We start from the raw sequence: 51,605 nt of genomic DNA, 5'->3' as shown, positions 1-51,605 counted from the left end.
ATGTGCGTAATTCAGGTCTAATGGAGTTAATGACTTATTTTGTGGATGAAAATAACCTAGCGATAAAAGATAAATTATTAACCTAAAAAGTAGATTGAATGGAACAGTTTTGTTTTTCAATTAGATTGGCTGTCTAGTTTAGTCGTGCTAACCAAAGTACGTGTAATGCATTGTAATATCAATTGGTAATAAGCTGCTATATTTTAAGCCGGCTAGAAATAATTTAGCTTACATTTAACATACTTTTAATTTACTAGACGGAGTGACTTCGATGCGTGTAAGGAAAAATGTCAGTGAAATAACTGACGATACACTACTTTGGTATTCAAGAGCAGTAGAAGCAATGAAGAAAAAAGATATTACTGATCCAACAAGTTGGTGGTATCAAGGTGCTATTCATGGTTATGGATTAGATAAAAGTACTAACTTAGCTCCAAGCGAAAGTTGGAGTCAGTTTAGCATTTGGCAGCAAGCCCAAGGCTTCCCACCACCTAATTCGCTTGTACACAGCCAATTTTGGCAACAATGTCAGCATGGTACATGGTATTTTTTACCTTGGCATAGAATGTATCTGCAATTTTTTGAAGCGATTGTGGCAAAAACGGTTATAGAGTTAGGTGGACCTGAAAATTGGACTTTACCTTACTGGAACTACTGTGATGCAAATAACCCTGCGCTCAATGATGATCAGCAACTGCAAGCGTTAAACTTACCTACAGAATTTGGCACAAAACAGCCAACCCCTGACTTTACTGGATTATGGATGGAAGAAAGAGCGCAATATACGCTCAGCTCTAAACAGGATGCGAGTTGTGAAGTGGCTCTTGCACTAGAACACTTCACAACTGTGCAACCTTCACAAAGTTTTGGAGGTGTTAAAACTGGGTTTAGTCACGATTCAGGCACTTTTGGTAAATTAGAAAATAACCCGCACAACTTGATCCATGTTGATATTGGCGGAGCGATGGGTGATCCAAATACAGCGGCTTTAGATCCTATTTTTTGGTTACATCACGCAAACATTGACCGCTTATGGCAGAGCTGGATTGACCGAGGTCGAGAGAACACTAGCGACTCTAGTTGGCTTGATCAAGCATTTGATTTTCATGATGCTAAAGCTAGCCCTGTAAGTGTTAAAGTTAAGGATGTATTGTCTACAGAGGCGCTTGGGTACACCTATAGTGAGAATTATCCTGATGTGAAGTCGCATGATGGTAATAAGGTATCTGCATTGATTTCATTGGAAGGAAACGAAATGTTTGACACTATTGCTGCAACAATAAAGTCTTTCTCGTTGAATTCGAAATCGACGTCTGCAAAACTTGAGTTCCTACCAGAAAAGCAACAGGTTGCTAAAGTATCTGCATTGGCCACTTTAACTACTCAAAGGTCGAGCCAAGTTATTATCGCTCTAGATAACATTACAGGTTCGGGTGTAGTTGGGCCTGTTAACGTGTTTGTGAAAACGTTTGCAAGTTCCGAGCGTGTTTTCGTAGGTAAAATTGGGTTGTTTGGTTTAACACAGGCTTCTACAGCAAGTGTACGTCATGCGGGAACTGGTCTTAATGTCGAGCTTGATGCTACCGAAGCACTTGAACAACTTCGTAAGCAATCGGGTTGGAAAATTGAAGACTTACGAATTGAAATTGAGCCGAATAGGGAGCTTGGTGAGGCCAATGTAATAGTAGGTCGAGTAAGTATTAAAGCTGAGGTTTGATAATACGCTATGCTTACCTCCTCTAGAAGAAGGGTTAGTTACTTAAAAGTAGCTAACCCACATTGGTCTGTACTTATATTTGCTGCTTTGCTTTGGGTTTATTATGTATGGCAGCAATTGAGTATAGGGAATGCACCTCATCAACAACATATGCACCATGATATGCATGCAAATACAGAGTCTTCTTTGTTGAAACTGGCATTCGATTGGATGGTTATGGTTTATGCAATGATGCTTCCAATGACTAGCGGTACAATCCGCTCGATAGTAAATCGAATACCATTGACAAGACAATCAAGAAGTTTAGTTGTGTTCATTTTTGGCTACTCTCTTATTTGGTTTATATTTGGTTTAGTGCTGCTGTATTTAACAGCGTTGTTGGCTGATTCATCTTTGACAATGATGTTTGAAGGCTTTCCTGTTGCTGCGATTGCATACGCACTGGCTGGTTTTTTGTGCAATGCAAAGTTTAGGATTCGATTGCTCACAGCTTGCGGTAGTATTTGGGCTCCTAGGATAACTGGTCTAAAAGCCGATATAGATATTCTGAGAATAGGTTTTGATGAGGGTGTAAAATGTGTTCAAACCTGTGCGCATATTATGATTGCAATGCATATTGCGGGGCACAGCCTGTTGCAAATGGCAATTTTAACTATAGCGCTATTTTACGAAAAGCATCTTTATAGAAATAAAAAGAACTTGTTGAGAAATACCTGTATGTTACTTTCCGTTTGGGAGCTGATCATGTTTTATTAGCAGCAAAATTGTCTTTTGATAGGAGGATTATCAAAAAGTAATCTTTATGCTTTAAATATGGTATGAAAGTCACAAAAAACCATCAAAGCTTGATGGTTTTTTATTTCGATAATAACTAATCTGAATCTCGTTTAAGAAATTGAACTAAATGTCTGTTCCGAGATCCGAACTTTCGACCAAGAAAGTATAAGAAGTTAGTATAAGAAGTTAGGATGACACTCATTATAATTATTACAGAAATCGCCAATTAGAACAGGGAGGTTAATCTGCTTTATAAACAAGGATCACATGAAAATGAGGGTTTACAGATAAAATCAAATTTGAATAGATAGTCCGTAACAACTTTTTATAATAAAGATAAAGTCTGGGGTAGTGAGCCTGCTTTTATTTAAATGAAAAGCGGAACATTACAGTGAACAAAGGCATGAATAAATTGACCTTACGAGGTCAAGTGAAAGTGAATGCCTTTAGTTTACGCTGCGGCAACTGTATTGCCTTGTTCATAATATAGAAAAACTGCAAAACACGATGCCATTAAGAAGGGGAAGCCCTTTTAACCTCAAATAAGCCACTCAGACACCTGTAATCCCTTCCAAAATGCCAATTAAAACAATATCAAACACTTCTTTATATGCTGCGTAAAAGTACAGTAATATATTGAATCAAAATAGGAACTCAGCTATGGTTTGTTTATCAAAAAAATAAAAATAAGTTAATCAACAGGCTCGTTAGCAGTATGGCAGGCATCTGTCGTTAAATTGACGTAAACATGTCGTATATAAAAAAGGAATTTCGCACCAAGATATCTTTTCAATATATTCTTGTGAGAAATAAAAATGGAAATGAAAATAAATTCTGAAAAAGTCATACATGAACGTAAATTGAGAGCTTGGAGTCAGCAGCACTTAGCTGATGCAAGTGTTGTAAGTTTAAGAACAATACAAAGAGTAGAAAATAATGGCTCTGGTTCTTTGGATACAGTAAAGGCATTAGCATCTTGTTTTGAACTAGATGTAAATGAGTTATTTAAAATTGAAATAGAGTCAACTCAAAGCAAGCCCAAGCCAAAAATTGCAGTTGCGTGTTCATTTATCTTAGCTTTATTTGGTAGTTCCTTGCTTTTAACTTCATCGTCTATGGCGTCAAATTTTGTAATTAGAGCCGAAAATGTACAGTCGTCTAGTAGTAATGATTATCACGTGTATAGTAAAAATGTTGAAATATTCTTACCAAACGATGTTACCTTTGAGCTATTAATAGATTCAAAGTGGGAAACTGAAACCCCATCAATTGCTCATGGAAGCGTTAAAATTCATTTGGAGAACTCAATTATTTATATCGATAAAGCTTCAATTACTAGAGTGGAGCATGGAACGAAAATAACTGCAAATTATGCGAAAATGGCTAAATCGGAATAATATACTGCTAACTGGGTAGCCGGAGGTATTTAACCTCCGGCTACCATACCATTCATCATACGCTTTTTATTAGTAGGACGTTAGGATGACACTCATTATAATTATTACAGAAATCGCCAATTAGAACAGGGAGGGTTAATCTGTTTTATAAACACTGGATCACATGAAAATGAGGATTTACGGATAAAATAAAATTTGAATGATAGTCCGCAACAACTTTTTATAATAGAGATAAAGTCTGGGGTAGTGAGCCTGCTTTCCTTTAGATAAAGTACAAAACTAATTAGGATAACACCTATAAATATCACCTCAAATAAGTACTTTAACACCTGTAACACCACCTAAACCCCATATTAAAACAACACCCAATCCTCTTTTAATATTTCACGGCGTATCCGATTGAATCAAAAGAGGAACTCGTCTATGGTTGAGACATTAATAAAAATAAATTTAAGCGAGTTAATCAACTGGCTCGTTTGCATACAGTTAAGTGATATGACTGTTAGATTTTACACTGTGGAAGTTGGGTCAATACCGTGGTAGATACTTCAAACAACAAAAACGCAAAAATCATTAGCCAAGTCGGACAGTATATTTATGATCATAGCGATCAGGCTATTAGCTTGGATAGTTTGGCAAATTATACAGGCTTCTCTAAGTATCACTTTAATCGCATATTTTTTGCGGCGACGGGTTACCCGTTGGGTGAGTTTATTCAGCGGCATAAACTCGAAAAAGCCTTACATTTAATTAAACAAGGAAACCACAATATTATCGATGTTGCTCTTAGCGTCGGCTATGATTCTCCTTCATCCTTTTCAAGGGTGTTTAAAAAGAACTTCTCTGTTATGCCAAGCGATATAATTCAAGGGAATTTACCGAACAATGACCGTGCTGGTAGCCTAAAGCCTAGGAAACTAAAAACTGATCAAAAATTGTTACCCGTCTGGAAAACATTACCTGAGCGAAAAGTATTCGGTTTTTATGGTAAAGGTTTTAATGAGCAATCTTTCTCAACAGTGGCTGGAGAACTATTTGGGCGTCTAGGTACTATGGCTGAGCTTTTAAGTTATACAGAGTTACAGCCTATAGGTGTTTCTGTTGATAATCCGTGGGCAGGCGAGCAGACACAAAGCCGTTTTTTTGCTGGCTTTGTTGAGGGACTCTCTACTCACCATGCGAAATTAGAAACTTTTAAGTGGCAGGCAGGCCGATGGGCCTGTTTTACACATACAGGGCCACACGATTGCATGTGGCAAACTATTTCGCAGATTTATGCCCAATGGGTACTACCTAATAACATCAAGCTTAAAGATCAACAAATTGTGCAGCTATATCTGAATAACCCAATGGAAACTAAGCCTGAAGCACTTAAAACGGAGCTGTATTTTGCAGTAGAAAACTCTGCTGAAAAAAAGAAAAGTTAACATTAGGCTAAAAGTGACGTTTCTTAAAAAAAACCGCACTTTCTGCACAGCTCAGTCTTAATAATGCACGTATATTTTAGGTATAGAATGTACAATTAAAAATAAATAGAGAGAACTATGAACCTAAATATAACTAGACTTTGTTGTGCCTGCATTATGTTATTTATTCTTTTTTTCAGTGCTCAAGCCATTTCTGGCAGTGCTATGGAGCTTAAGACAGCAGAAGTGGATTTTTTTAACCACAAAGTTAACCGACCCGTTAAAATCAAGTTTTGGTATCAAGGTGGTGTAGAGCTTTGCGAAGCAAAGGTTTGCTTATCACCCAAGCAAAAAAATCAGCGGGTTGCGATTATTTCTCACGGAGCATTTGGTTCTCCCCGTGAAATGAACTGGCTGGGTTATGCATTGGCATCACAAGGTTGGGTTGTTGCTGGAGTTGCACATTTTGGTGAGTCATGGGTTTATGGAGCTCAAAATATTGATCCGAGTTCGGCTATGCGCTTCTGGCAGCGATCTGAAGATGTAAGTTTTGCAATTGATAGTTTATCTGAAGGCGGGCTATTTAATACCTCGCTTAAAACGGACAATGTAATAATGTTTGGTCATTCTTCGGGCGGTTTTACCTCTTTAGCAATGGCGGGAGCTATTTTAGAGGAAGGTAAGTCGCAAGCTTATTGTTCGTTAGAGAAGGCAAAAGATGATAGAGGCTGTGACTATGGACAGCAAAATAAGCGTAAGCCAATGAATAAAGATATGTTAAAAAAGATTGGTTTGCTACAAGAAAAAATGCAAGACGAGCGAGTTGCAGCTGTTATTGCCTTAGATCCGGCCTTGGGACATGCCGTTAGCGAACAGAGCCTAGCTAACATAAATGTTCCTACCCTAATTTTAGGCTCCATAGAGAATGACTTTCTACCGTACAGCACACATTCCAAATATTATGCGGAGCATATTCAAGGTGCGAATTTAGTCGGTATTGAACAAAACGCAGGTCATTTTGTATACATTGATAAATGTGACTCAGAACGTAAAGTAAAAGGCGTATATTTGTGCAAGGATCGAGACGGTGTCGATCGCAAAAAAATACACAAAGAAATACTCGGGCATGTATTTAGCTTTATTTATAGAAATGGTTTAGCTAAAACAGATACCTAGTATACAAGTTGTGTGAAGGTGATACGAAAAATTCACCTTCTTATTTTCTCTAGCCAGAGATTTTCAGTAAATTCAACGTAGTTAGCGCTTAAAATAGCTGCTTGAGATAGATTTATTATCCAGAGTTCAGGTTATCCTATTTTAGTTCGCCTTTTTCACAAACTTTGCAGTTACCATCATTTCGCCAATGCCTTCTACTTTACAATCAAGTTCGTGATCTTTTTTATCAAGCACTCTTCTAACGACCGCTTTGGTGCCAATTTTAATTACTTGCGAGCTGCCTTTAATTTTTAAATCTTTGGCTACTGTCACTTTGTCGCCATCACTTAGCACAGTGCCATTGGCATCTTTAACTAAAATAACGGCTTCATCGTGTGTGTTATCTGGGTTCCACTCATGAGCGCATTCGGGGCAAACAAGCAGTTGTTGGTCTTCGTAAACATATTCACAGTGGCATTTTGGGCAAGCAGGCAGCGACATTTCTAACTCTCTTAAGGTATTGTTTTGCGTATTTTAATCTGCATTAGTTAGAAAATATAGTTAATCAATATTTTTCATCTTCACGCTAAAAATATCTCGTTTGTGCGTTTTTAAAAAAGGGCATATAAAGCACATGTCGCTTAAGCAATTTAAGCGCTAACTCGTACAGTAGGTACCTGTTAAAGCACCCATCATATTAAGTGATACGCGCAATGCCCACTTAGTACGATGGGTGTTTCTATTTATAATGCTTAGTATTTTACTAAGCATGCTTTTTATATTTTGACTTAACTAGGAAAAGTCGTGTTTAAAACCTTAATTGTGGTTGATAACAACGAGCAAACGCTTGCTCAATCGTTCGAAAATGTAATTACGTTTAATAGTTATTTACGTGATTACCCAAAACAAAATGAGCCAAAAACACGCATTATTAATCTGTGCGACTCAAGCCAATACTTGAGCAAAGGTTACTATTGCTCGTTACTTGCAGAGGCGCGCAAGCACCAAGTTTTACCCAGTGTAAAAACCATTAATGCACTTCGTAGTGGCCAAGCTCCTATGTTAAATGTGGGCCAAATAGATGGCACACTTTACTTTGGTAATGCCCAAAACGATTTACAATCAAAAGCGGCAAAGTCGGTATTTAAACAATACCCGGCGCCTATTTTATTTGTTGATGAGCAAGGCTTATTGCAACAACGGTCTTTGTCGTCTTTAAGCGAGCAACAGTACAGCGAATTTGTAGCCAAGCTAGATAACTTTACTAAAACGCAGTGGCGAATTGGTGCGGTGCAACGTCGTTTTAGATGGGACATGGCAATACTTGTTGATCATAATGAAAAAGTACCACCGAGTGATAAAGACGCCATTGCACGTTTTATTAAAGCAGCGGCTAAACACGGTATTAATGCACAAGCATTAAGCTTTGACGAAATTGATAACATTGCCCAGTTTGATGCGTTATTTATTCGCCAAACTACAGCGATTGACCATCCAACGTACCGCCTTGCAAGCAAAGCGCAAAGCCTTGGTTTAGTGGTTATTGACGACGCTGAGTCTATTTTACGTTGTTGTAATAAAGTGTATTTACACGATGCGTTTAATTATCAAAAAGTGCCAAGTTTAAAAACGGTTGTAGTGGCTGATCAGTCAAATGAAACGCTTGAGCAGCTAGAAGAAGCGTTTACGTATCCGCTTGTTTTAAAAATGCCTGAAGGGTCATTCTCAAAAGGTGTGTTTAAAGTTTCAAACCGTGATGAGCTAGCAGCTAAGCTTACAGAGCTGTTTGAGTTTAGCGCATTAGTGCTTGCACAAGAGTACATGTATACCGAATACGATTGGCGAGTGGGTGTGTTAAACGGCCGTGCAATTTATGCATGCCGCTATTTAATGGCGCGTAACCATTGGCAAATTTATAACCACGACGCGAAACGATTTTTCTCTGGTGGCTTTGAAACATTGCCAACCTTTGAGTTACCAAAAGCGGTATTAGATGCCGCATTAAAAGCGTGTAAAACGGTAGGTAGGGGTTTATATGGCGTTGATGTTAAAGAGCACCAAGGCAAAGCATACGTGCTTGAAGTAAACGACAACCCAAGTATTGATCACAAGGTAGAAGACGGCTATTTAGGCGACGAGCTATATATGATCATTATGGATGAGTTTAAACAACGCTTAGAAGCACGAGGCCGTGGGTAATAACATGAGCAACCTTGTTATTCGAAAGGCGCTTGGCAGCGATTTAAATGCACTGATTGACGTTGAAAACGCCTGCTTTAATAACGATAAATTGAGCCCGCGCAGTCTAAAGCGCTGGCTAAGTGCTAAGCACGGTATTTTACTCGTTGCAGAAAATGGCGAGCAACTATGTGGTTACGGGCTAGTGTGGTGCCATAAAGGCACGCGTTTAGGGCGTTTATATTCGCTTGCTGTAAAACCCACAATGCAAGGAAAGGGAATTGCAAAGGCATTGCTTACTAGCCTTGAAAAAGAAACGTGTGAGCGTGGGCGTATTTACCTTCGTTTAGAGGTGGCTGTAAATAACGAAGGTGCGATAGGGCTTTATAAAAGCTTGGGTTACAGAGTGTTTGGTCAATATAGCGATTATTACGATGACCACAGTGACGCACTACGAATGCAAAAAAACATTCGGCAAACGAGTGAGTTAAAAGTGGCGCGTTTAACGCCGTGGTATCAGCAAACTACCGAGTTTACGTGCGGACCTGCTGCGCTATTAATGGCAATGGGGGCACTTGAGCCAACAACTGAGCTTACCCAATCGCATGAGCTTGCGCTTTGGCGTGAAGGTACTACCATTTTTATGACATCGGGTCATGGTGGTTGCCATCCGTTTGGTTTGGCACTTGCGGCTAATAAGCGGGGCTTTAAAAGCGAAGTAATGGTTAATACCACAGAGCCTTTGTTTTTAGATGGCGTTCGTAACGAAAACAAAAAAGTGGTACTTGCCACCGTGCATCAGCAATTTGTAGATGGTATTGCACAGGAAAATATACCGCTTACGCATAAAGATGTAGAGCTTGAGCATATTGAGCAGTGGTTAAGTAAAGGCTTTAGTGTGCTGTTATTAATTAGTACATACAGTTTTGATGGTAAAAAATCGCCACATTGGGTGTGTGTTACGCACCTTGATGAGCATTGCGTGTATGTTCACGATCCTTTTTGTGAGCCTGGTAACGACAAACAGCTCGCAATAGATTGCCAATATGTACCTATTGCACGAAGTGATTTTAGTAAAATGTCAGCATTTGGTAGCCAACGTTTAAGAACGGCGGTGGCTATAGCTAATAAAATATAAGGTTAACAGTGACTTTTTTAGATTTAATTGATGTAGCCCCGTATTCGTGGGCAGCTATTGGTACCGCCGCTTTTTGCGGTGCCATTATTGGCATAGAGCGCCAATTGCGCGGTAAACCTGTAGGCATTCGTACTTCAGCGTTAATAACCTTGGGTACGTATTTGTTTTTATCCACTGCGTTTAATTTACAAGGGGATGTGATTGATCATTCTCGTGTAGTGGGGCAAATAATTACAGGTATTGGTTTTTTAGGGGCTGGTGTTATGCTCGCAAAAGATGGTGCGGTAGTTGGCGTAACATCAGCCGCGACTATTTGGGTGCTCGCATCAATAGGCGTTATGATAGCCACTGAAAACTTAGGCCCTGCAATAAAGCTTTCAGTGCTGGTGGTCGGTATTTTATATGGTGTAGACGTACTCGAAGCTAAATTTAAAAGCTTAAGCAAAGGCGTGCACACTAAAGTAAAAAACTATCAAAAACGTTACTATCGAAAAGAGTTTGATGACACGGAGCGCCACTAAAAGTGGCGTTTTTTAGTGTTATTGAAATTAGTACAATTCGAACAAGCACTATAATTAACCTGAACTCTGGATAATAAATCTATCTCGAGCAGCTATTTCCAGCGCTAACTGCGTTGAATTTACTTGCAATAGGCCAGCTATTGACGCGTAAATTCGCCTTGTTTTCACTGAAAATCTCTGGCTAGAGAAAATAAATTTAAATATCACCATGATTCAATGCGTTAGTAAATCTCTTAACCAGAGCTCAGGTTAATTAGCCAAAGAGCTTTCGCCTGACTACTTTTCTGTAGCCACTGGGTGTTTGGCTTAATACTTTTTTGAACACGCGGGTTAAATGCCCTTGGTCATTATATCCCACTTCTAAAGCCACTTCTTGAATTGATAAATTTGATGATGCTAATAACTCCTTCGCACCTTCTACGCGTAATTGTTGCCAATACTCAATAGGGCTTTGATTAGTGGCGGCTCTAAAGCGGCGAGTAAAAGTACGGTAGCTCAAGCTAAATTGGGCAGCGACTTCTTGCAAGTTTAGCTCGGTGGCTAAATTAGTTTTTAGCCAAAATTGAATTTGCGCAATTAGCTCATCGGGGTGGCGGTCAACTGCACCTTCTAAGTAGCGTTGATCTTCGTAGGGTTTGCGTATTTCGTGTGAAAAATTACGTTCTACATGCTGCGCGGCGGCTTTTGTATAGTACTGGCTAATAATATGCACGATCACATCTGCAAGCGCATTAAGACTCGCTACTGTATACATCCGCTCTGACTGGGTTATAAAAAAGTCGGGCTTTAAACGTACCTGCGGGTAGTCATGGCTAAATTGTTTGGCGTAATGCCAATGGGTGGTAGCAGGGTGCCCATCAAGTAAGCCAGCCTCTGCTAATAAGCAGTTGCCAGTACCTACACCAATTATATGACTGCCTGCACTAAAGCTTTCGCTTAGCCAATCAACTACGTGTTGATTTGTACGCACTACTGGGCGTGGGTTTCGCCAAATACCCGGCACTATAATTAAATCGCTGTAGGGCGCGTTGGTTGTTATGCAATCAGGATTTATTGCAAGGCCTGCGCGAGTAGCTATAGATTCTGCATTTTTAGCCACTAAATTTATAGCAAGCGGTCTAAAACTTTGCTTATCAAGATGGCCTTTAGCAAAGGCCTCGCCGGCTCTTAGCATTTCTATAGGTAGCGTTAAACTAGTCACTAATAAATGCGGATAAACCGCGATAGCAATATTTATAGGTGGATTAGTGTATTTATCAGTCATATAAATGCTCCGACCAGTACGTTTTGGCCTTTTGTGCTGAATATTTGGCTATTAAAGCACAATGTGTAGTGCGTAATCCATTTAAACTGCCTTTTCTCCTTATAGCACGTTTTTTAAAGGTAAATTATGACAGCATTACCCGTTATAGTAGGCATGGGTGGCATTAACGCCGCTGGCCGTACTTCTTTTCATCAAGGTTATCGCCGTATCGTGTTAGATAGTTTAAATGCTCAAGTCCGGAGTGAAACATTTTTAGGCCTCGCCACACTGATGAATCTAGTCAGCGTTGTAAACGGCCAATTACAAGATACACAAGGTAATAATGTTGAGCAAAGCGACATAGAAGCACGCTTTGGTGAGCAAATTATTGCTGGTACACTTATTCGTAAAATTGAAAAAGAACACTTTGATGCCGATGCCACACCGTGGCAGCAAAAAATGACACTGAGCGCATCAAGCGATAACGCAATTGTGTTTGAAACGCGCGCTCGCGATTTACCAACGCCGGTTCCAGCTAGCTGGCAAGTTGAAGAACTTGAAGGCAAAAAAGTAAAAGTAACTATTGCAGCCGATTTAGATGTTAAGCATAACTCAACGCGTGATAATCCAATTAAATCTGCTGGGCAATTTCCGACTGGGTTTGATCCGTCTGTTATGTATAACAGCCGCTACCAGCCTCGTGGTTTGCAGGCGACTATTTTTGCAGCTACTGATGCGATTAAATCAACAGGGCTTGATTGGCAGCATATTATGAATAGCGTCGAGCCAGATAAAATTGGTACTTATTCAGCATCGGTAATTGGCCAAATGGACGACAAAGGCCTAGGCGGGTTAGTAAAAGCGCGCCAACAAGGCGACCGTGTTAGCACTAAACAGTTAGCACTGGGTTTAAATACAATGTCGACTGATTTTATTAATGCCTATGTTACAGGCAATGTAGGTACTACGTTTTCGACCTCGGGTGCATGTGCAACGTTTTTATATAACTTACGTGCGGCGGTTAACGACATACAAGCAGGACGTACGCGGGTTGCAGTCGTTGCAAGCGTTGAGTGTGCTATTACACCCGAAGTGGTTGAAGGCTTTGGTAATATGAGTGCACTTGCAAATGTTGAAGGGCTGCGTCGTTTAGATAACTTATCAAATGATGAAGAACCAGATTACCGTAATAGTAGCCGACCATTTGGTGATAACTGCGGCTTTACATTAGGTGAAGGCGCACAAGTTGCAATTTTAATGGATGATGCGTTAGCCCTTGAGTTGGGCGCTGATATTATGGGCTGCGTACCTGATGTGTTTGTAAATGCAGATGGCGTTAAGAAGTCGATTACATCACCAGGACCAGGTAACTATATTACAATGGCAAAATCAGCCGCACTTGCTAGTAGCTTATTAGGTAAAGAAGCACTGCAAGAACGTAGCTTTATTTTAGCGCATGGTTCGAGTACTCCGCAAAATCGTGTAACAGAGTCACTTATATATCATAAAGTGGCACAAACGTTTGCTATTGATAATTGGAAAGTGACAGCACCAAAAGCATACGTTGGCCATACTATTGCCCCTGCAAGTGGCGATCAGTTAGCGATTGCTTTGGGTGTATTTAGCCACAATATTATGCCAGGTATTACCACAATAGATAAAGTAGCAGACGACGTTTATAGCGATCATCTTGATATTCGTAATAGCCATTACGAATGCGCTGATATGGATATTGCTTTTATAAATTCAAAAGGCTTTGGCGGTAACAATGCAACAGCGACCGTACTTTCTCCAAAAGTAACAATGAAAATGCTCGCTAAGCGCCATGGTGGTGACGTTATGACTAGCTACACTCAGAAAAATAGTGTGGTTAGAGCTTCGCAGAAAACGTATCAAACACAAGCAGATTTAGGCCAGTACGAACTTATTTATCGCTTTGGCGATGGACTTATTGACGACAACGATATTGTAATAGACGAGCAAAGTATTCAGTTACCAGGCTTTGAAAAAGCAATTACGTTTAGTACAACAAACTCCTATCAAGATATGTTTTAAGCACACATACTTGTTAGCAAGGCGCTTTTTAAGCGCCTTTTTTAATGCTTTAAATATACGTAACCTGAACTCTGGATAATAAATCTATCTCGAGCAGCTATTTTCAGCGCTAACTGCGTTGAATTTACTTGCAATAGGTCCGCTATTGACGCATAAATTCGCCATGTTTTCACTGAGAATCTCTGGCTAGGGCCTGTTTATCTTTCGAGGTTAAATTTGCAGCAGACTGTTTGGTATTTAAGCAAGGCAGAGCCTATGTAGTGTGGTTATTCCCCATAAATAGGCGATAACGCAGCATAAATGCCAAACATGCGCTGCCCGAAGGGCTCTGCCTAGGGGCAATTAACTCTTTGTTGCTCGGTTTTTACTTAGCCCACTAGGTTACAAACCTCACGCCGCGATTAAATCGCCCCTAGATTGAACAAATTTTAATCCTGAAAGGTCAACAGGCTCTAGAGAAAAATAAATTTAAATATCATTATGGTTCAATATGTTAGTAAATTTCTTAACCAGAGCTCAGGTTACGTAATCAATTAGAGAAATAAAGCCTGACGCTAACGGCGTTAAAATTTCAGCCTTGTTGTTGATATGACTTTCTTACCTCAAAGTAGACCACTTAATCAAGCGAATTGGTATTACTTTAAGTTAATGCTTATATTACCGTTGGGTTTACAGCAGCATAGGAGGATCTCGCCTTCGCGGACAAACGCTAGTGGCTCTTCATTATATTCAACGTTACCGGATACCAAAATAGCCCTGCACGCACCGCAATAGCCTTCACGGCATTGAAATGCAACGTCTATTTTTTTAGATTCTAAGCAGTGTAAAAGAGAAGGGCAGCCAGTATTAAATTCTATACGCTGGCTGCTTTGTGCAAGAGTTATACTTGCAGTTGTACTGTCACTCATTATAAATCAAAGTCACCAAATTCTGAGGCATCAACTTGAGAGTCTATTTGACCAACAAGGTATGAGCTTATTTCGGCTTCTTGCGGTGCAACCTGAACGTTATCAGAAACAAGCCATGAGTTTATCCATGGAATAGGGTTACTGTTGTTTTCAAATTGTGCTGGTAAACCAATCGCAGTCATACGCGCATTGGTGATGTATTCAACGTACTGACATAGAATATGTTTATTTAAACCAATCATTGAGCCGTCTTTGAATAGGTATTCTGCCCATTCTTTCTCTTGCTCTGCGGCTTCTACAAACATTTTGATTGCTTCGTCGCGGCATTGGGCAGCAACAATCGCCATTTCTGGGTCGTCTTTACCGTCTTGCATAATGTTTAGAATATGCTGAGTGCCCGAAAGGTGTAGTGCTTCATCGCGCGCAATAAGCTTGATGATTTTAGCGTTACCTTCCATCAGCTCACGCTCAGCAAACGCAAACGAACATGCAAAGCTTACGTAAAAGCGAATCGCTTCAAGAATGTTTACCGACATCATAGCGAGGTAAAGTTTCTTTTTAAGCTCAAACAAATTCACGAGAACAGTTTTACCATTAATCTCGTGTTTGCCTTCACCGTATAAATTATAAAGCGATACAGAGTTGATTAAGTCGTCGTAGTATTTAGTTACCGCATCAGCACGTTCGCTAATTTTATCGTTGCTAACAATGTCATCAAAAATAAGTTCAGGCGCTTGCGTTACGTTACGAATAATATGCGTGTACGAGCGGCTATGAATTGTTTCACTAAACGCCCATGTTTCTATCCACGTTTCAAGTTCTGGTAGCGATACGATAGGTAGTAGGGCTACGTTTGGCGAACGCCCTTGCACGCTATCAAGTAACGTTTGATATTTTAAGTTACTTAAAAATATGTGCTTTTCGTGATCAGGTAAAGCTTGAAAGTCTAAACGGTCTTTACTTACATCTACTTCCTCAGGACGCCAAAAGAAAGATAGTTGCTTCTCAATTAATTTTTCAAAAATAGGGTATTTTTGTTGATCATAACGAGATACGTTTACAGTTTGGCCAAAAAACATTGGCTCTTGCATTTGATTATTATGGTTTCGGCTAAAAGTAGTATAAGACATGTTTATCACTCAAAAAACTATCAGAAAAAGCGGGCTAGATGCCCGCTTAAAATTAAAATCAGCAGTTATATTTTACACGCGCCGCCTTCACAATCGTCATCTTCCACGTCAGGAGTATCTTCTTGTGAATCTGAGGCACCATCGCGTGTATTGTGGTAATACAAGGTTTTAACACCTAGTTTGTACGCGCTCAGTAAGTCTTTTAACAAGACTTGCATAGGTACTTTACCGCCTTCGAATTTATTTGGATCATAATTTGTGTTTGCTGATATTGTTTGGTCAACAAATTTTTGCATTATGCCCACAAGTTGTAAGTAACCATCGTTTGATGGGATATCCCACAGTAATTCGTAGTTATCTTTTAAACGCTCGTACTCAGGTACCACTTGTTTTAAAATGCCGTCTTTACTTGCTTTAACGCTAATATGGCCACGTGGTGGCTCAATACCATTTGTTGCATTAGAGATTTGCGACGATGTTTCTGATGGCATTAACGCACTTAGTGTTGAGTTACGCATACCGTGCTCTTTAATATTTGCACGTAGTGTATCCCAATCAAGATGAAGTGGCTCATCACAAATTTTATCTAAATCACGTTTATACGTATCGGTTGGCATTATACCTTGTGAGTACGTTGTTTCGTTAAATTTAGGGCATGCACCACGCTCTTTAGCAAGTTCGTTAGATGCCTTCATTAGGTAATATTGAATCGCTTCAAATGTTTTGTGAGTCAGTGCATTTGCGCTGCCATCAGAATAACGTTTACCGTTTTTAGCTAGGTAATATGCGTAGTTAATGACACCTATTCCTAACGTTCGACGACCCATAGTTGCATTTTTAGCAGCCGGTACTGGGTAGTCTTGGAAATCAAGTAAGTTATCAAGGGCACGCACCGCAAGCTCAGCTAGCTCTTCAAGCTCATCAAGTGATTCTATTGCACCTAAGTTAAACGCAGACAGTGTACAAAGGGCAATTTCGCCTTCTTCGTCATTTACGTTATTAAGTGGCTTGGTTGGTAATGCAATTTCTAAACATAAGTTAGATTGGCGAATAGGCGCAACTTTAGCAATGAACGGGCTGTGTGTATTACAGTGATCCACATTTTGTAAATAAATACGACCTGTACTTGCACGCTCTTGCGCAAACATAGAGAAAAGCTCAATGGCTTTAATGCGTTTTTTACGAATAGACTCATCTTGTTCGTATTTTACGTAAAGCGCATCAAATTCCGCTTGGTCTTCAAAAAATGCATCGTAAAGGCCTGGCACATCGGATGGGCTAAATAACGTAATGTAATCGTCTTTAATTAAACGAGAATACATTAATTTATTAAATTGTACGCCGTAATCTAGGTGACGAACACGGTTGTCATCTACACCACGGTTATTTTTAAGAACCAGTAGGTTTTCTACTTCTAAGTGCCAAAGCGGGTAGAATAATGTTGCAGCGCCGCCACGTACACCACCTTGCGAACAGCTTTTAACAGCCGTTTGAAAGTGCTTATAAAAAGGAATACAGCCAGTGTGATAAGCTTCACCGTTACGGATGTGACTACCTAGCGCACGAATTCGACCTGCATTTATACCAATACCTGCACGTTGTGATACGTACTTAACAATGGCAGAGGATGTTGCATTGATTGAATCAAGGCTATCACCACACTCTATTAATACACATGAGCTAAACTGACGAGTAGGAGTACGTACACCTGCCATAATAGGCGTAGGTAATGAAATTTTGAACAACGATACGGCATCGTAAAAACGCTTAATGTACGAAACGCGTGTTTCACGTGGGTAGTCTGCAAATAGACTTGCGGCGACTAAAATATATAAAAACTGCGCGCTTTCGTATATCTCGCCCGTTACACGGTTTTGAACGAGGTATTTACCTTCAAGTTGCTTAACAGCCGCGTAACTAAAATTTAGATCGCGTGAGTGATCAAGGTATTCATCTAGTTCATCAAATTCTTGCTCTGTGTAATCAGCAAGTAAATGTGCATCGTAGCGCTTATCGCCAACCATTTTAGTTACGTGATCAAATAAACGCGGTGGCTCAAATTGGCCATACGCTTTTTTACGTAAATGAAATACAGCTAAACGCGCTGATAGGTACTGATAATCTGGCGATTCTTTTGAAATCTGATCTGCGGCAGCTTTAATAATGGTTTCGTGGATGTCTTTAGTGCGGATACCATCGTAAAATTGAATGTGAGATTTTAATTCAACTTGTGAAACCGAGACGTTATTTAAACCTTCGGCGGCCCATTCAATAACGCGATGGATCTTATCAAGATCAAGTGGCTCTTTACGGCCGTCACGTTTGCTTACAGATAACAGTTGGTTCATAGCTTTGCCTGTATTCCTTGGGGATTTAGTATTTTGACCAATGTTGTACTCCTTAAATTACAGCAGGAGCACTCATTTATTATAAGTTTCACCAAATTGATGAATTTAATTGAATAACATTTGGCCACAATATCTGGTGTTGTTCAATTTAGAGATCACAAGATAGTGTGGTCTGAGTCGTTTTGCAAGGGACATAATTGCCCCTATTTGTGGATAACTTTGGGATAACACACTTGTGTTAGTAAGCATTAACCTTTGATCATTAGGTGAAGTTGAAATTTCTAAAAATCAACTAATGATCTACTAAATTTGCGCTTTTAAAAAATAAATTGTAACTGAGTTTTTTATCAGCAGACTTTGACTAAAAACTGACTAAATCACAATATATAGTGTTTATAAATTAACATGGCACTATATATGGTTAAAAACATCAATTGGACTTTGCCAGTTAAAATCAGCTTTCCAGCTTAATGCTTCTTCATTGTTGGGTATGTAACCCCAAAGTGCTGTGGCGGTGTGCATACCTGCAGCTTTACCTGCTTGTATATCACGCTGTGCATCACCAATGTACAAACAACGGTTTGGTTTTACTGCCATAAGCTTTGCACAATGTAGTAGTGGTAGCGGTGATGGTTTGGCCTCAGCCAAGGTATCGCCACTTATGACTACGCTGGCGTTTTTTAAAGCGGGGATTGCTGCCACCAAAGGATCGGTTAAAAATCCTGGTTTGTTGGTCATGATCCCCCACTTGATCTTTTTTTGATCAAGCGCGATAAGTAAAGATTCTACGCCTTTAAAACACGTGGTGTGTTTTGCTATGCTGGCCGCGTATTCATCAAGCAGTTGTTTTATAAGTTCTGCCTGTGGCTGCTCAGGCCATTTATCTTTAAAACCTGCAGCTAACAGTGCACCCGCTCCATTAGAGGCTGCGAGACGGTATACATCGCTTGTTACTTCATCCATTTGTTGTGCGCGAAGTACCGCATTTAGCGCAGCACCTAAGTCGTCGGCGGTATCGAGTAGGGTGCCATCTAAATCAAACAAAAATGCGTCGTACTCTATATGAGGTAAATGAGAGTTCGCCATTAGGCTAACTTCTCAAAGTGTAGAATGTAATTTACGCTTACATCTGTGTTAAGTGTATATTGTTTTGATAATGGATTATATGATAACCCCGCACTTGCACGTACCTTTAAACCGGCTTGCTCAGCCCATGCAATCAGTTGCGCAGGTTTTATAAACTTTTTATGGTCATGTGTACCCTCAGGCACCATTTTCAGCAGCTTTTCGGCGCCAACAATCGCATATAAGTAGGCCTTAGGTGTTTTGTTCAAAGTTGAAAAAAACACATCTGCGCCTGGTTTTGCAAGTGCGGCTACGGCATGAATAATAGAAGCAGGGTCTGGAACGTGCTCTAGCATTTCCATGCAGGTGATCACATCAAAGCGAGCAGGGCGCTGTGTTGCAAACTCTTCTGCAGGCACTTTAATGTATTCTACATTTACACCGGTTTCTAGACTATGCAATTTAGCAACAGTTAAGGGCTCCTGACCCATATCGATACCCGTCACTTTTGCACCCATACGCGCCATACTTTGGCTTAGAATACCGCCGCCACAGCCAACATCGAGTGTGTCTTTATCAAACAGACCTTGGGTTTTATGCGCTATAAAGTCTAAACGTAACGGGTTAATTTCGTGAAGAGGTTTAAACTCTCCCTCTAAATCCCACCAACGCTCTGCGATGGCTTCAAATTTTGCTATTTCTGCGTGATCTACATTTTGATGTTCGGTCATAAAATACTTCCTCGTCAATCTGAGGCCATTATATAGGGCAAAATTGATAAATCGCAAAGTTTTGCGCCTGTAAATTAAAATTAATTGTGATAGCATAGCTGTTAGTAATAATAACAAATACTCTTGATGCCTAATACTGGGTTGTTGAGAGCAAATACTGAAGGAATGTGATATCAATGACTGATTTCGCCCATGGCATTCAGCCGGTCAATATTGAAGACGAGTTAAAAAACTCCTACTTAGATTACGCGATGAGCGTAATTGTAGGACGTGCATTACCAGACGTACGTGATGGTTTAAAACCTGTTCACCGCCGCGTTTTGTTTGCAATGAACGAGCTTAGTAATGATTGGAACAAGCCTTACAAAAAATCGGCACGTGTTGTCGGTGACGTAATCGGTAAGTACCATCCACACGGCGATAGTGCAGTTTACGACACGATAGTACGCATGGCGCAGCCATTTTCACTTCGTTACATGTTAGTCGATGGTCAAGGTAACTTCGGTTCGGTTGATGGTGATTCAGCAGCAGCAATGCGTTATACAGAAGTACGTATGGCAAAAATGTCGCATGAATTATTAGCCGATCTTGACAAAGAAACGGTTGATTTCGTTCCTAACTACGATGGCACAGAGCAAATCCCAGACGTTTTACCGACAAAAGTTCCTAACTTATTAGTAAACGGTTCATCGGGTATAGCTGTAGGTATGGCAACAAACATACCACCTCACAATCTAACTGAAGTTGTGAATGGGTGTTTAGCACTTATTTTGAATCCTGATTTAACGATTACTGAGTTAATGGATTACATTCCGGGTCCTGATTTCCCTACAGCTGCGATTATCAACGGTAAAAAAGGCATAGAGCAAGCCTACCAAACTGGCCGTGGTAAAGTGTACATGCGTGCACGTGCAGAGATTGAAACAGACGAAAAAACCGGTCGTGAAACAATTATAGTGCACGAAATTCCGTATCAAGTTAATAAAGCACGTCTAATTGAAAAAATTGCCGAGCTTGTTAAAGATAAAAAAATTGAGGGCATTAGTGCACTTCGTGATGAATCCGATAAAGACGGTATGCGTATCGTTATTGAGATCAAACGTGGTGACGTAGGCGAAGTTATTTTAAATAACTTATATGCACAAACTCAGTTACAAACTGTATTTGGTATGAACATGGTTGCTTTAATTAATAACCAACCTAAGTGTTTTAATCTAAAAGAAATGCTTGAAGAGTTTATTATTCACCGTCGTGAAGTAGTAACTCGCCGTACTGTTTTTGATTTACGCAAAGCGCGCGACCGTGCACACATGCTAGAAGGCTTAGCTATTGCACTTGCAAACATTGACCCTATTATCGAACTTATTCGCAAGTCCCCCACGCCTGCTGAAGCTAAAATTGCTCTAACAGCACGTTCGTGGGAATTAGGTAATGTACAAGCTATGCTTGAAAAAGCAGGCGAAGATAATGTTGCACGCCCAGATTGGCTTGCTGCCGATTTAGGTATTCGTGATGGTCAGTACTTTATTTCTGAGCAACAAGCCCAAGCTATCTTAGACTTACGTTTACATAAGCTAACAGGTCTTGAGCATGAAAAAATCCTTAGTGAATACCAAACATTATTAGATTTAATTGCTGAGCTTTTATATATTTTGGCAACACCAGAGCGTTTAATGGAAGTTATTCGTGATGAGTTAGTTGAAATTAAAGCACAATACGGCGATGAACGTCGTACAGAAATTAATGCCGCAGCTCACGATATCAGCCTTGAAGACTTAATTACGGAAGAAGACGTTGTCGTCACACTTTCTCACGAAGGTTATGTGAAATATCAGGCATTGTCTGATTACGAAGCACAACGCCGTGGTGGTAAAGGTAAATCAGCAACGAAGATGAAAGATGAAGATTTCATTGAACGTCTACTCGTTGCAAATACGCACGATACTATTTTATGTTTCTCTACGGCCGGTCGTTTATATTGGCTTAAAGTATATCAGTTACCACTGGCAAGTCGTGCAGCGCGCGGTAAGCCAATTGTTAACTTGTTACCACTTGAAGCTGATGAACGTATTACTGCTATATTGCCAGTACGCGAGTACGCAGAAGATAAATACATCTTTATGGCAACAGCATTTGGTACAGTTAAGAAAACACCATTAACGGCTTACAGTCGTCAACGTGCAAGCGGTATTATTGCTGTTAACTTAAATGATGGCGATAGCTTGATTGGGGTTGATATTACCGATGGTAGCAACGAAATTATGTTGTTCACTGATGCAGGTAAAGTTGTGCGCTTTAAAGAAGCTGAAGAAACAACAGTTGTTGATGAAAACGGTAACCCAGTATTAGACGAAGAAGGTAACCCTGAGATTCGCTTCAAAGGTGTTCGCCCAATGGGTCGTACTGCTACGGGTGTTCGTGGTATTAAAATGCCAGACGAGCAACGCGTAGTATCGTTAATTGTACCAAAAACTGACGGTGCTATTTTAACGGTAACTGAAAATGGTTACGGTAAGCGTACACAACTTGAAGATTACCCATCGAAGAGTCGTGCAACACAGGGTGTTGTATCAATTAAGGTGAGTGAACGTAACGGTGCTGTTGTTGGTGCTGTGCAAGTTGACGACAACGATGAAATAATGATTATTTCGAATCGTGGTACCTTAGTACGTACTCGTGTTAATGAAGTTTCTACGGTTGGACGTAACACCCAAGGTGTTATTTTGATCAGAACTATTGACGAAGAGCAAGTAGTTGGTTTACAACGTATAGAAGAGATTGAAGTTACTCAAAGTGACTTGGTTGATATTGAAGACGTTGAAACAGTAGATACAGTTGTTGATGAAGTAGCGGATGATAATCCTCCTTCAGAATAATTGAGATTGAAAAAGCGGCCTTGGCCGCTTTTTTTAATGTTGTTGAAAAAAATTAACAGTGTATGAGATTATATTTATTCATTAAAATCGTGAGATTGAGTGGATGGATATTATAGGTTCATGCATAGTCGTTAAATTACTGGAATGAGGCAAAGGTAATGAGTAAATATAATTTTTGTGCGGGACCGGCTATGCTACCGCAAGCGGTTATGAAAAAAGCGCAAAAAGAGTTTCTAGATTGGCAAGACCTAGGTGTTTCTGTAATGGAAATGAGTCATCGCAGCAAAGAGTTTTTAGCATTAACTGCAAAATGTGAGGCAAGCCTTAGACGCTTGATGAACATTAGTGACGAATACGAAGTGCTATTTATGCACGGTGGCGGTCGTGGCCAGTTTAGCGCCGTGCCATTAAATTTACACCAAGATGGCAAAACTGCTGTTTATTGTGAAAATGGCGTGTGGTCAAAAAGTGCAACGGATGAAGCTAACAAATTTACCAAAACGCTTTCAATTGATGTTCGTAACGATGTAAATGGTGAGTTTTCGATTAAACAGGTTGCTGATTGGGTTTTACCTGAAGATGTATCTTACATTCACTATTGCCCTAACGAAACGGTAGATGGCCTAGAGATTTTTGATGTGCCGAGTCATCCAACTGCACCAATTGTTGCTGATATGTCATCGACTATTTTATCGCGCGAAATAGACGTAAATAAATTTGACTTAATTTATGCCGGCGCACAAAAAAACATAGGCCCATCGGGCATTTCGATTGTTATTGTTCGTAAAACATTACTTGAGCGTGAAGGTCTTCCTAAACCCGGTATTTTAGATTACGCCTTGGAAGCAAAACAAGGCAGCATGTTTAATACACCTCCCACCTTTGCGTGGTACTTAGCGGCTGAAGTATTTGAATGGTTAGAGCTAAATGGTGGCGTAAAAGCCATGGAAGTTCAGAACATAGCTAAAGCGCAGCTACTTTATGATTTTATTGATGGATCGAGCTTTTATACAAATAAAGTAGCTAAGCATTGTCGTTCACGTATGAACGTTCCATTTTGGCTTGTTGATGAAAGCTTAAATGATAAGTTTGTAGCTCAATCTAATGATGCGGGTTTGCTTGCACTTGAAGGGCATCGAATTGTAGGCGGTATGCGCGCGAGTATTTATAATGCGATGCCACTAGAGGGTGTTCAAGCACTTGTTAGTTTTATGGACGCATTTGCAAAGGAGCACAGTTAATGGAGCAACTTCGTTTAGACCCTATTTCTCGTGTAAACGGCAGCGTGACATTACCAGGCTCAAAAAGTTTATCTAACCGTATTTTGTTACTTGCAGCACTTGCAAATGGTACAACCGTTGTTGAAAATTTGCTCGATAGTGATGATATTCGTCATATGTTGGGCGCTTTAAAGTTATTAGGTGTAAATGTTACTTTAAACAATGAGCGAACAGTTGCAACGGTTGAGGGCGTTGGTGGTGTATTTAAAACGCCTAGTGAGCCGTTGTTTTTAGGTAATGCGGGTACTGCTTACAGACCTTTAACGGCTGTGCTTGCTGCCGTTGCTGGTGAGTATGAGCTAATTGGCGAGCCACGTATGGAAGAGCGTCCGATAGGGCACTTGGTTGATGCTCTACAAGCGCTTGGTGGTGATGTTACTTATACAAAACACAAAGACTACCCACCACTTAAAATTGTAGGTGGTCAAATAAAAGGTGGTGATGTTGAAATTGATGGCAGTATTTCAAGTCAGTTTTTGACCGCTTTGTTAATGGCTGCACCGTTATTTAATGGTGATACACAAATTACAATTAAAGGGACGTTAGTCTCTAAGCCTTATATTGATATTACCCTTGATGTAATGGCACGTTTTGGTGTGAATGTTGAACACAGTGATTATGCAACGTTTAAAGTTAAAGGTGGTCAACAGTATCAATCGCTTGAACGTATTATGGTTGAAGGCGATGCATCTTCTGCTTCTTATTTCGTGGCAGCAGCAGCGATTGCTGGTGGCGAAATTGAAATTAAAGGAGTAGGTGCTAAATCGGTCCAAGGGGATATTGGTTTTGCTAAAGTCATGGAGCAAGTCGGTGCCAAAATCGATTGGTATGATGAGCGACTTGTTGTACGTAAAGGCGAGCTAAAAGGCGTAGATATTGACGCCAATACAATTCCTGATGCTGCTATGACTCTTGCAACAGTGGCGCTTTTTGCAAAAGGTCCAACTGCTATCCGTAATATTTATAACTGGCGTGTAAAAGAAACAGACAGGCTACACGCAATGGCAACTGAGCTTAGAAAGGTTGGTGCTGAGGTAGTAGAGGGACACGACTTTATAGAAATTACACCGCCTAAACACTTCAACGATGTAGCAATAGACACTTACGATGATCACCGCATTGCAATGTGTTTTGCTATGGTAGCCGTTGGTGGAAAGCCTATAACGATTAATGATCCGAAGTGTACCTATAAAACATTTCCTACATTTTTCAATGTATTAGCATCAGTGAGTGAATAGGACTGTTATAACTATTTATAAAAAGTTACACACTAATAGCAGATATATTTTAATAACTGACGTATAATATCGCGGTTTATTTAGGTGTGCATTGCAGGAGGTTTAAATGCAGGCGTTATTAATGCCCGTGATCACCGTTGATGGCCCAAGTGGTTCAGGTAAAGGAACTGTTTGTCGCTTGTTAGCCGAAAAGTTGGGATGGGATGTATTGGATAGCGGTGCAATTTATCGCGTATTATCCCTTGCAGCACTTCATCATCAAATAGCATTAGACAATGAAGAGGCACTTGTGCCGCTCGCTGCAAACTTAGATGTACAGTTTTTGGTGGATAGCCAAACTAATGCTGGAAAAGTTATTTTAGAAGGCGAAGATGTAACAACCACTATTCGTAATGAAGAAGTCGGGTCAGCTGCGTCAAAAGTAGCTGCGTTACCTCGTGTTCGTGAAGCATTATTGCGCCGCCAGCGTGCATTTCGCAGTGAAAATGGCTTAATTGCCGATGGTCGTGATATGGGCACTGTGGTTTTTCAAGATGCACCGTTAAAAATTTATTTAACAGCAAGTGCACAAGAGCGTGCGCGCAGACGTTTTGTTGAGTTGAATACGCGCGGTCTTGATGTTACACTGAGTGGTCTATTACAAGACATTCAAGATCGTGATGAGCGCGATATGAATCGTGCGGTTGCGCCGCTTGTACCTGCGGAGGATGCCATAGAGCTCGATACTAGCGAACTCAATGCTCAGCAAGTGTTTGATAAAGTTATAACTTTATTAGACATTGCTATCTCTGAAGGTAAGCTTCCTAAACGAAGCTAAAACACATTTTATGCACCAGCAGGATGCCAGTGCTATTTTAACAACCCCATGCAGCATGGTTGCTTATTGGTATTAATATATGAGACGTATATTCGTATGTCAGAAAATTTTGCGCAGTTATTTGAAGAAAGCTTAAAGGGTTTTGAAGCAGAGCAAGGCTCTATCGTTAAAGGTACAGTAATCTCTATCGAGAATAACATTGTACTTGTAGATGCTGGTCTTAAATCAGAAAGTGCTATCCCTGCAGAGCAGTTCAAAAATGCTGCTGGTGAACTTGAAGTTGCTGTAGGCGACGAAGTAGATGTTGCACTAGATGCAATTGAAGACGGTTTCGGTGAAACTATCCTTTCTCGTGAGAAAGCGAAGCGTCACGAAGCGTGGATCCGTCTTGAGAAAGCATGTGAAGAGCAAGAGACTGTTACTGGTGTTATCAACGGTAAAGTTAAAGGCGGTTTCACTGTTGAAGTTGATTCAATCCGTGCTTTCCTACCTGGTTCACTTGTTGATGTTCGTCCAGTACGTGACACAACTCACCTTGAAGGCAAAGAGCTTGAATTTAAAGTAATCAAGCTTGATCAAAAACGTAACAACGTTGTTGTTTCACGTCGTGCAGTTATCGAATCAGAAAACTCACAAGAACGTGAAGAGCTTCTTGCTAACCTTGTTGAAGGTCAAGAAGTTAAAGGTATCGTTAAGAACCTTACTGACTACGGTGCATTCGTTGATCTTGGTGGTGTTGATGGTCTACTACACATTACTGATATGGCGTGGAAGCGTGTTAAGCACCCTTCAGAAATCGTTAATGTTGGCGACGAAATCGCAGTTAAAGTTCTTAAATTCGACAAAGATAAAACTCGTGTATCTCTAGGCCTTAAACAGCTTGGTGAAGATCCATGGGCAGCTATCGCTGGTCGTTACCCAGAAGGTTCTAAACTTTCTGGTCGTGTTACTAACCTTACAGATTACGGCTGTTTCGTGGAAATCGAAGAAGGCGTTGAAGGTCTAGTACACGTTTCTGAAATGGATTGGACTAACAAGAACATCCATCCTTCAAAAGTTGTATCACTAGGTGACACTGTTGAAGTTATGGTTCTAGAAATTGACGAAGAACGTCGTCGTATTTCTCTTGGTCTTAAGCAATGTATTGCTAATCCTTGGCAGGAATTTGCTCGTCTACAAAACAAAGGCGATCAAGTTACTGGTAAGATCAAATCAATCACTGACTTCGGTATCTTTATCGGTCTTGACGGTGGTATTGACGGTCTTGTACACCTTTCAGACATTTCTTGGAATACACCTGGCGAAGACGCTGTACGTGAATTCAAGAAAGGCGACGAAATCACTGCTATCGTATTACAAGTTGACCCAGAGCGTGAACGTATCTCTCTAGGTGTTAAACAAATCGAAGCTGACCCATTCAATAACTACCTTGATGCAAACAAAAAAGGTGCTATTGTTAAGGGTAAAGTGACTGAAGTTGATGCTAAAGGCGCAACTGTTGAACTTATCGAAGGCGTTGAAGGTTACATTCGTGTAGCTGATATCGCTCAAGAGCGCGTTGAAGATGCAACTACTGTTGTTTCTGTTGGCGACGAAATTGAAGTGAAATATGTTGGTGTTGATCGCAAGAACCGCACTTTAAGTTTATCTGTTAAAGCTCTTTTCGAAGCAGAAGAGAAAGAAGTAATAGAGAAGCTTAAGAAAGAAGAGCCAGTGTTTGAAAACGCAATGGCAGCTGCTTTCGCAAATGCACAAAAAGACTAATATATAATTAGTTTTTAGTTGGAAGGGCATTTTTTGCCCTTCCTATATCTCTTTTTAAGGAAACGCTATGACTAAGTCAGAATTGATAGAAACACTTGCGGAACAACACGCGCACGTTCCAGTGAAAGATGTTGAGAATGCTGTAAAAGAAATTCTTGAACAAATGGCCGGCTCATTATCTACTTCAGATCGTATAGAGATCAGAGGTTTTGGTAGTTTCTCTTTGCATTTCCGCGCTCCTCGCACAGGTCGTAATCCTAAGACTGGCGATACAGTTGAGTTAGACGGTAAGCATGTTCCTCATTTTAAACCGGGTAAAGAATTACGCGACCGCGTAAATGAAAGTATTGCCTAGTTAACTAATTTATTGGAGTAGTTACTTGTTTAAGGTATTAAAAATTATTCTGGTTGCACTATGCCTTATTAGTGCTTTTGTATTGGGTTCTCAAAATCCACAGCTAGTACAAATTAATTATATAATTGCCAGTAATACATTACCTTTAGCTGTAATCATAAGTATCTGCTTTTTGTTAGGTGTTGTAATCGGTTGTTTTATTTGTTTTAAATTGTTCTCACAATTAAAATGGCAAAATTATCGGTTAAAAAAACAATTAGCGCCTGAAAAAGACAAAAAAAAGCTTGCTAGTAATAAAGACACCTAACCATGATTGAGCTTTTGTTTTTATTATTACCTGTAGCAGCCGGTTACGGCTGGGTGATGGGTAAAAATAGCGCTAAAAACCAAGCTCATCAACTTAACCGTCAGATCACTTCTGAGTATAGTAAAGGTTTAAAATTTTTACTTGATAGAGAAGAAGATCAAGGTTTAGAGCACCTAATTAATCTACTCGAAGTTTCTGCTGATTCAGTTGAACATTATTCTACGCTTGCCACCATGTTTCGTCGTCGAGGTGAGTTAGATCGAGCGATAAAAATTCATGAACTTCTTCTAAAACATCCAAGCTTAAATGAACAACAAGCAGCTACAAGCAGATTAGAACTCGCCGAAGATTATATTATGGCAGGTTTGCTTGACGGTGCTGAGGAGCATCTAGTTTGGTTAGTAAAAGCAGGGCATGTTGAAGCTCTCGAACCTATTATTACTTTATATTCGCAAACTCGTGAATGGGAAAAAGGCATCAACATGTTTGAGGCCCACAGCGAATTATTTTCAAAAGAACAACAATTTAAAGCGATCGCAAATTTTTATTGTGAATCAGCCTTAGCTGATAACACCCCACAATTAATGAGAAAAGCGATTAGTTTAAATTATAAAGCTGTTCGTCCTCTTTACGAATTAGGTTTATCTGCTTATACAAATGAGGATTACGTTAAAGCCATTTATTATTGGCGAGAACTCGTTACTCAATTTACGTTATTTGCCCCGCTATTTATTGATAGACTCGCACACAGTTACAAACAACTTAACCTAACTCACCAATTTCATGAGCTAGTAAATGACTTATTAGAAAAAGGTGGCGTATTAATAAAAATAAAACATTGTCAGGCTTTATTAGAACAAGGTTTTACAGAGCAAGCATTTGAGTTTTTAACTGATAGTTTAAAACGACAACCAACAATTCGCGGTTTTAGTTTTTTGCTGCAATTGATGGCTGATCAAAATAAAAACACGAAAGAAGTTTTAGAGCAGATTGATAAACTTGTTACTTCATACATTGCGACTAAACCTGACTTTCAATGTCAGCATTGCGGCTTTACTAGCTATACAATTTATTGGAATTGCCCTTCTTGTAAACATTGGGAAACCATTGTTCCGAGTAGAGGGTTAGATGGATTTTAATAACCCCCCTTAATAACGGATTTAAAAGATGAGTATTTTAGCAAATTAAGCCATGTGTTTACTGATTTTAATTTTTATAAAGTAAGCTTGTATAAATTTACTTTATCGACACCCAAAATTACCCGCTAAAACTATTTTATTAGATCTATTTATATAATTACTTTATTGCCATACATTAGGATAGTTATGTCTTTCGAACATTCAAAAAAAATTCTCATTGCATTAGATTACGATGATCAGCAAATTGCCCTAAATTTTGTTAAACAACTTTCTCCTGATACTTGCCGTCTTAAAGTCGGTAAAGAGATGTTTACCTATTTCGGTCCTGCTTTTGTTAAAGAATTAATTGATTTAGGTTTTGATGTGTTTCTAGATCTAAAATTTCATGACATTCCTAATACTGTAGCTAAAGCTGTCACTGCAGCCGCAAAAATGGGTGTATGGATGGTTAATGTACATGCATCAGGTGGTTTTGAAATGATGCATAAAGCTAAACTTGCTTTAGAGCAGTTTGGTGATAAAGCGCCTTTGCTTATTGCTGTGACTGTTTTAACAAGCATGGATGAAAAAGAACTCAAACGTTTAGGTATTGAAAAATCCCCGCAGGAACAAGTCATTTACTTAGCTCGGCTTGCAAAAGAAGCAGGGCTTGATGGCATAGTTTGTTCAGCACAAGAGGCAAAAGTGCTTAAAGTTGAACTTGGTGATAAATTTAAATTGGTTACGCCAGGTATTCGTCCGGAAGGTAGTGATGCAGGAGATCAAAAGCGTATCATGACACCAAAACAAGCGATTGATGCTGGAAGTGATTACCTTGTTATTGGACGACCTATAACAAAATCGAATGATCCTGTAAAAGTGCTTAATGATGTTAATCGCTCGATTAATTAAATTAACAAAAGTAGTTGATTGATGCTAAAATCCTTACTAAATATGGTTCTAATATTACAAAATATTGTTTATATGTAGTGAGGGTTTGTCTTGAAATTGTTATTCTATGTGGTTATTTTTGCTGTTGCGGCTTTCTCAGTAAACAAATATTATTTATCAGGGAAGATAGATTCTGAGGCTTTAACAGTTGCTGATGTTATCGCGAGCTACCCCGTTAATATTTTTGATTTCAAACAGACTATGGCAGATTATGCACACCACTTGTGCTATAAAAACGAAGATGTCCTTAGTTCTCAAAACATTAGTGCTCGTGAATGTGTTAATAATCATGATGATAGGAAGTCTGATTGTGAAAGTAGGATTTTTCGTCTAGCACCTTTGAACTTAAAAACTAAAGAAGAGGTTATTGATTATTCAAAGCAATATACGCAATGCACCTTACCGTATAAATATATTATGGGCTAAGTAAAAGAATAATTTAATAATAGGCAGTTTATTATTGAGTGAAGATAGAAGTTGAGTGGTTGGCCACTCAACTTCTATCAGTAAAAAATTACTTCAAACGAATTGACTTTGCTTCAATATCTATTAATTCTTGCTTGAATAGTCCACCAATTGCTTTTTTGTAGTTAGCCTTACTGGTAGAAAACATCTTTTTTATTGCTTCAGGATCAGACTTATCGCCTAGTGGGATCACACCCCCTTCATTCTTAAGCTTTTGCATAATAGTTTCACCAAGATCGCTTACTTTTCCCATACCAGGCTTTTCTAGTACGACATCAATTTTTCCGTCGTCACGTACTTTTTGAATGAAACCTTTAAGCTTTTGGCCCACAAATAAGCTTTTAAATACCATATTGTAAAATACAACACCGAAGTGCGATTCTTCAATTAATACCTTATAGCCAATATCTGTTTTGCCAGCAACAATTAAATCCACTTCTTGTAAGTGAGTATATTGCGGCTCATCTTTAGATAGGAAACGATTAAAATTGTTTGATGCACAAATACGTTGGCTTGCATTATCAAGGTACAAACGAACTAAATATGAATGACCTTCTTGCATGCGTGGCTTTTGTTCGTTAAACGGGGTTAGTACATCTTTTTCAAGCCCCCAATCTAAAAATGCCCCAATACTGTTTATTTCTTTAACGCGTAGTAGGGCGTATTCACCTACTTGTGCATGAGGCTTTTTAATTGTCGCTGTGGCTAAGTTAGCATTGTCTAAAAAGATAAATACACTAATACTATCGCCAGCTTCAAGCTCATGTTTTATTTCTTGTTTTGGTAAAAATACTTCACCTAAATCATGGCCATCAAGGTAAGCACCTTCATTGCTTACTTCTTTTACAAATAAGGTTTGTGTTGTTCCTAGGTAACTCATAATTATTCCTGCTCAGGCTTTTTTTTACGGCGCATCGGTGTATCGCCATCAATATTCATGGGTGCTTTAATTGGGGCTGATGGTTTTTTAGGTTTTGCTTTTCGTTTAAATAGTGGTTTTTTTGCAACAACTGTTTTTTCTTTTTTCAATACAGATTCAGGTTTTTTCTCTTTTATCCCTTTAAATTTTGCCTTTAAACCATCAATGCTGGCAAAATTTAACTCATCATTTAAAAATGCTTTTATGGCTAAATAGCTAGCCCAATCTTTAGGGCCTACCAGCGAAAGCGCACTTCCTTTAAAACCTGCACGCCCAGTACGTCCAATGCGATGCACATATTCTTCAGCATGTTTTGGTAAATCAAAGTTAATTACATGCGTTACGCTTAGCAAATCTAAACCACGTGAGGCAACATCCGTTGTGATCAATATTTTAAAATTCTCACGACTAAACGAGTCCATAATATCTAGGCGTTTATTTTGTGTTAAATCACCAGCAAGTGCTACCGACTTAAATCCTTTAGCATTAAGTGCTTCACTTAAACGGCTTGTATCAGCGCGCGTTGCTGTAAAGATAATACATTGACCAACATCATCTTGATTTAAAAAATGTTCTAATAATGCCTCTTTGTGATCTAGATGATCCGCTAAATAGAGTGTTTGTGTGATATCACTGTGCTGCTCATTAGCTGCACTTAGCGTAATTTGCTTTGGTTTTTTTAATAAATTACGAGATAGAGCATCTACCTGTGCGTGATCCAGCGTTGCAGAAAACAGTAATGTTTGACGCAAACGGTGATTCGCTTGCTCGTTAATCATTTTTAACTGTTCGGTAAAGCCTAAATCTAAAATACGATCGGCTTCATCGAAAATAAGTAATTCAAGTCCGCTTAATTGTAATGAGCGTTGTGTAATGTGATCCGCTAAACGACCTGGGGTTGCGACTACAAATTGTGGATCGTTACGCAGAGCTTTAACTTGATCATTAAAGTTTTCTCCGCCAAGTATTTTCACAGCTTTAATCGCTGTACCTGCAATTAATAAGCGAAGTTGTGTGAACACTTGTGTTGCAAGCTCTCGTGTAGGCGCAACAATAAGTACACGAGGATCGCGTTTACTGAGTGCCTTTTGTTTCATCACCCGTTGTACTGCAGGTAGTAAAAACGCTAAGGTTTTGCCCGACCCAGTTTTAGACTGAGCGAAAATGTCATGCCCTGCAAGTGCGGTAGGCACTGCATGCGCTTGAATATCGGTGGGCTGGGTGATCCCTTGATGTGCTAATTGTGTTTCAAGGCGTGTATCAATCCCAAGATCAGTAAACTGCAATGTGTGTTTCTCCAAAATGAGCAATTAAGTCTATTAATTTATTGGCGCATTATAGCTTACTGAGGTGCGGTGCTAACAGTAAAAACCATTCTATAGCAGCATTTTTTGCAATTAATCCAAAAAAGCGTAAAATACGCGCCCCATATGCGCCGGATTTACGATTCGGTAAACGCCAATACTGGCTAACAAGGCAAAATAGGAAATATAATGACTGTTGTTCATAAAGATAATGTAACGGGCGATCACTTTGTAGTATGTGCGCTGTATAAATTTGTTGGGTTACCTGAATTTGAAGCTATCCGTAAGCCGTTGCTTGAAGTGATGGAAGCAAATGAAGTACGCGGTACTTTACTACTCGCTGCCGAAGGTATAAACGGCACTGTTTCTGCAAAACGTGAAGGGATAGACAACTTATTAGCATGGTTAGATAAACAACCAAATTTAAAAAACATCGTTACAAAAGAATCTTACGATGATGAATGCCCGTTTTACCGCACTAAAGTAAAGCTAAAAAAAGAAATTGTAACGATGGGCGTTGAAGGCGTAGATCCGCTAAAAGTTGTGGGTAGCTATGTAAAGCCAAATGAGTGGAATGCACTTATATCTGATCCTGAAGTTATTTTGATTGATACACGTAATGATTACGAAATTGAAATTGGTACATTTCAAAATGCAGTTGATCCAAATACTAAAACTTTTCGCGAATTTCCACAGTGGGCTAAAGAAAACTTAGATCCACAAAAACATAAAAAAGTAGCGATGTTTTGTACGGGGGGTATCCGCTGCGAAAAATCGACAGCCTACATGAAAGAGCAAGGCTTTGATGAAGTTTATCACCTTGAAGGCGGTATTTTAAAATACCTAGAAGAAGTGCCAAAAGATGAAACCATGTGGGAAGGCGAATGTTTTGTATTTGATAATCGCGTGGCGGTTGATCACGACCTACAAAAAGGCTCTTATGATCAATGCCACGCCTGTCGTATGCCAATTACAGAAGAAGAAAAGTTAAAGCCTGAATACATGGAAGGTGTCTCTTGTCATCATTGTATTGAAGAAGTAACTGATGAGCAACGCGCACGTTTTGCGGAGCGCCAAAAGCAAATAGAATTAGCGCAAGCGCGTGGTGAAGGCCATATTGGTAATGAGGCACAAGCTGTTTTACAGCAACGTAAAGAAGCCAAAAAAGCCCAAAAAGACGCTCAGCGCGGTAAATAAATTTTTACAATAAACATTACATTTAAAGAGTCTATTTAGGCTCTTTTTTTGTGCCTAAAATTGTGCAGTAATTGTTTTAACATCTTAATGATGATGTTAATCTGCAAGACAGATTTAGTCATTTTAATGCGCGTACAGGAAGGGATTTATGCAAGCCGAACAAGTTGAAATCGCACAATTTTTAGCACAACATCCTCCTTTTGATGATTTACCTCAAAAAGCGCTTAATGAGTTAGCTCAACAAGTAGAAGTTGCTTATTTTAGAGCAAAAACAGATATCTTGAGTTTTGGCCAAGACATAGCTGATTTGTACGTAATTAGAAGTGGCTCTGTAGAAATGTATCGTCGAAATGGCGAGCTTTACAATCGTTTGGCTACAGCGGGTATATTTGGGCAAATGGGTTTATTGATGAACCGTAAGGTGCGTTTTCCTGCAACTGCTCTTGAAGATACGTTAGTTTATTGCATAAATGTTGAGCTGTTTAATCGCTACTGTGATGAGTTTGATGCGTTTGCTGATTACTTTGAAACAGACGGTAACGTGCGTTTACATCAGGCTATTGTTGAACAAGCCGATGGCAACGACCTGACAACCGCGAAGGTGAAATCATTAATTCACAGAGATGTAGTTACCGTAGATGCAACGTCTACAATACAAGATATCGCTAAATTAATGACCGAAGAGGCGGTATCGTCAGTGTTGGTAACCGATGTAAATAAACCAATAAATGATGACCCAGAAGAAGACGATGGACAAGTCGTTGGTATAATAACCGATAGGGATTTACGCTCCAAAGTAGTGGCTAAAGGACTTGCTTTTAACACACAAGCAAAAGAGATTATGTCAACTAACTTAGTGCTTTTAGATGCTAATGACTATATTTTCGAAGCCGTACTGGCCATGCTTAGAGACAACTTACACCATTTACCAGTAGTACAAAAAAGACGCCCAATAGGGGTTATCTCCCTCTCTGATATTTTACGTTACGAATCGCAAAGCAGCTTATTACTTGTACGCGGCATACTTGCTCAACAAACAATTGAGGATTTAGCGCATTATGCACGCCAATTGCCCAATGTATTTGTACGTATGGTTAACGAAGATGCCAATTCACACATGATTGGTACCGCTATGGCTGTTATAGGACGTACATTTAAACAAAGATTACTTGTATTAGCTGAAGAAAAGTTTGGCCCGCCTCCTGTGCCTTATTGTTTTATTGCTCTGGGCTCAATGGCCCGCGACGAGCAACTTATTGTAACCGATCAAGATAACGCGCTTATTTTAGATGATAGTTACGACGATGAAAAACATAACGCGTATTTTCAAAATATTGCCGATTTTGTCTGTGATGGCTTAGCGCAGTGTGGTTACACCTACTGTGATGGAGAAATTATGGCGTCGTTTAAAAAATGGCGTAAAACTCGCTCACAATGGTTTGATCAATTTGCTGACTGGATAGCCCAGCCAAAGCCACAAGCCTTGCTTAACAGCTCAATATTTTTTGATTTAGACGGTGTATGGGGGAAAACTAAATGGGCCGACGAGCTTAAAATATTTATAGCAAAACAAAGCAAAGTAAATCGTGTGTTTTTAGCAAATATGGCAGCAAATGCACGCAACAGAACACCTCCACTTGGCTTTTTTAAAGGCTTTGTAATGGAGCATAACGGGCAACACAAGCGTTCAATGAACTTAAAACGCAGAGGGACTGCACCACTTTCTGATGTTATACGCGTGCACGCATTAGCTGTTGGATCGCGTAAACAAAACTCGTTTGAGCGATTAGAAGACATTATTGAAGCGAAACTTTTACCGCAGGGTAAAGCGCAAGATTTACGTGATGCACTTGAGTACATTGCCATGATGAGAATACGCCATCAAGCGTGGCAAATAGAAAAAGGCGAAGAGCCTGATAATGACTTAGATCCGCATTTACTTTCTCCGTTCGAACAACGAAACTTAAAAGAGGCATTTGCAATTTTAGAAAAAGCACAAAGTTATTTAAAATTTAGCTACACAGCAAACTCTGGTGTGAAGTAGCCGATGAATCCGCGTAATTACAAAGCATTTGATTGGCAAGCTAGATATAACGAGCTTGCCAATAGCACCGAAAATAAACTTTTAAAACACTTTTATGCTGGTGCTTATAATCAAGATAAAGCTGCTGTAAAAGATGTACCTTTTGTAGCAATGGACTTTGAAACCACAGGTTTAAATAGCCAAAACGACGATATAGTAAGTGTAGGGCTCGTACCGTTTAATTTAAAGCGTATCTATTGTAAACATAGCCGGCATTGGGTTGTTCAACCTAGGCGTAACCTGCATGAAGAGTCTATTTTAATTCATGGCATAACGCACTCTGAGGTAAATGAGGCCCCTGACTTTAATCGAATTATTGAGCCTTTACTTGAAGCGCTGAGTGGGAAAGTTGTCGTGGTGCATTACGCTGCAATAGAGCGCCACTTTTTAAATAATGCGTTATTGCTCAGACTTAAAGAAGGGATTGAGTTTGCACTGGTAGATACAATGGAAATAGAAAAAAGAGCACTAAAAGCAAGGCAAGGGTTATTAGGTCGCTTGTTTAATACCAAACTAGGCTCGCTCAGATTAACAGATTGTCGTGAGCGTTATTCTCTACCGGCTTATCATAATCATAACGCGCTAACGGATGCACTTGCTACAGCTGAGCTTTTACAAGCGCAACTGAGTCACCATTATCGTGTAGACACGCCCATTTCAGAGTTGTGGGTATAATACCTATTTTATTAAAAACATGATCATTCTGGCGTATTAAATAACTCACTAACTACGTTAAAAATTATTGATATAGAACAACTATGTATCATAATTTTAGTCTTGTTATTGAGCTATTTTCTTATCGCTATAATAGATCACTAATTTAATGCAATTGGTATAGCCTTAAATAGGTAAACAAAAAAACGCCGCAAAATTGCGGCGTTTCATCACGAATTAAAAGTGTTGCTAATTAATTGTATTATTTAATTGGGCGTGGCTCAGTTCGTAAACCTAAAATTAAGCTTACACACATAAACAACAACACAATAGTAAATGGCAAGCCAGTAGAAACAGCACCTGCTTGGAGTGCTTCAATTGCTTGTGTACCACCAATCCACAGTAGTGCAGCTGCAATGGCGCCCTCTACCGTTGCCCAAAATATACGTTGTGGCACCGGTGCATCAATTTTACCGCCAGCTGTAATTGAATCAATGACTAATGAGCCTGAGTCAGATGAGGTAATAAAAAATACTAACACTAATACAATCGCAATAAACGATAAGATATTAGATAGAGGTAATTCATCAAGCATTTGGAACATAGCTAAAGGTACTTCAGTTAAACCATTAGTGCCTAGCGCACCAATACCGTTAACTACTTGGTCAATAGCAATACCACCATAAATAGACATCCATAAAACAGTAACTAGCGTAGGGATAAGTAATACCGCAATTAAGAATTCACGAATTGTTCGACCGCGAGATACACGCGCGATAAACATACCTACAAACGGAGACCAGGAAATCCACCAAGCCCAATAAAACACAGTCCAACCATGCATCCATGTTTCGTCTTCGCGGCCATGTGGGTTACTCAATGGAATAATGTTTTCTACATAGCCCATCACGGTAGTCGGTACGTTGCCCATTGCTACAGCAAAGCCCACTAAGCAAACAAACAATAATAATGAAAACGCGATGAGCATATTTACATTACTCAGTAGTTTCACACCACCATCAATACCACGCACTACAGAAACGATTGCTAAGAGTGTAACACCCGCAATAACCAAAATTTGAGACCCGACACCACCTTCTGTACCAAATACATGATTAATACCAGCAGAGGCTTGTTGAGCACCTAAACCTAAAGATGTTGCAAGACCAAATAACGTAGCAAGTACAGCTAAGATATCAATAATATGACCAGGCCAACCCCACGCTCTGTCGCCTAGTATAGGGTAAAAAATAGAACGAATAGAAAGCGGTAACCCTTTGTTATAGGTAAAAAATGCAAGAGATAAACCAACAACAGCGTAAATAGCCCAAGGGTGAAGTCCCCAATGGAACATAGTTGCGCCCATTGCTAATTTTGCAGCCTCAGGTGTATTTGCGGCCACATTAAGTGGTGTTTCGTACCAACCAGTAAAGTAAGCAACCGGTTCAGCAACGCCCCAAAACATAAGGCCAATACCCATACCAGCAGCAAATAACATAGCAAGCCATGAAATTCTAGAGTGAGAAGGTTTAGCATCATCACCACCAAGGCGAATATTCCCGTAAGGAGAAACAATAAGTGCTAAACAAAAGAGTACAAAGAAGTTAGCAGCCCACATAAATAGAGCATCAAAATTATTAATAATATCGGTCTTGATGCTATCAAGTGCTGTTTTTGCAGTTTGTGGGTCGGTAACAAGTATGGCGATTAAAAAGATGACAATCAGGCCCGCACTAGTTCCAAAAACAGGGTTGTGTATATCAAATCCCCACTTTTGTACGTTGTCCTGACCTACGGTGTAGTCCGTATTGTCAATACTATATTTGTCATGATTTTCCTTCATGCAATACCTCTGTAGTTGTTCTAATAAGCCAAAATAAATTCGGCGTTATATCTAATTACATTAGCCTTTAAATATTAGGTAAAAAGTAATACCGTAATTATTTGAAGACTAACTAATTTGAAGAGTGATTTTACAATCACTAGTGTATGAGTTAAATATTAAATGTAAATGATTTTGTAGTTAAAACGCTGATATTATGGCTATGCGAGCAATTTATTTTGACTTTTGTATTAAAAACCCACATTCAGGTAGCGTTAAAAATTAGTTTGCTATTAAAGTAAAAATTTATACTTAAGGCGCTATAAATGATGATGTTTACGTAATAATAATTAATGTTTATTAAGCTGTAACATAAATATGATTTAACACTACAGTAAGCTATATTTTATAACGAGCATGGGTAAAGGACTAAGTTATTTATGAACAAGCCTGAAACAAATCATAAAGGCGGCGATGCACTAGCTGAATGTTATCAATCTGTTCGACGTTACAGTTTAGCCATTACTGCACAATTAAGCGTCGAAGATTGCCAATTACAAGCCATGCCTGATGTAAGTCCAAGTAAATGGCATTTAGCGCACACTACTTGGTTTTTTGAAACATTCTTATTAAGCATTCATTGTAAAAATTATCAGGTGTTTGATCCGCAATTTAAAGTGCTATTTAATTCTTATTACAATGGCATCGGTGCGCAATTTAAGCGCAGCAACAGAGGGAGTTTGTCACGACCAAGCCTAAAAGATGTACTTACATACAGAGCGTATGTTGATAAAGCAGTACTGCAATTATTAAGCACTCATAACGACGATGTTATTGAGCAAATAATCACACTAGGACTCAACCATGAGCAACAGCATCAAGAGCTTATGCTTATGGATATTAAATACAACTTTTCGGTTAACCCGACGTTTCCTAAATATAAAGCCATTGATATCCCTATTTCTAACAATAACAATCTGATAAAGCCTGCTAACTTTATTGATTTTGACCAAGCTATAGTCAATATAGGCACTAGCGATCAAACACAGTTTGCTTATGATAACGAACAACCCAAACATCAGGTACTAATACATCTATTTTGTTTTGCTAATCGATTGGTTACTAATGGTGAGTATTTAGCATTTATTAATGCGGGCGGTTATAACAATCCACAATATTGGCTAAGTGATGGCTGGGCGCATAGTAAAAATCAAGGTTTAAGCAAGCCTCTTTATTGGCATTATATTGATGGCAAGTGGTTTGAGTTTACCCATTACGGCTTACAACCACTCAATTTTAATGCCCCCGTTTGTCATGTAAGTTATTTTGAAGCCAGTGCCTATGCTAATTTTGTCGATGCGCGATTACCCACAGAATTTGAGTGGGAATACGTTGCCAAAGCACATAACGTTATTAAGCCCTCCCAAAACCAGCTAATGCCAGGACAGTGCGAAGGCGATGAAAAAATAACTCAGTTAACAGATGCATGCTGGCAATGGACGAACAGCGCATATTTACCATACCCCGGTTTCAAGCCTATTGAAGGAGTAGCAGGGGAATACAATGGTAAGTTTATGAATAACCAAATGGTGTTGCGTGGCGGTTGCGTGTTTACTCCTAAAAATCATTTGCGCACAACATACCGTAATTTTTATTATCCGCATCAAGCGTGGATGTGCAGTGGAATAAGACTAGCGAGGGATAAAGTATGAATCAAATAACAGCAATAAAGCAAAGTAACATCACCGACACTGAATTTCTAAACGACGTGATAAGTGGATTAACTCAACAACAAAAAACGCTTCCATGTAAATATTTTTACGATGATAAAGGCGCTGCATTATTCGAGCAAATAACATCCTTGCAAGAGTATTACGTAACACGTACCGAGCTGTCTATTTTAGAGCAACACTCGCAAGCAATTGCTGATCTGTTACCTGAAAACCTTTCTATTATCGAGCCAGGCTGCGGCTCGGGTAAAAAGGTTGCTTATTTATTAGCGCATATGGCAAACGTAAAAACCTTTGTACCGTTTGAAATTTCTGAAGAGATGCTCAGTTATTCACTGGCGCATTTATCACCGTTATTTCCAGAGCTAGTAATTTCACCTTTGCTAGGAGATTTTACACATAGCCAAATGGTTAAACAGTTAACTAAAGACACCGCTTTAGACAGTCAAACCAATTTAGTGTACTTTCCGGGCTCTACTCTTGGTAATTTTGCCCCAGTTAAAGCCATAGAAATTATGAATAATTTCCATCGCTTATGCGGTGTAAATGGTTATGTACTAATTGGGGTTGATTTAGTAAAAGAGCGCCAAGTGTTACTGGATGCATATAACGATAAAGCGGGAGTCACCGCCGCATTTAATAAAAATTTACTACAACGTATTAATAACGAGCTAAATGGCACATTTAATTTAGATAACTTTAGCCACGAGTCACGCTTTAACGAGCAACATAGCCGTATCGAAATGCATTTAGTAAGTAATTGTACTCAAAGCGTGATTATAAATGATCAGCAAATAGACTTTATAGCAGGCGAAAGTATCCATACAGAAAACTCTCACAAGTACACGCTCGAATCGTTTAAGCAGCTTACTGCGCAAGCTAATTTAAAGTTAGAGCAAACATGGCAAGACGATAGTAACTATTTTGCCTTGTGCTTATTAAGGCCGCTATAAACGTTTACTTAATATGTTTAGGGCGTGTTGATCTTTGATGGTTGAATTTGCAGCAATGTATTTGTTTTTTAGGCAAGGCAGAGCCTATGAAGTGTGGTTATTCCACATAAATAGGCGATAACGCAGCATAAATGCCAAACATGTGCTGCCCTTCGGGTTCTGCCTAGGGGCGATAAACTCTTTGTTGCTCGATTTTTACTTAGCCCACTAGGTTACAAACCTCGCGCCGCGATTTAATCGCCCCTAGATTGAACAAATTTCAATTCGCAAAGATCAACACGCCCTAGTAAATGACAACTTCAGCATTGTTAAACTCATAGTTCAGCAATGCGCCATTATTTGATTGCTGTATAAGCATAGCTTTATTTAAACCATGTAGTCTAAATAGCAGGGGGGCAATAACAGATACCGCAGAGCCTGTAGCACTGTCTTCATTTACACCAAACTGAGGTGCAAAGTATCTAAAATGCGCTATGGCATTTTTCTTGTCTTTATTTTTTATACTAAGGGCAATTACTGCATTTTTGTGGAGTTTACTCAAAGCTTTAAAATCAACGTGTAAGCTTTTTAAATCGTCTTTTTCAACTTCTTTATTAAATTCTTCATTAAATAGCACGACGGTATAACCGTTTTTATCATCGGTACTGTAGGCTACTTTTATTGCTGATGAAAACACACTTTTTAACTCACTTTCAGCAAATTCGCTTTTTTTAGGCTCTATGCTTTTTAGTAACAGCTGAGCGCGTTGTTTTTTTACTCTTATAGTAAAACGCTCATGACTCATCGAGATGAACGCTTTAGGGCAATAACCAAAGTGGTTTATCAAAAAATTAGCGGCTGCTAAAGTACCATGTCCGCAGCGTTTAATTTCACTTGTTCGGTTAAACCAGCGAATTTTACAATGCAGTTTAGTTATCTCATTGTGATTTAAAAATACGGTAGCAGGGTGAATTGATTGTGATGCAATATATTGCATTGTTTTTGATGTTAACCCATTTTTATAAATAACAATTAAAGCGCTTGAGCCTTTTAAGTTATTTGCAGAGCTATAAAAAACAGATTCGGTGGAAGTGAACTCTATAAAGCGAAGCGTAAGCCATTTAGGCTTACGCTTCGCTAAGCAAAGAGTATTAACCTTTGCTTGCATATGCGTCGTTATGAACACCCGCAGCACGACCTGATGGATCGGCATTGTTTTGAAACGATGCGTCCCATGCCAGTGCTTCTGGAGTCGAACACGCTACCGATTTACCATGCGGTACACATTTAGCTGATGCATCACCAGGGAAATGCGATTCAAAAATAGTACGGTAGTAGTACGCTTCTTTTGAATCTGGTGTATTAATAGGGTATTTAAATTTTGCATTTGCAAGCTCTTGATCGCTTACTTGCTCGTTTACAAACTCTTTTAACGTATCAATCCAGCTGTAACCAACACCATCTGAAAACTGCTCTTTTTGACGCCATAGCACTTCATCAGGTAAGTAACCTTCAAAGCCTTCACGTAAAATGTGTTTTTCAATTTTGCCATCTTTACACATTTTAGCTTCAGGGTTGATACGCATAGCAACATCAACAAATTCTTTATCAAGAAACGGTACACGTGCTTCTACGCCCCATGCCGCCATTGATTTATTAGCACGTAAGCAGTCAAACATATGCAGTTTTGATACTTTACGGTTTAGCTCTTCATGAAACTCTTGTGCGTTAGGGGCTTTATGGAAGTATAAGTAGCCACCAAATAGCTCATCAGCACCTTCGCCCGACAACACCATTTTAATGCCCATCGCTTTAATTTGGCGAGCCATTAAGTACATAGGTGTAGAGGCACGAATCGTTGTTACATCGTACGTTTCAATGTGGTAAATCACTTCACGCAGTGCATCAATACCTTCTTGAATGGTAAAAATAATAGGGTGGTGAATGGTCCCAATCATGTCAGCTACTTTTTGTGCAGCGGCTAAATCAGGTGAGCCTTCAAGTCCCACTGAAAAAGAATGTAGCTTAGGCCACCATGCATCGCTTTCATCGTTATCTTCAATACGTTTTGCAGCAAAGCGCTGGGTAATAGCAGAGATAACTGATGAGTCTAAACCACCAGAAAGTAATACACCGTAAGGCACATCACACATTAGCTGGCGTTTAACAGCCGCTTCTAATGCATCTTTAACGTCTTGGGCTTCTGCGCTATTATCTTTAACTACATCAAACGTTTCCCAATCACGCTTGTAATAAGGCGTCATTTTACCATCTTTGCTGTACAGGTAATGCCCTGGTGGAAATTCTTCAATATGCTTACAAATTGGAGAAAGTGCTTTTAGCTCAGAAGCAACGTAAAAGTTACCGTGCTCGTCGTGACCGGTGTAAAGCGGGATAATACCAATATGATCACGGCCAATTAAGTAAGCGTCATTTTCTTCGTCGTATAAACAAAATGCAAAAATGCCATTTAGGTCATCTAAAAAGTCAGGCCCTTTTTGTTTGTACAGCGCTAAAATAACTTCACAGTCTGATTGAGTTTGAAAAGTAAAATCAACATCTAGCTCTGCTGCAAGTTCTTTATGATTATAAATCTCGCCATTAACGGCTAAAATATGTGTTTTTTCTGGATTGTATAAAGGCTGTGCACCGCTTGATACTCCAACAATAGCTAAACGCTCATGCACTAAAATAGCTTTTTCAGATGCATATACACCAGACCAATCTGGGCCTCGGTGTCTAAGCAGTTTTGACATTTCAATTGCTTGAGTACGCAACTGAGTGGGATCAGATTTAATATCTAATACCCCAAAAATTGAACACATAGTAACTCCTCATTCCTATTATGTGTGTAGTACAGCCAATTTGCTGCACTGCGAACCTTTGTTTTATCAGAAATATTTACTCAAGTCACATAGCTTTTACAATTAATTAAGAATAATTTATGCACCAAGTTAGAATTAGCTGCACCATAATGACCAGTGGGTGGTGCCAGCGGCTACTTTAATATCACTTTCATTGTTCAAAGCTTGAGCTACTATGACTTTCAGCGCATCTATAACGGTTTCTTCATTCATACTAGGTGCACCGCTGTGGTGCACAGCTTGGCTTGGTAAATAAGGAATATGCACAAAGCCGCCTTTCATTACAGCGCAGTGCTCATTTATGTAATGCATAAGACCATACATAACGTGATTACACACATACGTGCCTGCCGTATTCGAAATGGCAGCTGGTATATTGTTGTTGTGCAATGCGTGTAACATGCGCTTTATTGGTAGGTTTGTAAAATAGGCATCAGGGCCATTTTTTTCTATTGGTGTATCGATAGGTTGATTACCTGCATTGTCTTTAATGCGTGCATCGTCAACGTTTATTGCTATTCGCTCAATTGATATTTCGCTGCGCCCACCAGCTTGACCTATGCATAAAACAATCGCCGGATTGTGCGATTCAATGGCGTTTATAAGCTGGCTGATAGACGTATTAAATTCACAGGCAAGTTCTAGCGTGCATATTTTGTGTTTCATGATGATAGTTTCATCAAGTTTTTGTACTGCTTGCCAAGAAGGGTTTATAGCTTCACCACCAAAAGGGGCAAAGCCGGTTATTAATACACACGCCATTGAAGAAGTTGATTTAGTCATTAAACACCAAGCTATACATTAAAATAATATTAACGGCGAGTAAGGTAACTGCCGTCGGAATTTGCACCTTTATTACATGGTACTTATCTTTTAAGTCTAAAAGAGCGGCAGGAATAATATTAAAATTTGCTGCCATAGGCGTCATTAACGTACCGCAATAGCCGCTATACATACCAAGTGCAACTAATGGAGCAGGGCTTGCGCCATGACCTTCAATTAAAAATGGCATCGCAATACCCGCAGTCATCACCGGAAATGCAGCAAACGCGTTACCCATAATCATGGTAAAAAATGCCATACCTACACAATACAAAACAACCAGCATAAAACGATTATCTGGGGCTATAAATAAAGTAACCAGTTCTTTAATAGAGTCGCCTGTTTGCGCCACAATAAATACCCCACCAAGCATGGCTAGCATTTGCGGTAAAATGGCTGCCCAGCCAATAGAATCAACCAAACGGCGAGATTCGCTCACGGCTTGAACAGGGCTACCACCGGTTATTTTCCAGCCAACAAGTAATGCAAAAACACATGCAATGGTTAAGGAGGCGAGCGTTAAATGGCGTTGATCAAGTAAGTAAACATTGTTTATAGCTACATTATCAAATAGTACAGTAAAGACTATGGTAACAATTGGGATCATTAAAGCAGGAATAAATAACTTATTGCCTAGAGTTTTAGCACTTTGGTTTTGATCCTGCTCGCTGGGAATAGAGTAACTTCCCATAGAAACTAAATTTAAACCGGCTAATAAAGCGATGAGTAATACGCTAATACCTACCATTAGGTACGTTGTTTGTGCACCAAGAGTTGCAATAGCAAAATCACCAAATAAAAAACTACTGCCAAACAAAAACCAAAATAGGGCAGTTGTCAGTCTTTTTGGGTGGTTTTTATCTTGCAGGGTACGTACTACTAAAAACATCACCATGATGCCAATAAGCAGGTATATGTTTTCAATGGTCACAAGTGCAGTGCTTGTATGCGATACATCGGCATCAATTACTTTACTCATAGTATGGGCTCCGGTGCATTGTACTTTTGAACCGCTTTTGCAATTTTACTTTCGAGTCGAGCTAGTCTAAATAAGTGAATAACCAAGGCGCATACCGCAGTAGGGATTGCCCACAAACCAATATGCAGCGGCTCAATACCCGTTATACCGTTTTCTTTTAAAAATGCATCCATAAGTAAAACAGCACCAAAGGCTATAAATATGTCTTCACCAAAAAATACCGCAATGTTATCAACCGCCGCCGCATGGGCGCTGATCATATCTTTTACGGGTTTAGGCAATTCGCCATATTTATTTGTAGCCGCCCCTAATGCCATAGGTGCAAGTAAAGGGCGAACTGTTTGTGCTTGCCCGCCGAGTGAGATCAAACCAAGTGCAGCCGAGCATTCTCTAACAATAAAATAAAGAGCGAGTATGCGCGCGCTGGTGGCTGTTTTAATTTGTGAAATCCAATCGCGCGCACGTTGTTGTAATCCATAGCGTTCAAGTAGTGCAATAACAGGTAAAATTAAAATGAAGCTCGCTAATTGGCGCGAGTTCATAAACTTTTCGCCAAACGTTTGCAGCAAGCTGATAAAATCAAGATTGACTGCCCAGCCGGTCGCAAGCCCTGCAAAGGTAACCACTAGTAACGGATTAAAGCGCAGTGCAAAACCGATTACTACAACGGGAATGCCAATGAGCGGCCAATAATTTAAATCGAACATAGTTTTCCTATTTATTTTTAGAATACTTTTATAGGTTATTTTTAAGTGCAAGGCTCAATTGATGTAGGTGCCCGTCAAGTTTCTGTTTTGCCTTTGCAGCTTCTTCAAACGTTACATATTTAAACTCAACAGTATCTAAAGGTCTAAATTGTGCAAATTGATGTAAGTCGGCTTCAATTACAGTCCCTAAAAGAGGGTAGCCCCCGGTTGTTTGACCATCATTTAGTAACACAATAGGCTCACCATTTGGTGGTAGTTGAATACTCCCAGGACTCACCCCGAGTGATGGCAAAGAGTGCGAATGCCCCAAACTACTTTTATGCTCAAGCCTTACGCCCATTCGGTTACTGTTACTACTGACTTTAAATGCGGTAGATACAAAGTTGCTAAGTAAAGGCTCACCAAATAAATTAGCATGAGGACTTGGGTGCAGTCGTATAAGCTTGCGCTGAGCGGGAGCCATTGCGCCTACTTTTATAAACTCTCCACAATAAGGAGTAATAGGTATTTCATCACCAGTGGTGAGAGCTCTACTTTGAATGCCACCAAAACACGCGTTTAAATCTGTAGATTTAGAGCCCATAACCTCAGTATTTTGTATACCGCCTTTCACTGCTAAATAAGCTCTTAAGCCGGCTCTACCAGTAGCAAAGCTAAGTACTTGTTTGTTTTTTACTGCGTATGTCCAACCAGGGTAAATTGCTTGTCCGTCAAGGGTGGCTTGCAAATCGGCACCATGAAGCGCAATCACTGTATCGCAGCTAAATTCAAGCTCGCACAAACCAACGGTTATTTCTAAAACGGCATCATTGTCGTTATTGTTAAGTAGTCTATTAGCAATGATTTGTGCAAAGGGGTCTAAGCTGCCCGCTTTGCTTACCCCTAAATGGCGGTAGCCTTCACGGCCAAAATCTTGAATTGTAAGTAATACACCACTTTTGAGTACTTTAATCATGAGTTGCTCCTTTATTAACTAGCGGAACAAATTCAAGCGTATCGCCTGGTTGAATTAAACAAGGTTGCTCAGAGGTCGAATCAAACAAGGCTGTATCTGTATGGCCTATTATGTGCCAACCACCAGGGGTATCTGCGGGGTAAATTCCGGTTTGTGCAGCACCTATCGCAACAGAGCCTTTAGGAACCCTAGTACGTGGCTCATCACGCCTTGGTGTATGTAATTGCTCTTCTAAACCATGTAGGTAAGCAAAACCAGGCTGAAAGCCTAAAAATAAAACGTGGTACTTGGTGTTACTATGAATATTAATAACCTCATCAGCGCGTAAATTATGATAACGAGCCACATAATCAATATCCTCACCCTTGTAGGTCGTTTCGATTAAGTGATGCTGCCCCTTAAAAGTACTCGTTTTGATATCATTCCACAGCGAAGGTAGCACTTGTAACCACTTGTTTACGTGTTTATCTGATTTTAAATAGAGAGTGAGCGAGTTCATGGCAGGCACCAAATCGCTAAATTCATCAGTGCATTTACAGTGGCTGGTTAAAGCCCAAATTTTTCTTTGAGTAGAGAGTCTATCTGTAGCGTCTAAATGCGATGCATCAAACAGTAAACTACTGTTTGTTAATGCATAAATATGAGGAGTTGGCTTCATTAAATAAACCTATTTGTACAACATAATTTAAACGTAACACAGTTTTATTAATTTATTTACACCATTGCGACTAAGTGGTTATGTTTATTACCCAACTTACTTTAAGAGTCGTTTTATATTCAATTAATCGAATTTAACTTATTGAGGACCAAAACTTAATACGCTTCGTACTAAATAAGTAATCCGGATGAAATGAAAATTAAGATAAGGAGGTCTTAATAAGTACGCAGATGTACAGAGGTAACTTATGAAACACCAGCATTTATTATATTTATCAGGCGCAGCTATTATATTTAGCGCAGGCAGCTTTGCTTTATCAATGGAAAAAGTAAAACGCAGCGATGTAGAAGCCACTATGCATGTAGAAACCATTGTGCTTGGATCGGGTTGCTTTTGGGGGGCAGAAAAACGCTACGAGGCGCTTAATGGTGTTATTGATGCTGAATCGGGTTATGCAGACGGTAATGGTTTTAAAGCAACATACAGAAATATTACTGATCAGTCTCGTCGCTTTGACGAAAATAATTACGCTGAAGTTGTGCAGGTTATGTATAACAGCAATATAATTTCAGCAGAAGATCTATTAAAAAACTATTTTGAAAGCCACGATCCAACACAAAAGAATCGTCAAGGTAACGACATTGGTACGCAATATCGTTCAATCGTATTAACGACTACCGATGCGCAAGCTAAAGTAGCGGAGCAAGTTAAATCGCAATATCAGCAGCTTTTAACTGATGCGAGCTACGGCAACGTTGAAACGGTTATTAAGCCGCTCCAAAGTTTTGAATCGGCAGAAGAATACCATCAAAATTATTTAGAAAAAAATCCAAACGGCTATTGCCCAGATCATTCTACGGGTGTTGTTTTTAATAAAACACCCGTAGAAAAAGTAGATAACACTGCTTTATTAGCAGGAAAGCAAATCGTAGTCTTAGATTCACGTGAATACTGCCCATACTGTGAAAAATTCAAAAAAGCAGTCGCAAATGATTATAAAGGGACTATCCCAATGACATTCCGCCATGCTGATCAACTTGATAATTTAACTATTAAGTCAGCCACGTGGGCAACACCGACTATTTTGTTTTTAGAAAATGGCGTTGAAGTATATGGTCGTCAAGGTTATGCAACACCTGAAGAGTTTTACAAAGCATTAGGCGCTTTTAAATTAGGTAACAGTGATGCTTACAAGGTCGCGTTTGATGCGCGAACAGACAGAGCATATTGTAAAGAGTACAAAGAGTTTAAAAATACACCAGATGGTACTTTTGTAGACAAATTAAGTGGTGAGCCACTTTTTGATACGAGAGATCGGTTTAATTCAGGCACTGGTTGGTTGTCGTTTACTCATCCTGTAAAAAGCAATGTTACCCAACATGACGACAGCAGTTGGGGGATGACACGGATTGAGCTTCGCTCAAAAAGCACTGGTATACACTTAGGGCACTTATTCCCAGGTGAAGGACCAAGAGGACGCGATCGTTACTGTATTAATGCAACAGTCCTTGATTTTGTACCGCGAGATAAAGACTAAGCAGTTAATTAAGCCTGATTTTAAATCAGGCTTTTTTATATAATTTATTTTTTAAGGTGTTTATAGCAATAATACTTAATGAGTTGAGGGATTAAAGCTGACGCTCACGGCATTAAAAATTCTGATATAAAAGAACTCAATTGCTGTCTTGTTATCAGCAAGATTTTACTCTCTCAAAATCATTCTTGTACTTTTCTAAAGGTATTCACAACCCACTTTGCAAATAAATCGAGAGGGTGGTTTGGCATATTCGATTCATGCTGTACTAAATAATACTTATCTTTTGTTGTTAAAGGCTGTTCAAATAATTTATACAGCCATTGCTCATCTAACCAGCTTTGACTAATTGGCAGTGGAATAAGCGCAATGCCCATACCTTGCTGCGCCGCACGCGCTACGCCAAACATACTGTCTATTTGAATAATTTGCGTAGGTGAAAAGTCATCAATCCCCGCTTTTTCAGCCCATTGATGCCATGCCCAAGGACGCGCTTTGTGTAAAATTAACGGTACTTGGTTAAGCGCTTGACGATGATCATTTTTCCATTGATCGAGCAGTTTCTTATTGCATGCAGGAATATATTCTAGATTAAACAGCTCAGTTGCTAACCCTTCGGTGGGTTTACTAGAGGACAAAACAATGGATAAATCACTATGGCGTGTTAGCTCTTTGCGTGTTTTAAGCGTATCCATTTGTAAATTAATATTAGGGTGCTCTGATGTCCACTCACTTAATTTAGGCATGAGTAGCTCGCTTGCAAAAAATTCTGGCAGAGTAATTGTTAAATTTGTATTTTGTTGCATCTGACTAAATTCATTAATGGTGCTCTCTAACATAGTAATAATAGGAGACACTGCATCAAAAAAGTTTTTACCAGCCGTGGTTAAGCTAATTGAACGCGTTTTACGCACAAAAAGCTCAATACCAAGTTGCTCTTCAAGTTGTTTGATTTGATGGCTTACCGCAGACGGCGTTAAATACAGCTCATTGGCTGCGTGCTTAAAGCTTAAACTTTTTGCCGCAAAGCAAAAAGAGCGAAGGCCTCGAATAGGAGTTTGCATGTTTTCCAGTATTTATTTGTTGGTGTAGCCTAATGCAGGCAAAAATCGAACCAGTTAGTAATTATAATACTATCAATAATTTATGATTTAAAATTAAGGTGTCTAACAACTTTGGTGCATCATAGCAATAAATTAGTGCAAATGCTCTAACTAGTTAGTTACCTATTTATGCAACTATTATAGATAAAAATTTACTGCAGTAGGATGAATTATACCAATCTGCTTATATATGGGGTCTATTTAACGTTAAGAAATTACGCTAGAACTAGGCAAAAACTTTTGTATCTAGTTGTTCTAAATAAAAAATTTTTAACGACGTTATAGCAGGCATTGATCAGACCCCTAGGCAACTTTTTGGATTTTATATAAATGCAACGCATGTCCACCAATGAGCCTTATTATTTTTTCCCTGAACTCATCAAAACCATCCAAGCTGATTTT

The 51,605-nt window shown here is 39.4% G+C and carries 43 protein-coding genes; 25 read left to right on the top strand and 18 right to left on the bottom strand.

Annotated features, from left to right (window positions below):
* The first annotated feature begins 271 nt into the window (after nt 1–271).
* The 5 genes from H5119_RS12480 to H5119_RS12460 all read left to right on the top strand — a co-directional run bounded on the left by H5119_RS12480 (nt 272) and on the right by H5119_RS12460 (nt 6,473).
* Nucleotides 272–1,717 carry a tyrosinase family protein gene (locus H5119_RS12480; protein WP_182702462.1) on the top strand — a complete coding sequence of 482 codons (1,446 nt, stop codon included), beginning with the start codon at nt 272–274 and terminating at the stop codon, nt 1,715–1,717.
* A 9-nt stretch (nt 1,718–1,726) separates the two neighbouring features.
* Nucleotides 1,727–2,473 (top strand): DUF2182 domain-containing protein, encoded by a 747-nt coding sequence (locus tag H5119_RS12475; protein WP_182702461.1) that lies wholly within the window; start codon nt 1,727–1,729, stop codon nt 2,471–2,473.
* 836 nt (nt 2,474–3,309) lie between these two features.
* Nucleotides 3,310–3,891: a helix-turn-helix transcriptional regulator gene (locus tag H5119_RS12470; RefSeq protein WP_182702460.1), complete on the top strand. Its 582-nt coding sequence runs from the start codon at nt 3,310–3,312 to the stop codon at nt 3,889–3,891.
* Between the two features lie 536 nt (nt 3,892–4,427).
* Entirely contained in the window at nt 4,428–5,318 is an 891-nt protein-coding gene (locus H5119_RS12465) for a GyrI-like domain-containing protein (protein ID WP_182702459.1), read from the top strand.
* A 204-nt stretch (nt 5,319–5,522) separates the two neighbouring features.
* Entirely contained in the window at nt 5,523–6,473 is a 951-nt protein-coding gene (locus tag H5119_RS12460; protein ID WP_220492851.1) for a hypothetical protein, read from the top strand.
* 141 nt (nt 6,474–6,614) lie between these two features.
* On the opposite strand, the gene H5119_RS12455 is transcribed toward H5119_RS12460, so the two are convergent.
* Entirely contained in the window at nt 6,615–6,953 is a 339-nt protein-coding gene (locus H5119_RS12455; protein WP_077537975.1) for a zinc ribbon domain-containing protein YjdM, read from the bottom strand.
* Nucleotides 6,954–7,256: 303 nt separating this feature from the next.
* Here H5119_RS12455 and H5119_RS12450 point away from each other — a divergent pair, with 303 nt between their 5' ends.
* Genes H5119_RS12450 through H5119_RS12440 form a run of 3 tightly spaced genes read left to right on the top strand, consistent with a single transcriptional unit; the run spans nt 7,257 to nt 10,289 of the window.
* Complete coding sequence (locus tag H5119_RS12450; RefSeq protein ID WP_182702458.1) at nt 7,257–8,651, top strand: RimK family protein; 1,395 nt, start codon at nt 7,257–7,259, stop codon at nt 8,649–8,651.
* Nucleotides 8,652–8,655: 4 nt separating this feature from the next.
* Nucleotides 8,656–9,768, top strand: a complete 1,113-nt coding sequence (locus tag H5119_RS12445) for a GNAT family N-acetyltransferase/peptidase C39 family protein (protein ID WP_182702457.1) — start codon at nt 8,656–8,658, stop codon at nt 9,766–9,768.
* Between the two features lie 8 nt (nt 9,769–9,776).
* Nucleotides 9,777–10,289: an MgtC/SapB family protein gene (locus H5119_RS12440; protein WP_182702456.1), complete on the top strand. Its 513-nt coding sequence runs from the start codon at nt 9,777–9,779 to the stop codon at nt 10,287–10,289.
* A gap of 253 nt (nt 10,290–10,542) precedes the next feature.
* Here the strand turns inward: H5119_RS12440 and H5119_RS12435 are convergent, their stop codons facing one another.
* Nucleotides 10,543–11,553 (bottom strand): GlxA family transcriptional regulator, encoded by a 1,011-nt coding sequence (locus H5119_RS12435; RefSeq protein ID WP_138586149.1) that lies wholly within the window; start codon nt 11,551–11,553, stop codon nt 10,543–10,545.
* Nucleotides 11,554–11,679: 126 nt separating this feature from the next.
* Between H5119_RS12435 and H5119_RS12430 the strand changes: the two genes are divergently transcribed.
* Nucleotides 11,680–13,587, top strand: coding sequence for a beta-ketoacyl synthase (locus tag H5119_RS12430; RefSeq protein WP_182702455.1), 1,908 nt, complete (start codon nt 11,680–11,682; stop codon nt 13,585–13,587).
* 635 nt (nt 13,588–14,222) lie between these two features.
* On the opposite strand, the gene yfaE is transcribed toward H5119_RS12430, so the two are convergent.
* The 5 genes from yfaE to ubiG form a co-directional block, all read right to left on the bottom strand.
* The gene (gene yfaE / locus H5119_RS12425) at nt 14,223–14,495 is read right to left on the bottom strand and encodes a class I ribonucleotide reductase maintenance protein YfaE (protein ID WP_077537971.1); all 273 of its coding nucleotides are present in this window, start codon (nt 14,493–14,495) and stop codon (nt 14,223–14,225) included.
* Entirely contained in the window at nt 14,495–15,625 is a 1,131-nt protein-coding gene (nrdB, locus tag H5119_RS12420; RefSeq protein ID WP_182702454.1) for a class Ia ribonucleoside-diphosphate reductase subunit beta, read from the bottom strand. The genes yfaE and nrdB overlap by 1 nt, the downstream gene beginning before the upstream one ends.
* A gap of 65 nt (nt 15,626–15,690) precedes the next feature.
* On the bottom strand, nt 15,691–17,973 hold the full coding sequence (gene nrdA / locus H5119_RS12415) for a class 1a ribonucleoside-diphosphate reductase subunit alpha (protein WP_138584913.1): 2,283 nt from the start codon (nt 17,971–17,973) through the stop codon (nt 15,691–15,693).
* Between the two features lie 411 nt (nt 17,974–18,384).
* Entirely contained in the window at nt 18,385–19,059 is a 675-nt protein-coding gene (locus H5119_RS12410; protein ID WP_182702453.1) for an HAD family hydrolase, read from the bottom strand.
* On the bottom strand, nt 19,059–19,769 hold the full coding sequence (gene ubiG / locus H5119_RS12405) for a bifunctional 2-polyprenyl-6-hydroxyphenol methylase/3-demethylubiquinol 3-O-methyltransferase UbiG (RefSeq protein ID WP_182702452.1): 711 nt from the start codon (nt 19,767–19,769) through the stop codon (nt 19,059–19,061). Before ubiG ends, H5119_RS12410 begins: the two co-directional genes overlap by 1 nt.
* A gap of 176 nt (nt 19,770–19,945) precedes the next feature.
* On the opposite strand from ubiG, the gene gyrA reads away from it, so the two are divergent.
* From gyrA to H5119_RS12355, 10 genes are all read left to right on the top strand, one after another.
* On the top strand, nt 19,946–22,645 hold the full coding sequence (gyrA, locus tag H5119_RS12400; protein ID WP_182702451.1) for a DNA gyrase subunit A: 2,700 nt from the start codon (nt 19,946–19,948) through the stop codon (nt 22,643–22,645).
* 158 nt (nt 22,646–22,803) lie between these two features.
* Nucleotides 22,804–23,886 carry a 3-phosphoserine/phosphohydroxythreonine transaminase gene (gene serC, locus H5119_RS12395; RefSeq protein ID WP_182702450.1) on the top strand — a complete coding sequence of 361 codons (1,083 nt, stop codon included), beginning with the start codon at nt 22,804–22,806 and terminating at the stop codon, nt 23,884–23,886.
* Nucleotides 23,886–25,163, top strand: a complete 1,278-nt coding sequence (gene aroA, locus H5119_RS12390) for a 3-phosphoshikimate 1-carboxyvinyltransferase (RefSeq protein ID WP_182702449.1) — start codon at nt 23,886–23,888, stop codon at nt 25,161–25,163. Before serC ends, aroA begins: the two co-directional genes overlap by 1 nt.
* A 106-nt stretch (nt 25,164–25,269) precedes the next feature.
* On the top strand, nt 25,270–25,980 hold the full coding sequence (gene cmk, locus H5119_RS12385) for a (d)CMP kinase (protein WP_138584908.1): 711 nt from the start codon (nt 25,270–25,272) through the stop codon (nt 25,978–25,980).
* Between the two features lie 96 nt (nt 25,981–26,076).
* A complete protein-coding gene (gene rpsA, locus H5119_RS12380) occupies nt 26,077–27,744 on the top strand; it encodes a 30S ribosomal protein S1 (protein WP_077539018.1) in 1,668 nt (555 codons plus the stop codon).
* 67 nt (nt 27,745–27,811) lie between these two features.
* Nucleotides 27,812–28,099 carry an integration host factor subunit beta gene (gene ihfB, locus H5119_RS12375; protein ID WP_007376597.1) on the top strand — a complete coding sequence of 96 codons (288 nt, stop codon included), beginning with the start codon at nt 27,812–27,814 and terminating at the stop codon, nt 28,097–28,099.
* A 25-nt stretch (nt 28,100–28,124) separates the two neighbouring features.
* Nucleotides 28,125–28,406 carry a lipopolysaccharide assembly protein LapA domain-containing protein gene (locus H5119_RS12370; RefSeq protein ID WP_182702448.1) on the top strand — a complete coding sequence of 94 codons (282 nt, stop codon included), beginning with the start codon at nt 28,125–28,127 and terminating at the stop codon, nt 28,404–28,406.
* A 2-nt stretch (nt 28,407–28,408) separates the two neighbouring features.
* The gene (gene lapB, locus H5119_RS12365) at nt 28,409–29,545 is read left to right on the top strand and encodes a lipopolysaccharide assembly protein LapB (protein WP_077537962.1); all 1,137 of its coding nucleotides are present in this window, start codon (nt 28,409–28,411) and stop codon (nt 29,543–29,545) included.
* Between the two features lie 186 nt (nt 29,546–29,731).
* Nucleotides 29,732–30,436 carry an orotidine-5'-phosphate decarboxylase gene (gene pyrF, locus H5119_RS12360; RefSeq protein ID WP_077537961.1) on the top strand — a complete coding sequence of 235 codons (705 nt, stop codon included), beginning with the start codon at nt 29,732–29,734 and terminating at the stop codon, nt 30,434–30,436.
* A gap of 90 nt (nt 30,437–30,526) precedes the next feature.
* Nucleotides 30,527–30,901 (top strand): hypothetical protein, encoded by a 375-nt coding sequence (locus tag H5119_RS12355; RefSeq protein ID WP_077537960.1) that lies wholly within the window; start codon nt 30,527–30,529, stop codon nt 30,899–30,901.
* A gap of 88 nt (nt 30,902–30,989) precedes the next feature.
* On the opposite strand, the gene H5119_RS12350 is transcribed toward H5119_RS12355, so the two are convergent.
* Complete coding sequence (locus H5119_RS12350) at nt 30,990–31,820, bottom strand: S1 RNA-binding domain-containing protein (protein ID WP_077537959.1); 831 nt, start codon at nt 31,818–31,820, stop codon at nt 30,990–30,992.
* A gap of 2 nt (nt 31,821–31,822) precedes the next feature.
* Nucleotides 31,823–33,145, bottom strand: a complete 1,323-nt coding sequence (locus H5119_RS12345) for a DEAD/DEAH box helicase (RefSeq protein ID WP_077537958.1) — start codon at nt 33,143–33,145, stop codon at nt 31,823–31,825.
* A 207-nt stretch (nt 33,146–33,352) separates the two neighbouring features.
* Here H5119_RS12345 and H5119_RS12340 point away from each other — a divergent pair, with 207 nt between their 5' ends.
* The 3 genes from H5119_RS12340 to H5119_RS12330 all read left to right on the top strand — a co-directional run bounded on the left by H5119_RS12340 (nt 33,353) and on the right by H5119_RS12330 (nt 37,118).
* Complete coding sequence (locus H5119_RS12340) at nt 33,353–34,360, top strand: rhodanese-related sulfurtransferase (RefSeq protein ID WP_182702447.1); 1,008 nt, start codon at nt 33,353–33,355, stop codon at nt 34,358–34,360.
* Nucleotides 34,361–34,508: 148 nt separating this feature from the next.
* Nucleotides 34,509–36,404, top strand: coding sequence for a DUF294 nucleotidyltransferase-like domain-containing protein (locus H5119_RS12335; protein WP_182702446.1), 1,896 nt, complete (start codon nt 34,509–34,511; stop codon nt 36,402–36,404).
* A gap of 3 nt (nt 36,405–36,407) precedes the next feature.
* Entirely contained in the window at nt 36,408–37,118 is a 711-nt protein-coding gene (locus H5119_RS12330; RefSeq protein WP_077537954.1) for a 3'-5' exonuclease, read from the top strand.
* A gap of 241 nt (nt 37,119–37,359) precedes the next feature.
* Here H5119_RS12330 and H5119_RS12325 read toward each other — a convergent pair whose 3' ends face one another.
* The gene (locus tag H5119_RS12325) at nt 37,360–38,940 is read right to left on the bottom strand and encodes a BCCT family transporter (protein WP_182702445.1); all 1,581 of its coding nucleotides are present in this window, start codon (nt 38,938–38,940) and stop codon (nt 37,360–37,362) included.
* 419 nt (nt 38,941–39,359) lie between these two features.
* Between H5119_RS12325 and egtB the strand changes: the two genes are divergently transcribed.
* Nucleotides 39,360–40,631, top strand: a complete 1,272-nt coding sequence (gene egtB, locus H5119_RS12320) for an ergothioneine biosynthesis protein EgtB (protein ID WP_182702444.1) — start codon at nt 39,360–39,362, stop codon at nt 40,629–40,631.
* Nucleotides 40,628–41,602, top strand: coding sequence for an L-histidine N(alpha)-methyltransferase (egtD, locus tag H5119_RS12315; protein ID WP_182702443.1), 975 nt, complete (start codon nt 40,628–40,630; stop codon nt 41,600–41,602). Before egtB ends, egtD begins: the two co-directional genes overlap by 4 nt.
* Before the next feature lie 283 nt (nt 41,603–41,885).
* On the opposite strand, the gene H5119_RS12310 is transcribed toward egtD, so the two are convergent.
* The 7 genes from H5119_RS12310 to pxpB form a co-directional block, all read right to left on the bottom strand.
* Complete coding sequence (locus tag H5119_RS12310) at nt 41,886–42,749, bottom strand: PhzF family phenazine biosynthesis protein (RefSeq protein ID WP_182702442.1); 864 nt, start codon at nt 42,747–42,749, stop codon at nt 41,886–41,888.
* The gene (gene asnB / locus H5119_RS12305) at nt 42,733–44,406 is read right to left on the bottom strand and encodes an asparagine synthase B (protein ID WP_182702441.1); all 1,674 of its coding nucleotides are present in this window, start codon (nt 44,404–44,406) and stop codon (nt 42,733–42,735) included. The genes H5119_RS12310 and asnB overlap by 17 nt, the downstream gene beginning before the upstream one ends.
* A gap of 135 nt (nt 44,407–44,541) precedes the next feature.
* On the bottom strand, nt 44,542–45,228 hold the full coding sequence (pcp, locus tag H5119_RS12300) for a pyroglutamyl-peptidase I (RefSeq protein ID WP_220492850.1): 687 nt from the start codon (nt 45,226–45,228) through the stop codon (nt 44,542–44,544).
* Nucleotides 45,221–46,246, bottom strand: a complete 1,026-nt coding sequence (locus H5119_RS12295; RefSeq protein WP_182702440.1) for a DUF979 domain-containing protein — start codon at nt 46,244–46,246, stop codon at nt 45,221–45,223. Before H5119_RS12295 ends, pcp begins: the two co-directional genes overlap by 8 nt.
* Nucleotides 46,243–46,953: a DUF969 domain-containing protein gene (locus H5119_RS12290; RefSeq protein ID WP_182702439.1), complete on the bottom strand. Its 711-nt coding sequence runs from the start codon at nt 46,951–46,953 to the stop codon at nt 46,243–46,245. The genes H5119_RS12295 and H5119_RS12290 overlap by 4 nt, the downstream gene beginning before the upstream one ends.
* A 28-nt stretch (nt 46,954–46,981) precedes the next feature.
* Nucleotides 46,982–47,908 carry a biotin-dependent carboxyltransferase family protein gene (locus H5119_RS12285; protein ID WP_182702438.1) on the bottom strand — a complete coding sequence of 309 codons (927 nt, stop codon included), beginning with the start codon at nt 47,906–47,908 and terminating at the stop codon, nt 46,982–46,984.
* Complete coding sequence (gene pxpB / locus H5119_RS12280) at nt 47,901–48,566, bottom strand: 5-oxoprolinase subunit PxpB (protein ID WP_182702437.1); 666 nt, start codon at nt 48,564–48,566, stop codon at nt 47,901–47,903. The genes H5119_RS12285 and pxpB overlap by 8 nt, the downstream gene beginning before the upstream one ends.
* Nucleotides 48,567–48,813: 247 nt before the next feature.
* Between pxpB and msrA the strand changes: the two genes are divergently transcribed.
* Nucleotides 48,814–50,103 carry a peptide-methionine (S)-S-oxide reductase MsrA gene (msrA, locus tag H5119_RS12275; RefSeq protein ID WP_182702436.1) on the top strand — a complete coding sequence of 430 codons (1,290 nt, stop codon included), beginning with the start codon at nt 48,814–48,816 and terminating at the stop codon, nt 50,101–50,103.
* 179 nt (nt 50,104–50,282) lie between these two features.
* On the opposite strand, the gene H5119_RS12270 is transcribed toward msrA, so the two are convergent.
* Nucleotides 50,283–51,164: a LysR family transcriptional regulator gene (locus H5119_RS12270; RefSeq protein ID WP_138584178.1), complete on the bottom strand. Its 882-nt coding sequence runs from the start codon at nt 51,162–51,164 to the stop codon at nt 50,283–50,285.
* Nucleotides 51,165–51,605 lie beyond the last annotated feature (441 nt).

The organism is Pseudoalteromonas sp. SG45-5, assembly GCF_014164085.1.
Lineage (GTDB): Bacteria > Pseudomonadota > Gammaproteobacteria > Enterobacterales > Alteromonadaceae > Pseudoalteromonas > Pseudoalteromonas aliena.
The sequence above is the reverse complement of the archived record's forward strand: the minus strand, read 5'-3'. Positions and strand labels throughout refer to the sequence as shown.

Bases quoted from the DNA above. Each gene is read 5' to 3' on its own strand.
- H5119_RS12480 (WP_182702462.1), top strand. From the start codon at position 272: ATGCGTGTAAGGAAAAATGTCAGTGAAATAACTGACGATACACTACTT.
- H5119_RS12475 (WP_182702461.1), top strand. From the start codon at position 1,727: ATGCTTACCTCCTCTAGAAGAAGGGTTAGTTACTTAAAAGTAGCTAAC.
- H5119_RS12470 (WP_182702460.1), top strand. From the start codon at position 3,310: ATGGAAATGAAAATAAATTCTGAAAAAGTCATACATGAACGTAAATTG.
- H5119_RS12460 (WP_220492851.1), top strand. From the start codon at position 5,523: ATGGAGCTTAAGACAGCAGAAGTGGATTTTTTTAACCACAAAGTTAAC.
- H5119_RS12455 (WP_077537975.1), bottom strand. From the start codon at position 6,953: ATGTCGCTGCCTGCTTGCCCAAAATGCCACTGTGAATATGTTTACGAA.
- H5119_RS12445 (WP_182702457.1), top strand. From the start codon at position 8,656: ATGAGCAACCTTGTTATTCGAAAGGCGCTTGGCAGCGATTTAAATGCA.
- H5119_RS12435 (WP_138586149.1), bottom strand. From the start codon at position 11,553: ATGACTGATAAATACACTAATCCACCTATAAATATTGCTATCGCGGTT.
- H5119_RS12430 (WP_182702455.1), top strand. From the start codon at position 11,680: ATGACAGCATTACCCGTTATAGTAGGCATGGGTGGCATTAACGCCGCT.
- yfaE (WP_077537971.1), bottom strand. From the start codon at position 14,495: ATGAGTGACAGTACAACTGCAAGTATAACTCTTGCACAAAGCAGCCAG.
- nrdB (WP_182702454.1), bottom strand. From the start codon at position 15,625: ATGTCTTATACTACTTTTAGCCGAAACCATAATAATCAAATGCAAGAG.
- nrdA (WP_138584913.1), bottom strand. From the start codon at position 17,973: ATGAACCAACTGTTATCTGTAAGCAAACGTGACGGCCGTAAAGAGCCA.
- H5119_RS12410 (WP_182702453.1), bottom strand. From the start codon at position 19,059: ATGGCGAACTCTCATTTACCTCATATAGAGTACGACGCATTTTTGTTT.
- ubiG (WP_182702452.1), bottom strand. From the start codon at position 19,769: ATGACCGAACATCAAAATGTAGATCACGCAGAAATAGCAAAATTTGAA.
- gyrA (WP_182702451.1), top strand. From the start codon at position 19,946: ATGACTGATTTCGCCCATGGCATTCAGCCGGTCAATATTGAAGACGAG.
- serC (WP_182702450.1), top strand. From the start codon at position 22,804: ATGAGTAAATATAATTTTTGTGCGGGACCGGCTATGCTACCGCAAGCG.
- aroA (WP_182702449.1), top strand. From the start codon at position 23,886: ATGGAGCAACTTCGTTTAGACCCTATTTCTCGTGTAAACGGCAGCGTG.
- cmk (WP_138584908.1), top strand. From the start codon at position 25,270: ATGCAGGCGTTATTAATGCCCGTGATCACCGTTGATGGCCCAAGTGGT.
- rpsA (WP_077539018.1), top strand. From the start codon at position 26,077: ATGTCAGAAAATTTTGCGCAGTTATTTGAAGAAAGCTTAAAGGGTTTT.
- ihfB (WP_007376597.1), top strand. From the start codon at position 27,812: ATGACTAAGTCAGAATTGATAGAAACACTTGCGGAACAACACGCGCAC.
- lapB (WP_077537962.1), top strand. From the start codon at position 28,409: ATGATTGAGCTTTTGTTTTTATTATTACCTGTAGCAGCCGGTTACGGC.
- pyrF (WP_077537961.1), top strand. From the start codon at position 29,732: ATGTCTTTCGAACATTCAAAAAAAATTCTCATTGCATTAGATTACGAT.
- H5119_RS12350 (WP_077537959.1), bottom strand. From the start codon at position 31,820: ATGAGTTACCTAGGAACAACACAAACCTTATTTGTAAAAGAAGTAAGC.
- H5119_RS12340 (WP_182702447.1), top strand. From the start codon at position 33,353: ATGACTGTTGTTCATAAAGATAATGTAACGGGCGATCACTTTGTAGTA.
- H5119_RS12335 (WP_182702446.1), top strand. From the start codon at position 34,509: ATGCAAGCCGAACAAGTTGAAATCGCACAATTTTTAGCACAACATCCT.
- H5119_RS12330 (WP_077537954.1), top strand. From the start codon at position 36,408: ATGAATCCGCGTAATTACAAAGCATTTGATTGGCAAGCTAGATATAAC.
- H5119_RS12325 (WP_182702445.1), bottom strand. From the start codon at position 38,940: ATGAAGGAAAATCATGACAAATATAGTATTGACAATACGGACTACACC.
- egtB (WP_182702444.1), top strand. From the start codon at position 39,360: ATGAACAAGCCTGAAACAAATCATAAAGGCGGCGATGCACTAGCTGAA.
- egtD (WP_182702443.1), top strand. From the start codon at position 40,628: ATGAATCAAATAACAGCAATAAAGCAAAGTAACATCACCGACACTGAA.
- H5119_RS12310 (WP_182702442.1), bottom strand. From the start codon at position 42,749: ATGCAAGCAAAGGTTAATACTCTTTGCTTAGCGAAGCGTAAGCCTAAA.
- asnB (WP_182702441.1), bottom strand. From the start codon at position 44,406: ATGTGTTCAATTTTTGGGGTATTAGATATTAAATCTGATCCCACTCAG.
- pcp (WP_220492850.1), bottom strand. From the start codon at position 45,228: ATGACTAAATCAACTTCTTCAATGGCGTGTGTATTAATAACCGGCTTT.
- H5119_RS12295 (WP_182702440.1), bottom strand. From the start codon at position 46,246: ATGAGTAAAGTAATTGATGCCGATGTATCGCATACAAGCACTGCACTT.
- H5119_RS12290 (WP_182702439.1), bottom strand. From the start codon at position 46,953: ATGTTCGATTTAAATTATTGGCCGCTCATTGGCATTCCCGTTGTAGTA.
- H5119_RS12285 (WP_182702438.1), bottom strand. From the start codon at position 47,908: ATGATTAAAGTACTCAAAAGTGGTGTATTACTTACAATTCAAGATTTT.
- pxpB (WP_182702437.1), bottom strand. From the start codon at position 48,566: ATGAAGCCAACTCCTCATATTTATGCATTAACAAACAGTAGTTTACTG.
- msrA (WP_182702436.1), top strand. From the start codon at position 48,814: ATGAAACACCAGCATTTATTATATTTATCAGGCGCAGCTATTATATTT.
- H5119_RS12270 (WP_138584178.1), bottom strand. From the start codon at position 51,164: ATGCAAACTCCTATTCGAGGCCTTCGCTCTTTTTGCTTTGCGGCAAAA.